Origin of the sequence: [Scytonema hofmanni] UTEX 2349, from assembly GCF_000582685.1 — a bacterium.
GTDB classification, from domain to species: Bacteria; Cyanobacteriota; Cyanobacteriia; order Cyanobacteriales; family Nostocaceae; genus Hassallia; species Hassallia hofmanni.
In genome coordinates, this window is sequence record NZ_KK073769.1 from 506,907 (window position 1) to 552,388 (window position 45,482).

Below are 45,482 nucleotides of genomic sequence, written 5' to 3' on the forward strand. Positions count from 1 at the left end.
GGGGATGGGGGGAGGGGGGGATGGGGGGAAAGAAGAATTATTCTTTTTGTCCCTTGTCTCCTTGTCTCCTTGTCCCCCTTGTCTCCTTGTCTCCTTGCCTGCTTGTCCCCTCTCTGCATACGGTTGATAATTTGAAGATATATTAACTTTTTTTAACTCTTGCAGCAACTGATTGAACACATTTTGTAACTGCTGCAAATCTTCACGTTTATTAGCGATTTCAACTGTTTTATCAGCTTTCCATTTAATGACTTTATCAGCTGTCTTTTCATATTCAGCCAATATTGATAAGCCTTGACTACTGAAGCGAGATAAATAATCTTCAGCTGCTGTTATACAAATTTGGGCAACTTGTTGATGATAAGACTCGGTTGCTGATTTTTCGTCTTTTTTTTGTATATTCTTATTTAAAATATAAGAAATACTGCCAACTACAGCCGCTCCAACGGGACCACCTAGCAACCAACCAATACCACCACCAACAGCTATAGAACCAGTTTCACTTAAATCATCGGCATTACTAGGTTTAGGAGGTAGAGTAATTTGTGGAACGCTTGGGAAGGGAATTAATAAATCTTCTGGTCTTTCTTCTTGGAAGAATTCATAAGCTTGATAAAGCCATTTTGCTACATTTAATTGCAATTGTGTCAAGTCTTTTTTTAAAGTGCTTATTTGCCAAGATTTAAAGTTATTTTCTGCTAATGCGACTGCGGTATCAGTTTGATATTTTGTTAGCAAATTTGGTAAATATAGCCAATCGCGTAACTCTGCAACGCTTGTATTAAAACCTTTTTGAATTAATCTTTCCGCTTTTTGTTTAATTTCAATTTTGGCTATTATTTTATCATCAACAGATTTAATTTCACTAGCTATGGGGTCAATTTTCTCTTTTAATGATAGTAGAATTTGAGAAGCGATCGCTTGCACTTTTGGTAAACGCACACTACCGCGATTTTCTTGCAATATCCCTACAATATTTTGCAAAGCTGATTCAAAAGCTGTTAAACCACTACTACTTGCTTGAGCAACATCACCTTTTAATCTTGCTCTTAAAGCCGGTAAAGCATCAACCCGATATAAATTACTAAAACCTGGAGGTAATTCCGCTCGAAAACTTTCCGCGACAAACAACAAGCGATTTTGCACTTGTTTTTGTTCATCGGGTTCGAGTAAGTTAAGAAAATTGGCTACAAAAATAACTCTGTTAATCCCACGATCCAATAGCCAATCTCGCAAATTTTCGCGTTCACCTAAAGTCATCAACTTGCGTGCATCCAGTAATTGTATTACTAAATCTGCACTTAATAGTTGCTCTTTCACTAAATTATCTTGTTCTTCTCTATCATTCGTTCCCGGTAAATCGAGAAATTCTACCCCTGTTTCTAAAAAGGGATGAGGACAGAAAACTTCTACAGATGCAACATCTTTTCGCATCTGTCTGTTATTATCAAGGATTGCGAATTCTTTTAAAATTTCCGTTCCACTGCGGTAGATTTCTGTACCATCTACTAAGATGATGCGAGTTTGCAAGTCAGTACCATACTTGACAGTAATCGCGGCACCTGTGGTAGGAATTAAATCAATCGGTAAAGTGAGATTTCCCAACATTGCATTCAGCAAAGTTGACTTACCATAATTAAAAGGAGCAAACACCGCAATCCGAAAGCTAGGATTTGCTAAGTGGTTGGAAATAACAATTATATCTTGATAAAGTTGTGATTTGCGGTCTAAATCGAGTAATGCACATGCAGACTTGAGAGAATCAGAAAGTTTTTTGTACACTTCATTTTGTTGCATAAGTACTTTTCTCATAACCACAGAAACCTCTCCCCCAACCCCTCCCCTTGTAGGCAGGGCTGTTTCATTCCACAAGGGCAAGAAGTTTGTCAATATCATTAGAGATAAATCTTTGAGCAGTTGTGATGGAAGCATGACCATTTCGGCGGAGTATATTGAGTGCGATCGTTCGCATCACCGACAGATTCGCAGGAGCATTACCCATACGTATGGTGGAATGGTCTTCATCAAAAATGACATCCTTTACCCAATGAAGACAATTCTCAATCCCCCAATGTCCGCGAATCCCTTTAGCAAAATCAGTTGCTGAACGAACTAGACTACTAATGTAGTAAGCAACTTGGTGATATGGTTTGCCTGCACGAGTACCCATTCTTTCAACCTTAATTAAGGACTCCAACCCAGCCCATTCTGGACTGATGTCAGTTAAATCATGAAAAACTTCTATAGTACGTGTTGTAACTCGGTTTCGAGTTTTTTCGGCTGTGATGTACCGACTTGTGGGCTTGGAATTCTCCGTATTGTGTCGAATTTGATGATACAAGTTTTTTTGATTTGCCTTGACTGCGATCGCATAGTCATTGCCACCATCAATAATTAACTTGCAAGTTTTTTTTGGCAATGTAGAGCATCTAAGCTGAAAACAACACCCTCGATATCCAATACCGCAATTAAATTTTGAACCGTGCTAATTTCACTACCTTTCTTGTTCTCCAATTTGGTCAGACCTAAAACAAGCCCTCTTTTTTCAGCAAATACGGACACGATACTGACAAAATTTTGATACTCACTTTCGTAGTTTTGCACAGTTCCTTTGATACTTTTACCATCAATTCCAAACCAGTCTGATGTATCCACATGAACATAGTTTTGTGCCCACTGATTAAACGTTGCAGCAAGATTGTCAAAATCTACTCCCATCAGTATTCGTCGAATAGTCGAGTACGATGGAACACCATGTTTTTCGATTCTAAATTTCTCAATTAATACAAGACGATGCCGTTTGACAAAGTCCCCCCATGCACGATACCCTACGTACCCGCTCATTGTCCCCATAATGACAAACAGTAATACCAACCACAGTTGATGTCTTTGTCCATCTTTGACTCGAAAATCTTTAACTTCCCGCAGTTGTTCAATCAGATTTGCACTCATTGTTTTCATCCCCAGGACGCTTGTCATTTTACACCTTTTAGGGAATGAAACAGCCCTGCCCTTGTAGGGGAGTAAGATTTCCCCCCTCTATGAGGGAAAGGGGGAAGGGGGTTAGGTTTGCTGTTAGCTGTAATAAGCTAATAAATTGCTATACGCTGCTTCAATTTTTTGCAATTGAAATATTACATCTTCCTGTAAATTCTTCAACCGTTTTAACTCACTTTCTCGATTTATTTCGCGTGTTTCCTTTTGCTGAAGCAAATTATCTAACTCAGATTTGCGAGAAGCGATATCATCGTTAATTCGCTTACTCACTTCTCTTTCATAAGAATCAAAACATTCTTTCACTGCATCGTGAACAGTTTTTGATTGCTCCTCCGCTACTTGTGGCAGATGTTTTACTAACTCTTTTTTTGCTGTTTTCACTAACTCTTTCCGTGCTTGATCTGCTTGCAAAAATCCCACACCCAAACCTAATAAAGCAAATCCGATTGGTCCGAGAAAAACGCCTGTGACTGCTGTAATTATCCCACCAACACCAATTACAGTAAAGTAGTTTAATAAGATGTTTTTCCAATCAAATCCGGCACCAGCCATTGCAAAGCCGGCAAGGTTTCCTCTAGATAAAGATAATAATCCCATTGCCCATTTTGCCCATTCAGGTGAGTTATCATCTTCGGTTGTAGTAGAATGGATTTTAACTTTTTCTCCAGTTAACTTTTCTGTGATTTGGTCTGTGACTTGACTGTAAGATGTGCCATATTGGGAAGCGCTGCGAGTAAGTTGTTTAAAAGCTGCATTTATTTCGTTTTCAGCGGTTAAAGTCCAAGCGGCAAATTTATCGGTGATATACTGTTCAAAGGCTTTTTGGAGTGCAGAATTAAATGCTTCTCGCTTACCACTACTAAGAAAATCTAACAGATTTAATTCGGGTTGATAGCGCAAGAAATCAGTTTCAAAGGTATTGCCTAAATTTAAAACGTAGCTGCGAAATGAATCAGCGATCGCTCTCGCTTGATTATCTCTAGTTTTGATAATTTCTGCTTGAAATTCATCACGAATACCTGTCAGCTTACTAAATTCCGGTTCAACTGAATCAATTCTTTTTTTCAATTCGTTGACATCTTGATCAAGTAATGGTAGTCTCCTTGCAATTGCTTCGCGGGTATGATTGCAAGCACCTCTAGCTAAAGTTCTAACTTGACGCAATTCAGCGATCGCACGTTCTCTAGTTAAGAAAGTATTCAACGCTCCCATAAACTCTGGAAAGCCAGTTTGTTCTAATCCACCTTGGGGATTTTTTAACCGTCGTCTTAATGCTTGAATTGACGAAACCTCAAATACACGCTCTTCGTAAACATTTTGTCCATCTACATAACAATATTCTGCCAGATTTGCGTTGAATACTTGCCGCAACCTGTTTTCAGAAGCTTTTAATTCTTCTTCATCATCCGGATCGATTAATGATTCTTTTACCTGATCCCAAGCATTGATTAAGAAGAAAACAGTCAATCCTCGACCTTTAATATAATTTTCTAGATAGCGACGCTCACCTAAAGTGCAAGGTTGCGACGCTCTCATCACGAATAGAATTGCATGACAATTATTAACGTAGCCTAAAGATAATTCATTTCGCGCTTCTGTATCATTCAAACCCGGACTATCAACAATTTCAATTCCTTTTTCTAATAGTGGTAAGGGATATTCTACAACTGCATAATCAACATCAGGAAATGCCTGTTTTTTCTCTTGTTCTAATTTCTTCGCTTCAGTCGGGTCAATGGTATATTTATATTTAAAACTAGAAAAGTCAAGCTTTTGAGGACTTTTTCCATCATTAAAATGAACAGTCACTTTCTTTTCTGAACCATACCGCAACACTGTTAAGACTGCGGTACAGGGATTGACATCACTTGGTAATAAGTTTTCCCCAATCAAAGCGTTGAGAAAGGTGCTTTTTCCGCGTTTCATATCCCCTAAAACTAAAAGCCGAAATACACCAGTTTTCAGATTTTTACTTGCGATTTTAATATCTTCAATATCTCGTTCTAAACTGAGTTTTCCTGATGAGGTATTTCCGTCTAATTCAGCTTTAGTAATTGTCTCTGCAATATTACTCAAACAAACTGAAATTTCTGAGCGCACTTGAGCAACGCGCTCTAAATCGTTGATGAATTTGTTTGTATCAACTTGATGATTCATGATGATTGCATCCTTAATTTAAGGCTTTTTCTTAGAGTCAAAAAATAGTTTGTAAGATATCCACGACAATGCAGTGACAATTATAATCCCTGCGGCAACTGAAGCTATTTTCACAGCAACCAACGCAGCAATACCGATAGCGACAAGCTTTGCAGCGAGAATAACTTTTTTGGTCAAAAGTTTTCGAGAATTTTCTGGCTGATGTTTAACAGTTTTATAAATAGGAGTATCGGAAGCATGAATATCAGCTTCCATTTCCCGGAGTCTTATTTCAACCTCGCGTTCTCGCAGTTCGCGTTCTCGACGTTCGAGTTCATTATGGCGATCGCTTTCTGATTTCATTGGTGTCCACCCCATCTAGGACAATAAAATTAACCCAGCATTCTTTAACTCAACAATACTGTATACTAATTTACATCTAAATAAAGAAAAACAGTAATATTACTAAATTGCTTATTAAGCTAAAAAAAGTAAAATTACCTAAATTTTGATGTAGAGACGTAGCACTGCTACGTCTCTACAAAGGTTCTGGGTAACACATAATTAATTTCTACCAGATGTCTATTAGATCCCACAAGAACAAATTGAGTTCCAGAAATTTATAGTAAAAATTTTGCGTAAACCTACCTGAGATTTACCAAAAAACTAAAAGAAAGTGAAAATAAAAATAAGCGTCGGGAGTAAATTATGCTTTCATCCCCTATTGTCGTGCTAATTCCGCCATCAATGCAAATGACAGACGAACAGTTTTTCGAGTTCTGTCAGGTGAATCGTGACTTACGCATTGAGCGGAATAAACTTGGAGAAGTCTCAATTATGCCCCCAACTGGTTCAGAAACAGGAAATCGTAACTTTAATATTGCTTTACAGGTAGGAATTTGGGCAGAACAGGATGGTACGGGTATTTGTTTTGACTCTAGTACGGGATTTAAGCTGTCAACCGGTGCCGAGCGATCGCCTGATGTTTCCTGGATTAAACTAGAACGGTGGAATACTCTTGACAGCGAACAGCAGCAAAAGTTTGCACCAATTTGTCCAGATTTTGTCATTGAACTCAGGTCAGCTTCTGATAACCTCCAACCCTTAAAGGATAAAATGGAGGAATATATGAGGGAACCAGGAATACAACTAGGCTGGTTGATTGACCGCAAGAATCGCAAAGTTTATATTTACCATCCAGGTCAACCAGAGGAATGTTTAGAAAATCCTGCTAGTATTAGTGGCGATCGCATTTTACCTGGATTTGTTTTGAATACAAGTAAAGTTTGGTAAAGCGACCGCCTGCACATCAATTGTAATTATCGCGTTTCTACTGTCACATCTGCACTTATTCCCGGAGGAATTCGAGATTCATAACCGCGAATACTCTTAGGATCAAGCATTATCTTCACCGGCACTCGTGGCACCGGATTATTATTAGAATTAACCGAGGGGCTATTTTGCGGGGTGGGGGCAAACCTGGCAAAAGAAGCAGGTGATATACTATCTACCTTGCCGATAAATTTGCGACTGGGGAAAGCAGCAATTTTGATTACGGCTTTTTGTCCCGGACGTATCTTTTCTAACTGAGTTTCCTGAAAGTTAGCAACAATCCAAGGATTCGGCTGTACAACTGACATCAGAGTTTGTCCTGGTTGTACCTGCTGACCTACTCGGACATCTTTGTTACCTACTTGACCGCCAACCATCGCAGTAATTTGCGTGTAAGATAACTTGAGTTCTGCTTGTTTTAATTCTGCCTGTTTTTGAGCGATCGCCGCTTGTGCGGTTTTGTATTGTTGCTGATTTAACTCCAGTTGCTGATTAATACTTTGCGATCTGCTAGCTGCGATTTTGGCTTGATCAGCCGTGTTTCCCACAGCAGGACGCGCCAAAGTCGTATCAATTGTGCCAACATTATTGATATTTTGTCGTGCTACTTCTGCTTGTTGCTTGGCTAGTTCTAAATCAGCTTTTGCTTGTGCTAAAGATGCTTGGTATTCACGAGGATCGAGTTTTATTAATACTTCCCCTGGTTTGACCGATTGGTTATCTTTGCTGGCAACTTCCATAACTACCCCACCGATGCGGGAATTAACAGGATAAATATCTGCGGAAACATAAGCATTATCAGTTACCTGGTGATACTTAGCAAACTCCCACCAGCGGTAAGTATAAATTCCCCCAGCGATCGCCCCAGCACTTAAGGTTGCTCCTACAATCAAAAAAGGTAGCAGCTTGCGGTTGCGAGGTCGCGATGCAGGTTTTTCATCTCTATGAGACTCTATCGGAGCGATCGCTGTCACCTCTTGCTCCGAAACTGAAGTTTTTTGTGAATTCATTTGGTTAATTTGCTCGGTCTCTTTTGATGACTCTAGACGTTCCATCAGTAACCTTAGTTTCGGAAACAATTAGGACTGGAGTTAGTAAACAAGATCAACAATAAACTAGTCAATACATCCAAAGCAAGATTTTTTCATGAATGTTATTGAAAATACAATTTACAGATAAGTATATACTGACCTATCTCAACTAGCATCATCAACTAAATCCTTGGCTTTGTTTAAAATTAAAGCAAAAAGGCATCGCAATCAAGTAGCATGTGATATCATACCGATTTAATAAACAGTAATAAAAACTTACCTCTCGTCGTAAAGACGTTCCGGACAGAACCTCTTTACATTCTAAGTAATTTATCGTACATGATGTGTTTCTCGAACTAGATTTGCAGACAGGTAAATGTTCTCTATGGTGTCCAAAGTTACCAGGTTGTGTTTCAGCCGGAGAAACCAAGTTTTGTGAATGAACAGTGATATCCCTGTAAAAATCCTGTTTTTAGCAGCCGATCCGAGTGATGAATCTCGACTAAGATTATCTCAAGAGTTGCGAGATATCAAAGCAAGGCTGCAAATAGCCAAAACAGATAAGTATCAACTTGAACAGCAAGAATCAGTTCGCGTTGGAGATATCACGCAGACGATATTTGATATTCAACCCCAGATTATACACTTTTCTGGACATGGTAAGAGTACTGGTGAACTATGTTTTGAAAATGAAGTAGGCAAAGTTCAGCCTGTAAAGCCTGATGCTTTAGCTACAATGTTCAGATTATTCAAACAGCAAGTTAATTGTGTGGTGCTGAATGCCTGTTATTCTGAAATACAGGCAAAAGCGATCGCTCAACATATCCCCTTTGTAATTGGGATGAATGACGCTATCGGTGATAAAGCAGCGATCGCGTTTGCAGTTGGCTTTTATAAAGCATTAGTCGCAAATCGTTCAATAGAAGACGCTTATCAGTTTGGTCGTGTAGAAATTCAACTATATAGTCTTCCAGAACATCTTAAACCAGTTTTGTATATAAAAGAACATTATAAGCCAGAAGTAGGAAGAAAAAAAGAAGAGCGATCGCCTTTCATCACCGGCATCCCAATCACCGATTCTCGCTACTTTTTCGGACGTAATTACGAACTTAAACGCCTTTTTAACCTAGTTAAACGCCATCCCCTACAAAATGCTGCCATTATCGGCAAAAAGCGCAGCGGTAAAACCTCACTGCTGCACTACCTGAAAAACATCACTACTACTTCAACAGAAGATTTACGCCACAATCAAAAGTCTGATTGGCTACCGCATCCAGAAAATTATAAGTGGTTATTTGTAGATTTTCAAGACCAACGCATGGCAAATAGAGAAGGACTACTAAGTTACATTTTAAAATCTTTGGGAATGAAAGTACCAAATCCTTGTAATCTTGATTACTTCATGGATTTGATGAGTGAAAATTTGCATAATCCCACAGTTATTTTACTAGATGAAATTGGCGTAGGATTGCAACGCTGTCCAGAACTAGATGATGGATTTTGGGAATGTTTGCGTTCTTTAGCTACAAACTCTACAGATGGTAATTTAGCGTTTGTTTTAGCAACCCATTCTTCACCGATTGAACTAGCACATAATACCGGACACAGTTCACCTTTCTTCAATATTTTCGGCTATACTGCCACATTGGGAGCGCTGACAGAAGCAGAAGCGCGGGAATTGATAGCAAGTTCTCCTATTCCTTTTCCTGATGAAGATGTCGAGTGGATTTTGATGCAAAGTGGATGTTTTCCCCTTTTACTGCAAATTCTTTGCATGGAAAGATTGTTTAGTCTAGAAGATGGGGATAATAGCGATGATTGGCAAGAAGAAGGGTTAAGACAGATAAAACCGTTTGCTCATTTGTTAGATACACAAAACGAGGGCTAAATAAATGCCTTTCAGTAGTTATAAGAGTATTAGCGTTGTTGCCAAAGAATTTCAGATTAAGTATGTTCGGGATAATTTCATTATAGAAACATATTTTCAAATTAGTGACATTTTTAAACAGGAATTAGATTTGATTTTTAATGAAGGTGTATTTGATAATTCCGAAATTGCGATTTGTGAAAATATTATTTATCCAGTATTGAAAGAAGTATGGAAAGCATATCGGAGTAAGTTTTTACTTTGGAGTCACCAAACGTTGATTTATGATGATAAGTTATGTGGTGTTCCTGATTATATATTGGCAAAGCGATCGCCTCTTGGTACAGTAGTGTTTGACAAGCCATATTTTGTCTTAGTTGAAGCCAAGAAAGAAAGCGACTTTACCGAAGGTTGGGGTCAGTGCTTGGCAGAAATGCTAGCAGTGCAGCGGATTAATAACGAACCAGAAAAAACCATATTTGGCATTGTTTCTAATGGGGCAGTATGGCAGTTTGGCAAGTTAAGTTTAGATATTTTTACACAAAATAAAACTTTCTATACAATTCAAGACTTAGAGCAGCTATTTGCGGCTGTTAACTATGTGTTTCAACAGTGTGAATTACAATTAGATAAGTAGAGGTATAGCGCTTCCTAGTCTGCTGAGGTACAAATTTATCTGCGTCCATCGGCGTTTATCTATCTTCATCTGCGGTTAATTCAATATTCTGTACCTCATGAATGTGGGAATCGCTATAAATATCCGGATTTACTGGTAAGCGCTCACACCCACCCGGAAATCAATTTCCGGGCTAATAGCTCAAGTCAGTTAAAACTGACTGAAACCATCGATAAATTAACTTTTTCAGTCCTCTTGAGAGGACTTTCGCTATTAGCCAGGGAATTTATTCCTTGGCGGGTGTGAACTCAGACAGAGGAACCCAAACAAACCAAAACTAACATGACCCCCACCGACTACAGCAAAATCTACACCGATGCACCCGAACAGCACCCCAACTTGATACTGGGTAGCCTGGAACTTATGTTCTGGCTTTTCTTCCGCCCCTCAGCGTGGCGTAATCACCGAAAACGCATTGATCCCGCCTTAGAACCTGAATCGTCTTTGATTTTTTTATGAGATCAGGAGGATGGCAAAACCTTGTTTTATGGTATTTCCTAATCCAGGGATATTTTATCTTACCTATGCTGGCTATCTTACTGTTGGGCTTGGTACTGTGGGCATTAGGTGAATCAACCCCCATAACGTTATACGTGGTGTTTGGCGTGGTGTTTGGTGTGGTGTTTGGCGTGGTGATAGGCGTAGCGTTTGGCGTGGCGGTAGGCGTTTTGTTTGGTGTGGCGGTAGGCGTGTTGTTTGGTGTGGCGGTAGACGTGGCGTTTGGCGTAGGAGTAGGCGTGGGAGTAACTATTAACTTATGGCGACCTATTTTATCCTTTCCATTTCTCACAGCCTGGAATTATCTGCTTTATAGATTAGATAAAGCACGTAATGCTAGAAGCCCTTGTTTATTGCGCTACCATTGCGCTTTCTGGGATGAGTGGCAGCGTTTACGTCTGCACAATTTGGACAAGCATCTCCTCTTTGTAATAGAACATAATCCAGTTGAAGGAAAAGCCGCCCTAGAATACTTAAATACTAGCGGTCAACGTTGGGCAGTTCAAGCTGTACAAATTGAACTTGATATACGCTCCTTAGAACGCTGTACAGATGTCAAAGCCATCCGTCAAGTTCACCATCAATTAGAAATTGGGGAAATAGAAACCCCAATTAGCCCTAGATTACGTCTTACAAGTCGGATTAGCGAAAATGTAGACGCTGCTTTAAATCAAGAAAGTGCTTATAATCAACGTTTAGCACTTAGAGATGTTGCAGACCGAATAGATTTACATTTACAGCAATTTAACCGAAGTAGCGATAAATACGCACCTCGCTTCTACCTCATTGCTAAAAGTTGGTGTGAGATAATTACCAAATATATAGAAGAACTCGCCAAAGAAACAGAACTCCGCCAAGAAATTGACTCACCTTACATCACCGGCGTACCCCTCACCCAACAGCAAGAAATCTTCACCGGACGCAATGACATCGGTACGCGCATCGAACAATTACTGCTAGACCGACGCCGCCCACCTCTGCTACTCTACGGACAGCGACGCATGGGCAAAACTTCCCTACTTAACAACTTGGGAAAGCTATTACCCAATAGCATTATCCCCTTGTTTGTAGACTTGCAAGGCGCACCCTCATCAGCAAGTAACTATGCAGGTTTTCTTTACAACCTAGCCAGAGGGATGATAACCTCAGCTAAACGCCAAAGTGCCTTAACTTTACCATCCTTGACGCGGGAAGAACTGGAAAAAGACGCCTTTACCAGCTTTGACGAATGGTTAGATAAAGTAGAACAAGCGTTACAAGATAACACCGCACTGCTTTCTCTAGACGAGTTCGAGGTACTCGACAGTGCCATAACAAAAGGACGCTTTGATGAGGAAGATGTTTTAGGAATGCTGCGTAACTTAATCCAACATCGTCCCAAGTTTAAGGTGTTAATTGCTGGCTCTCATACTATCCAAGAATATCAGCGTTGGGCTAGTTAGGGTTTGCTGAAAAAGTATGAAAAAGCAATTCTTTTGGGTTGACTAGTTATTCAAGTAAAATCAAAGATAAGCTTTTGTTGTTTATAAATAACAAAATCATAATTTTCAGTTATGCGAAACTGCATAAAAGGTGCAGTTTTCAAAAATAGACATAAAAAAGCATAAAAAACCCGCGACAGGTGAGTAGAAAGATTCATCACTAAAAAAGTAATAGCAATTGCAGTAAGAGAAGTGTGGGAAAGTTTCGCCATCACTCGATTGAGGCTAAACCTTCTTTTAGCTTGCCCAAATTTTCCTTCAATACAATTACGAATTCTCTCGGATTCTAAATCTTGCTTCTTTTTTTCTTTACTAACATTTACTGGTGGTCTTCCCAAAGCCGGTCCACTCATGATAATACCTCTTTCTTTGCACCAAGCTCGATTCTCTCTCGTTCGATAAATTTTATCAACATGAACGGATTCTGGATAATAGCCAGTATAATTTTTATATGCTTCTACTTGTGCTTTTAAGTCTCCAGATTCATTAAAATTATTCCAACTAATATGGTCTAAAAATACATATCCCTCAAAACAACTAGCAGACAATTTTGCCCCAAATTCTACAGGTTTACCTGCTTTACCCCGGACGATTGGACGGATATGCGGTTGGGTTAAACTAACAATGCGGTCGTCAATACTCTGTTTTATTTTCATACAACCATAGTTGTTGACGATAAACTTCTACAACTACAAGCAACATTTTATATTGTCTATTACTGAAATTTTCTAAAGTTGCTCCGTATATGATTAGCTGGTCAATATGGGATAAGTTTCTTTTGATATATTGAAGCTGCTTTTTAATCGCTTTTCTCCTATCTTTTTGGGATACACGACGCTTTTTAGCGACTTCTAGGTAGTCTTTTCTCCCTATTTCCCGATAAGTCCTTGGTTTTTCTCTAATGTACCTTTTATCTGTTCATAAAGAAGGTCTATTATTCTTTCTGTCTGTTTTCTTGCTTGATTTAATAGCTCTAAATCTGTTGGATAGCTGATGTCTGCTGGCGCACAAGTCGCATCTAATATTAATTTTCCCCGATTTTTTGGCGTGTTATCTTCTTTTTCTAATTCTTCTGTTTTTTTCAGTTGATTCAGTTGCTAAAGTCAAAGATGTTGTCTCTAGCATCCTCTTAACAGTTTCTTCATTCACTTTGTTTACTAAGTCTGCACTAATTCTTTCACGAAAATGGACTAACATAGATGCATCAAATGGAGCTTCATTAATATAAGATGATATCCCTATGAAGTACTGTAGATAAGGATTTTCTTTGATTTGTTCTACTGTCTCTCTATCACTTATTCCTAGTTTTTCTTTGATTATTAATGCCCCTAATGCCATCCGAAACGACTTTGCTGGCGCTCCCATCTCTACAGAGAATCCGGATGAATATTCCTCTTCAAATTCTGCCCAGGGTATTAAATTTCCCAGAATAATCCAACGATTATCTGATGACAACTTTCCTTCAAACGGAAGTCCAAAATTTTCTGGTGAGACTGGAGGTTGCCCCTGTTTTCGATACATATGTACTAATAACCCACTCCTGAGTGCTAGTCACGTAGATGCAAGGATTTTGGGTTATTTTAGCCTCTTATCTTGCACCTGAATATATTTCTTTGGTCTGATGATCTGAGAATGTAAGCTTTTCTTTCTTTTTCAGCAAACCCTAGTTATTTCATCAACGTGCAAGTTGTGCATATCTCGTACCTCAAAGAAGACGAAGCGCGTCAACTTATAGAGCATCCTGTCAAAGATTTTACCCTACGTTATGAACCTGATGCAGTTGAGCGAGTATTGCAACTTACCCGCTGTCACCCTTTCCTGGTACAATTGCTGTGTGCAGAAATTGTCGCCCTCAAAAATGAGCAAAGTCCTTCTGTGCGCCCGCTGGCAAATTTAGCGGATGTGGAAGCGGGGATACCAGCAGCTTTCAGTAGTGGCGGTTTTTTCTTTGCAGATATTCAAAATAATCAAGTAGATGCAGCCGGACTTGCTATTTTACGCTTTATCGCAGCACTTGGGGAAGGGGTAATAGTTACCCGCAAAGCTTTATTACAACGGTTTCCTGATGTTGTAGAAAGTAGTTTAAATTTGCTGTTGCAAAGAGAGTTAATTGAGGAAGTTGGTGAGGGATACGGCTTTCAGGTAGAGTTGATTCGGCAGTGGTTTGCCCAGAAGTAAGAATTGAAACGCAAAGTAATCGCAGAGGTTCGCAGAGAAAGATAAATACCTCGGCGTCCCTCTGCCTTTAAAAATTAATACGTTGGAACTGATGGATCTACTTCTTTACTCCAAGCAGTAATACCACCTTTGACGTTTGTACCTTCAATACCGGCTTCTTTGAGAATGCCCAAAGCTTTCGCCGATCGCCCGCCCATTTTACAATGAGCTATTAAGCGATGTCCATTGAGTAATTCTTTAACTTTTGTCACACCTTCACCGTTTTCAATATCCGGTAATGGTACTAAAACACTGCCTTCTATTTTGGCAATTTCATACTCATGGGGGTTGCGGACATCCAGCAGGACGAAATCATCGGCACCGCTATCTAACAACTGCTTTAATTCCTGCACCGTCATTTCTGGAATTTCCATCTGCTGTTTTGCTTCCTCTGCTTTTGCTTGGGGGATACCGCAGAATTGTTCGTAGTCTATCAACTTTTCAATTACTGGGCGTACTGGATTTGGACGCAGTTTTAACTCCCGGAATTTCATGTTAAGGGCATCATACAACATTAAGCGTCCGCTTAATGTTTCACCCTTCCCCAAAATAATTTTAACAGTTTCCGTTGCTTGAATTAAACCAATAATTCCTGGTAAAATTCCCAGTACACCACCTTCAGCACAAGAGGGAACCATTCCTGGTGGTGGTGGTTCTGGGTACAAGTCACGATAATTTGGTCCACCTTCGTAGTTGAATACCGTAGCTTGACCTTCAAAGCGGAAAATTGAACCGTAAACGTTAGGCTTGTTTGCTAATACGCAAGCGTCGTTTACTAAATATCGTGTCGGGAAGTTATCAGTACCATCCACGACGATATCGTAAGGCTTAATTATATCAAGAGCGTTTTCAGAACTCAAGCGCGTTTCATACAAATCAACCTGACAATGAGGGTTAATTTCGTGAATGCGGTTTTTTGCCGATTCTATCTTCGGTTTACCTACCCAAGATGTACCGTGAATTACTTGGCGTTGCAAGTTGGAGGTATCGACAATATCAAAGTCAACAATACCGATGCGTCCGATACCGGCTGCTGCGAGATACAATAGCAACGGCGAACCGAGTCCACCTGTACCGATACACAGTACACTAGCGGATTTTAAACGTTTTTGTCCCTCTAATCCGACTTCTGGCAAAATTAGGTGTCGGGAATAGCGTTCGTAATCGTCTTTCGTTAACTGGACTTCATCCAGATTGGGATTAAGCATAGCAGTTTGATGTGGAAGCGCGGAATATTAATCCTACCGAAAAATGTGACACCGTGGGTAGAGACGCAATTAATCGCGTCTGTACAAAACGCGATTAATCGCGTCTCGAAATTGTTAATTTTTTTATACAATTTCAATTGCTTCTTCTTGAAACTGGTGATTGTCGTCAAGATGCCAACTTTTGAGTTCTAAAGCTTTGCCGTTGGGGACAGAAACTATGATGTATGAATATTCTTGCCAAGCTTGGGTGCGATCGCTTTCTGAAGGTATCGCTGGATAATCGGGATGGGAGTGGTATATACCAATGATACTCAAAGAGCGATCGCGTGCTTGTTTTTGTACTTTTAACATGATTTCGGGTGCGATCGCATATCGCCGTTTTTTACTATCCTCTTCACTCCAAGCATTCTCTGTTGGTATTACTTCTACCAAACTTTTGCTCTCATTAGCCAGATAACCCAAAATTATACCGCAGCACTCTTCTGGATAAGTGCTTGCGGCATGGGTGCGGATTATTTGCAAGTGTTGTTGGCTGAGTTTGAGAAGCATGGGGATTATTAACCGCAGATGAACGCGGATGAACGCAGATGAAGAGGATGGTGGTTAAAGATTGCGGACGATGCGTTTAAATTCGACTTTGGGATTACCAAAGTTGATTAATAGGCAGACAGTTAAACCTGTGGCTTTTAGGTAATTCAGACATTGAGCGAAATGCATTTCGTCTAAAGCTCTAACAGCCTTAAGTTCCACTAAAACACGTTCTTCAACTAGTATATCGGCGAAGAATTGCCCAACTACAATACCTTTGTATTTTACTTCGATTCCATACTGTTGTTCTGCCAAAAATCCCGCCTCGCGCAATTCATAACCCAAAGCATTCTCATAAACTTTCTCTAAAAAACCACAACCCAAATTATTACCCACCGTAAACGCACAACCGATAATCCTTTCGGTAATCTCATTCAACTCCCATCTGCGTCCATCTGCGTTCATCTGCGGTTAATTATTCTTGATCAAAAGTTCAACTTATCATATTTACTTTTCCCGTAGCGAGGTCGTAATAACCACCAACAATTTTCAGTTTGCCTTCTTTGATTAAACTTGCTAAAATCGTTGAGCTTTCTGCTAATCTTCCCACTTGATATTGGACATTGGCGATAACAGCATTTTCTTCTATATTGCCAGTTTTTTTTCTTACTCTTTCTACCGCTGGCTTAATTTCTTCAACAAAAATGCCAATTCTACCTGGGAGAGGATCGCCTTTGATAGCAGCTGATACTGCACCGCATTTAGTGTGACCTAAAACCATGATAGTTTGGGCACCCAATACAGCTGTAGCAAATTCTAGACTACCTATAGCCTCTTGAGCAACTATATTACCAGCAAGTCGGACGACAAATAAATCTCCTAGTCCCTGATCAAAAACAATTTCCCCAGGCACTCTGGAATCAGCACAACCTAGTATAGCTGCAAACGGATACTGAGCCACGGCAGTTTCTTGCAAACGCAACTTTGATTGGTTGGGGTTGAGACGCTTTCCATCAATAAACCGTTTATTTCCTTCCACTAATCTTTTTATAGCTGCATCAGGACTAACTGGTTGAGGTTTTTGTACAGGAGTAGATTGTTGTTGAGCAACAGCTTTGTCTTCACTCCAAAGTACACCGCTAGCAGCAGTAGCAGCAATACCTGCACCTCCGACACCTACTAACTTTAATAAATTACGACGTCCAACAAATCCATTAATTCGGCTCATGAAATCACCTTAATTTGATACACAAAATTGATACCAAGTTGGTATAGAAATAAACTCCTATCCTCATCTGCAACGCGTACACCCCTATGTCTCTTAGGTATGCAAAGATGCTATGAGTCAGGAAAACTCAAAGTATTACTGCAACTGAGTAAGAAAAATACTTTTGTTATTTCCACTGACTATACCAAAATTAGGTATAACAATTGAAGTTTTTAGCTATAGAAGTATATCTAGGCTGACTGTGGTGTTTGTCTATGGTTCGCGTAGACGCAAAGCGGCTTGTCGTCAGACATCGCTAAAATTATTGCCAATAATATAAAATAAGATAATTGACTGTTAACAGCGAAAATTAACAGTCAACAATTCTATGAATAAATTAATCTGACAAAATCATGTAACAACAGTTACCTTGCCAGTCTCAATATCGTAACAAGCGCCAACTATTTTGAGTTTGCCAACGCTTACTAATTTAGCTAAAATCTTTGACTTTTTCGCCAATTCTTCAACCTGATATTGGATATTGGCAAGAATCGCATCTTCTTCGATGTCGCCGGTTGTTAATTTTACCCTTTCCACGGCTGGTTTAATATTCTCAACAACAAAGCCAATTTTCCCCGGAAATGGCTTGTTTTTGATTGCTTCCGCAACTGCACCGCATCTTCTATGACCTAAAATCAGGATTAGTTGAGAACCCAATACTGTTGTAGAATATTCTAGGCTTCCTGTAACTAAATCATTGACGACATTACCAGCGACTCGCACCACGAATAAATTTCCAAGTCCTTGATCGAAGATAATTTCTGGTGGTACTCTAGAATCTGCACAGCCCAATACAGATGCAAAGGGATGCTGTTTTAAGATGAGCGATCGCAAACGTTCCAAATTTTGGTCTGGATAATTACGTTTTTGCTGTACAAATCGTTTATTTCCATCTAACAATCGCCTTAAAGCTACATCAGGAGTTACTGGATTAGGATTGACTGGATGAGCATCAGCAACTACAGTTTGTCCATTAACAGCTTGCTGTGTATCCCAAAGTAGGCTAAAACTCGTAGCCATACCAAAGCCTACCATACTTGCCAGCTTCAAGACATGACGACGCCCGACAAATCCATTAATTCGACTCATTAATCTACCTGACAAAAGCTTGGTCATTGCCAGGAACATATCAAAGTTAAGAGGGATGTGAGAGTACCCTCTTACACGGTTTAAGAGTCATTTAATTTTTGGGCAATGGGCATTGGGAATTTGAAGAGGGGAAAAGGTTAAAGGGTAAAGGTATGGAAATAAAGAGTTATTTCAATCACTCATGATATTTTTTCCCCTTTCCCCTTTCCCCCTTTCCCATCTACTAATGCCTTTTCCCGGCACCAAGATACAATTCACCGACTTTAGGATCGTTCAACAAATCTTGACCGATGCCTGTAATCGCATCGCGTCCAGATTCTAGCACACAACCGCGATGAGCCATTTCCAGGGCTTTACGAGCGTTTTGCTCTACTAGTACGATCGCTGTACCACTTTGATTAATTTGTTTAATCTGGTCAAAAACTTGCGTTACCAAAATAGGAGATAATGCCGCTGAAGGTTCATCTAATAGCAGCAAACTCGGTTCTAACATCAAAGCTTTGCCCATTGCTAACATTTGACGTTCCCCTCCAGAAAGGGTGCCGGCACGTTGACGACGGCGATCGCTTAATCTGGGAAACATGTTAAATATTTTATCTTTCAATGGCTTTAAAGCAACGTTGCGGACAAAAGCCCCCATTTCTAGATTTTCTTCCACGCTGAGGGAGGGGAAAACGTTGGCAATTTGCGGTACATAGCACATTCCCCGCTGCACAATTTGATTAGACTTCAATCCGGCGATATTTTCACCTTTGAAGGTAATTGTACCTGTATGAGGTGTCAAAAGTCCAAAAATCGTTTTCGCCAAAGTGGATTTACCGGCACCGTTGGGACCAATCACTGTAACTAATTCTCCAGCTTCCACCTGAAAATTTACACCTTGCAGGATATCCACGTCTTTAATATATCCAGCGCGGACATCCTTAACTTCTAGCAAATAGTCATTAGTCATTGGGCATTGGGCATTGGGCATTGGTCATTGGGCATTGGGCATTGGGCATTGGGCATTGGTCATTGGGCATTGGGCATTGGGCATTGGGCATTAGTCAAGAGTCATTAGTCAAATAAAAATAACTATTGACTATTGACTATGGACTCTGGACTAATAACTATTATGGCGTTTTCTGTAAATCCGGTCTTTCTTCGGGAAGGATCGCTCCTTCTACCGGGCATACTTGAAGACATATACCACAATCAATGCAGATAGCAAAGTCAATCCAATACCAATCAGTTCCCTTGGTGTTTTTGCCTGGTCCTGGATGAATGCAAGCTACGGGACAAGCATGTACGCAATCTGCGACACCTTCACAGACATTAGTAATAATTGTATGCGGCATAATTCCCCTCTTTGGATCGCTTATAGCTGTATTTAATCAGCTATTTATAGCCTAGCAACAATATTTCATACCCGTGAGCGACAAGAGCGTATCACACATTTTATCTTTAGAAAACCTCTGCGTACCTTTGCGCTAACTTCTGCGTACCTTTGCGTTGAAAAAAACTGGTATGAGGTAAAGCGCAATGCTAAACCCCTGTAACTATAATTATAATTACTACTTAGATTAGCTGTATATTCAATCCAAATACTGTGAGATTTCTTTTTCCTAGTGATTACTTCAATCCTAATAAAGCTGATGCAGCATACTTGGAGCAAGTTGCTTCTATGCAAAATGCTGGGTTTGCAACTTCCGTTATTTCTTTGGAGTCGCTGGGATCTGATTTATCAAAAATTATCCCAGTCCCTACTCCTGATTCAAAAGTGGTCTATCGGGGTTGGATGCTCTCGCCGGGAGATTATGAATTATTAGTTAGTGTTGTAGAGAGTACAGGGGCAAGTGTTTTAACTTCTAAGGCTGAGTATCTAGCCACACACTATTTGATAAACTGGTATCCTCTAATTACTGATTTAACTCCAGAGACTAAATTTTATTCCGTCGATGATGATTTACAAAGTGAGTTGAATCGACTTGGCTGGAATGGATTTTTTATCAAAGATTATGTTAAGTGTCTCAAAACCTCAGTTGGTTCGATGATTGATAAACCTTCGGAAATCGAAACAGTGGTTGCCCAAATGCAAAAGTTTCGCGGTAGTATTGAGGGAGGTATTTGTGTTCGGCGGATTGAAGATTTTGTGTCTGAAACCGAGAGGCGTTACTTTGTTGTATATGGTAAACCTTTTGCCGCTTTACCAGATGAAGAAATTCCAGAGATTGTTTCTGAGTGTGCCAAGCGGATTAGAAGTCAGTTTTTCTCTGTGGATGTAATAGAGCGTAAAGATGGAACTAAGCGGATTGTAGAAATTGGTGATGGTCAAGTATCAGATATTGTTGGATGGACGGTTGAACGTTTTACTCAATTGTGGGTAGTGTAATATTAAACTTTATTCGGCTCAAACCCTGTTAATAAAACTCTCATTTTGGTACTCTTAACTAACTACGAGCGACAGCTTATCGGGCAACAGATATGCCTACACCAATCTGAGTAGAGATATGGTGTAGGAATGTCACTAAGTTAATTCAATTTTCGGTGATCCATCAGCTTGAATCCAGACAATTTGAGCAATTTGGCGATCGCGTACATATTCTCGAATTGCTTGTGGATCACGTTCCCCCAAGTCGATTTCTACCCGCACTAATTCTATAGCAGAGCGGAGTTTTTGCGCGTAAGCAAACGCCGCAGCGTAAGCATTTGCTGTCTCTGGTACTACTAAACAGTTGCTGGCTGGTGTCGTTTGCGGTAAATACTTATTCAACAACAAGATTTGGTATAAATCTTCAATATTCAGTGCAAAGCCAATACCAGGAATGTTTTCTTTTTGGGGATGATATAGTCCTAAAAGCTGGTCGTAGCGACCACCTCGTCCTAAAACCCGCGCTTGCGTCTCGGTATCAGTGACAACTTCAAACACAATGCCGGTGTAATAATCGATGGTTTGGATTAGGCTGAGGTCAAGAATTAACGGGAAATCCCCTTTGGATTCTAGTAATTCTACCAGAGATTTGAGATCGTTTACCGCCGCTTGCTGTTCGGCATCTAATCCTAAATTGCTGACTTTTTCCAAAACATCTGCTGGATTTCCGCGCAAATCTAAGATGATTCTGGCACGTTGTTTGAGTTCATCGCTCAAGGGTAAACTGTCGAGAGCAATACGATCTAAATTAGCGATCGCACTTCTGACTGTAGCTTGGAGATTTGGGGGAAAAGCCGATAAAAGCGATCGCGTGATTCCCGCTTCCCCTAAAATTAAATGCCAATGTGAAATTGAAAGTGCTTGCAGACAATCAGCCACCAACAGTAGCACTTCTGCATTTCCCAACAATCCCCCACCACCAAGTAACTCTACCCCAGCTTGATAAAATTCTTGCTGGCGATTGTGCCGACTTTCATTCGTGCGCCGGAACACATTGGCATTATAATACAGCCGTTGCGGATAACTAACACCAGCCATGCGTGTCACAGCGGTACGCGCAATTGAGGCTGTGAGTTCTGGACGCAAGCCCAATTCTTCATCTTCGGAATTTTGCAGTTGAATCACTCCTCGGCGATCGATTGCTTCTCCCGCCATTAGAGTATCCATGCGTTCTAAAGTTGAGGTGATAATCCTGTGATATCCCCAACGGTGAAACACTTGTTGTAACCGATCTTCAATCCAGCGTTTTTGAGCTACATCTAAAGGTAATAAATCCCTTGCACCCGCTGCTGGTTGATACACCATTATTTTTTCTTCCCACCAAACAAACCGCCAAATAAACCACCATTGCCAGATTTATCTGATTGCTTACCCCCATTAGCTGAGGATGAAGTCACTTTAGAACCACCTGGTTTTTGTCCCAAAGCCTGTTCTAGTACGCGTTTACCCTTCAATGCCGTTTCGTCATTGGGGTCTAGTTGCAGAGCGCGGTCAAAGTGAACCTTTGCCATTGTGCTTTGATTTTGCTTCAAATACACCACTCCAATCAAGCTATGACAGCGACTATTATTAGGCTCTAGTTTTATGGCATCTTGCAATTCTACCCTAGCTTGTGCCAATTGATTTTTTCCGAGCAATTCTTGGGCGCGACGCAAATATTGAATCGCAACAGAATCTTCTTTTGGTGGCGCTGCTGGGGCAGGAGGAGATGTATTTGTGGCTTTATTTGGGGTAGGTACACCTGTATTGATTTGGGTTACAGGCGCTTGCTGTGAGGCAGCCGCAAATGATTTACCCGCAGTCCGCATTAAGTAAACTAAATTCAACTCACTGACATGAGCAACGATTTGTAGTACTTTTTCTAAAGAGTCATATTCAGTTTCGGCAATTTTAGCGATCGCATTTTTGTATACCTGATCCACATTTGGTACACTAGCTAACTGCCTAGCCAAATCGGTGTTTAGTTCCACCGAAGACGATTCTTGTACCAAGCGTTTGCCCATTTGCGACAAAACTACTATATATTCTGCACGCGTGCGATCGGCTGACAGTTTTTCGTAAGCAGGATTAACCCACTTTGACAACAACTCAGTAGCTAGTTGTTTCTCGGTAGGGCTAGCGCTAGCATTACTATCAGGGTGCAGACGACGAGCGATTTTCAAATAACGTTTGCGGATATCTTTGACATCCGCATCCACGGAAACGCACAAAATTGCGTGATAATCTATGAAATCGTATTTAAACAGTCCACGATCTATTTTCCAAGACATATATAGAGAAGCTTTCCACCAAGCAGTCCATTAGTTTTTACTAGTGTACTTTGCTTCTGAGAAATGGCTATAAATTTAACATCATTGGGCATCGGGCATCGGGCATTGGGCATTGGGCATTGGGCATTGGGCATTGGGCATGGGGCATTGGGCATGGGGAATCGGTTATTGCTACTCTCCTCACTTGTCCCCCTTGTCTCGCTTGTCTCCCTTGTCTCCCCACTCCTCATCCCCACGCTGACAAAGGGGGAACTTGCTCTAATTCTTGACTTAGGCTGTCGTGAATGTGACCGTTAGTGGCAAGAATTCTACCAGACTCAATTTTTAAAGGAGTGCGATCGTAAGCTGTGACTTTACCGCCGGCTTCTTGTAGTAAAATAATACCAGCGGTAATATCCCAAGGTGAAAGACCTCTTTCCCAATAGCCATCCAAACGTCCGCAGGCGACATGAGCCAAATCTAAAGCTGCGGAACCACTGCGTCTAACTCCTTGGGTTAGGTGGGTGAGGTGACAAAATTCGGCATAATTATTGTCAGATGTTTCGCGGCGATCGTAAGCAAATCCCGTAACTAACAAACTTTTACTTAATTCAGCGGTTTCGGAAACTTGGATCGGACGACGGTTGCGCGTTGCTCCTAAACCCGTGGCTCCACGGAATAATTCATTGTGGGATGGGTCATAAATCACACCAATTTGCGGTACACCATTAATTAACAGCCCAATAGAAACGGCAAAAAACGGATATTGATGAGCGTAGTTAGTTGTACCATCCAGGGGGTCGATCGCCCAAAGAAATTCATTATCTTGATTTCCTAACTTACCTGATTCTTCCGCCAAAATAGAGTGTTCTGGAAAATGGCGACGCAAAATATCCAAAATCACCACTTCCGCTGCTTTATCAGCAGCGGTGACTAAATCACCTGGGCGTCCTTTTTCGATAATTGCGTCTTCTAACTTACCTAAGTAACCTTGCAAAACCGCACCGGCAGCTAATGCTGCTTCTGTAGCAATATCTAGGAAGATTTGTAAATTAGTCATAAGGTAGATGGTTAGTAGTTTACAGTTTCCCTTAACGATTTTGACGGCGAAACTCACCGGGAGTCAGACGCATGGGTTTTTCAGGGTTCCAAATGCCTTGTTCGGTGAGTCTAGCCCATTGTTGAGCGCGATCTAAAAGTTGGTCGTATTTATGATTAGGCGATCGCGCAACAAACAGCACATTCCCTTGTTTGACTAACTGTTCATTTAACAATACTTTATCTTTCCACACATAACCCAAAGTCCGCCCAATTTTGTCTTTGGCTTGGATGTCAAACTCCAGTTTGACATATTGTTCTGCACCACCAATCATCGTCTCTAAGGCATCTTTTGCCGTATCTCCCCACGGACGCTGCCGCAAATCTGGTGCCTCTATACCAACCAACCGCACCTGAGAAATCAAATTAGGTTGTTCTGCCAAGCCTAGCACCTCTAAGGTTTGCCCACTGACCACCCGCGCCACTTTCACCAACGGCTGATTGTCAATTAGCGGGGTTTTAGGTTGACAGCCGACTAAAAGTAACAGGCAAGCTAAAATTATGATTTTAATCATTGGTTAGTTGGTAGTGGATAGTGAATAGTTGGTAGTTGACACTGGATAGTAGTTCATAAAATAATTAACAACTATCAACCATCAACTCACAAATAACAACTATCAACTCACAACTATCAACTATCAACCATCAACTCATTAATCTTCTTCTATTGGTAAACCCGCTTTAACTTTACCTTTAGCAAAATAGCGTCCAAACTGAAGTTTATAAACTTCATCTTCGTCTTGTGTCTCCACGTACAAATCAGAACGTGCGTAACTGACACACAACAGCGCATAGCCTTGACGCTGCAATTCTGCTGAAAGTCCCATTGCCTCCGGTTGATAAATTTCTCCTGACAGCACTCGGACAGCACAAGTAGTACAAGCCCCATTTCGGCAAGAAAAGGGCAGTTCTACCCCTTGTTTTTCGCCGCTGTGCAATATGTAGCGGTCTTCTGGCACTTCCAGGGTGTATTCTTTACCAGAAGAGCGATCGCGAATTTTAATTGTGTATATATCAGACATCTTGATTTCGGTAATTGGGCATTGGGCAATGGGCATTGGGCATTTGTCCCCCTTATTCCCCTGCCCCCTCTTCAAATCCCATTTTAAAAATATATTTGCATTTTTTGGGATTCTATAGTAGGATTATTAATTGTGGCATCTGGAGAGATGGCCGAGTGGTTGAAGGCGCAGCACTGGAAATGCTGTTTAGGGCAACTTAACCAGGGTTCGAATCCCTGTCTCTCCGTTTTCAATTTTAATGGCAAAACAAAAAGCGATGGCACAGGATGTAACTAAGTTTATCCTGTGCGATCGCTTTAAATATGTATGAAAGCGCCAAATTATCACTATTATCGCGTTTCAAGTGAGCCGAACATTAAAAAGTTCGGCTTTATTCTATGTATTATTACTGATTTTTAAATCTATTAAATAGTTAAAATTATAACTAGCATGACTCATGTAAAAATGACAATAATTGATGTAATGCCTATAATATTGTAAAAAAGCATGTCCGACGTAATTCTACATTCCCAAGCTTCTTATCTGCATAACTTTCTAGAACCTTATGAATTTTTTATAAATAGTTTAATAACACGGCTGACAGACTTTGTAAATAATACTTCAACTAATGATGTACCAAATCGCATCTTAGAAATAATTCAATATTCCTCGTCAGCAGATTTGGTTTTAGTTTTACGCGATCGCGGTCAAAATAACTGGGTTGTTAAATCACAAAGCAATTTAACTGAAGATATAGAACCAGATACTGATATTGAAACTTTCAAATCAATAATTTTCCCGATTATTTCGGAAAAATCAGTATTTAATCTCGGTCATCATGGAAGTTATAAAATCTATGAAACTAAAAACGGTATTGTTAAAGCTCTTGTGATAATACCACTGCAATCACCACAAAAAGCTGAAGTTATGGTTATTTGCGGTTTAAAACATGATTCATATTTTTTAGAAGATGCATTCGGCAAAATTTTATCAAGTTTTTATCAAGCTTGCCAAAAAACACCAGTTCAGCCTGCATTAATTGAAGCTATAATTCTTGATAATTTAAAGAGAGATTTTGGTTTCGTTTCTGCATCTCTACATCGGAAAAGATTTCAATTATTCTGTGAACGTCTTCAAAGAATGATTGTATTTTTTGAACCATTACTGCATTTAGATCCAGAAGACTTATTTATTAGTGGTTGGGAAGCTTTAGCAAGAAATCCAGATACCTTAACCGCTCCTTCTGATTTATTTGAAGCAGCAGAATTATGGCGACATGATTTCATTGTTGAACTTGACCGATATTTTCTGATAGTTGGCACGACAACTTATTTGGAGGCTAGACAAAAAGCAAAACAAAATCGTTCCCATGAAATTGTCCCATTATCAGTTAATGTTTATCCAGAATCTTTGATGCAGACAGCTTACTTTGAAACAGTACGCCAAATTCTCAAAGATAAAGTTATTTCACCGAGAAATCTTATATTAGAAATTTCTGAAAAAGCCGAAGTACCACATTATAAAGATGGTATTCGTCTCAAGTATCCTTTAAAAACTTTCAAAACTAAACTGTTAGAATATGTACGCAAATTTCAGATTAGATTTGCCATTGATGATTTTGGAGTTGGCTATGCTTCAGTTTCTCGTTTAGCGGGATTAAATCCATGTCATGTGAAAATTGACCGAGAGATTTTGCATCATCAACCATGTGAAATTATTATTCGCTTTGTTCACGAACTTGTAGGAGCAAATAATTTGAATCCATCCAATGTAATTGTTGAAGGTGTGGATGAGACTATTCCGATTAGTTTGCACAGATTAAAAGAAATAGGTGTGAACTATATCCAAGGACACCTTGTTGGTAAACCACAACCGGAAATCTATCGTCTTAGTTTAGAGAAAACAGAGTTTTTGAGAAAGCTGCTTTTAGAGGCGAATTGAGTAATTTTGATTGGCAAAGTAAAAGGCGATCGCAATTCCCGTCGTCACTGTCTTGATTATCGAGTGATCGGGGTAATATTGATTGCGTATGCCTACTCCCTTCCCGCTATAAAATTACCTATCTTCTTTTCCTTCTTCCTTCTCTTGTCGGAGACGCCAAGGGCAAACGTGTACGAGCGTGTCTTCTCCTTCTCCTATCGGAGACGCGTTGGCGAAGCCTCTCGAAGAGAAGCGCGAACGCGGTTCGTTAAATAGGTATTCTTTGAGCAGGAAGGGAGTATCACTTGGTGCGATCGCATTTGTGGGGTTAGCAGTTTGGATATATCGCTGATTTTTTACTAGATAGCAAATAGTGCGATCGTCCTTCGTCAAAATTCAAGAACAATAAGCGCGATAATTGTTTTCAAGTACCTAAGACACTGCAAACTCCGTATATTTTCGCTGTTCGAGGGTTCTAAAACCCAAAACAATTTGCTCTTTGGGAATTCCCGCAGCAACCAAATCTACAGCAATACCCTCTTCCGTACCATCATGCTGAATCCAAAGTTTATTATCAATAATGTCTAGGTGTAACAAAGTTCCATAAATACGATAACCATCTTGCCAACCAGCTTCCACCAAAAGATACCTATCCCGTTCTTTATCAAACACCAATTTCACTTGCACATCTGGATCGTTACCTAAAAAGTCAGCATAATCTTGCAGCACTTTTTCGATAATTTCACGGTACTTAATCTTTAGGGAATCCATCGAACAATTTCCTCCTTAACAGTATCGAAGGTAAATAAACGAATGATGCCATCTTCAAGCAAAGTTTGACCAGCTTCTTCTTCAAAAACTCTCTTGCGGGTATCTTCGCTCAGGGCTAGATAAAGAATATGTTCGGGATAATAGCGTTTTAATAAATGAGCGTATAAAACAAACTGACCAAGCGCTTCTTCCAAATCTTTCATATCAGAAGGACGGGTAAAGCTTTTTACCTCAACTGCTATCCTTTCAATTCCCCGTTCAGCCGCTAGCAATCGCTTTGCACCCAAATCAACAAAAAGGTTTTTTCCACGAGCTAAACGAATCCGCAATGGGTCATGGGTGATTGTCCAACCATCTTTGATTAAAGATGTTTTGACAGTTTCATGATAAATGTCTTTAGCTGGCATAAGCTATTATGCTTTTCATTAATTTCCTCGACCTCCCGTTGACTTTTATTATCAAACTTGTACACCATTATCGTTGTGATTAACTCTATTATGGCGCGATTTCCGACTTGAGTTTCTTGTTTGCGATTCCTCGCCAACAAATACCTCGCTTCCTGAATTGCTTGCTCATCCTCAAGGGTAGTTAATACCATCAGTGCTACCCATCCAGTTAACTCACGAATATCACCCAACTCATCCAATACCCAGACCGTGGGAGCGTTATTTAGAACAAAGCAATTATAAAATTGCGACTCCAAGTTGAGAAAGCTGCTTTTAGAGTGCCTTACGACTAAAGTCGCGGCTATACAAACAAAGTCCGCCTACGCGGACTTAAAGAAGAAAAGGGGGGGAATGGTCTGGATTTGGTATTGAGGGCGATCGCTCATTGTCTAGTAATATTTGTATCTCCTACGATTTTTCACTTACCGCTACTAAAAAACTCGCCTTTGCCACCAAGGAGTATTTTGAATTTCTTGCTGAAGAGTTTGGACTACACTCCGAAGCGTTACCAACGGTAAAGGTTGATGCTTTTAATTTTTCAATCCATACCTCGTTGATTAAACAATCCCATCAATTTTCGCTTACGGGCGTGAGTCTGCATTAATTCTGCTTTATAATTTGACCAATCTGCCTTTCTTCCAGATTCTAAGTAAGCAGCGCGAGCTTGTTTCAACCATTCAACCGCATGGTAATAATGTTCTGCTTTACCTGCATTCATAATTGATTCAGCGCGACGACGAGTATTTGCAATTACCCAATCAGGATTGTGAGGGATAGCAGCTTTCATGACTCGGTGAATTATCTCATCATAGTAAGAACTGAGTTCGTTAACAATGGCGATCGCATCATCAATTAGTCCTTCATGTAAAAAGATATCCACCTTTGCTGTTTGTGTTCCCCAAGCTGCATGGTTGCGGAGTATCTGCAACAATTCTGACTTCTCATTTATCCAATTTTCTCCAGCTAATTCCTCTATCTTCTGGTAGTCAACAAAGTTGGGATTTGCTTGATAAGCTGCTTTTCTAGCAAATAATGCAATTTGGCGATCGCCTAATCCTTCCGCTAATTCACTTGTCCAGATTCCCAAGTTATACTGACAATTTCCTGGCAATTTTAAGCCATTCTCGGCAATATCCAAAGCTTGCGGTAATGTCCCCTGCTCTCGTAAAGTTTTAGCTAGGGCAAAAGCTTCTTCCATCGAATTCATCTCTGTTTGAGCTGCTGTAATTGCTTCTTCCACCCGTCCTAAACGAGCTAACATTGTTAAATATTGCTGAGTTTGCCCTTCTGCTTGCGCCAAATACAGATATTCTTGATAACGCTCTTGACGTTCGAGGATTTTTAGGCGAATTAGTGTCAAATCATCGCTATAATATGGTGGCTCTTCCTCCCAAGCTCCTTTTCTGGTAATGTTACCTTGTAAAACCTCTAACAGTGGTGGATAATCCCAACCTTGGCGCAAAGCTTCTAAAGCTAACCCAAAGTCAGTATTCCACTCATCTTGCCATGCTTCCAAATTGACTTGGATATCAACTTTATCCTCTGGGGTAAGTTCAGCACTAAGAATTGCTTCACACCAAGCATCATTTAATTCACCAACAATCTCATCATTATCAGCACCATATTCTTCCACATCATCCCAATTTTCCACACAAGTTGAGGTAACTGCTTCCAAAATAGCGATCGCATTATTTCCATCTCCGCGATCGCTAAAATCTCCAGCAGTTTGCACTATACTCAGCAATTCTTCGGTGATAGGATCTTCTTCATATCCGTCTTCCAAACAACGTACAGCATTCCGAAGAATTTGCCGCACTTCTTGTTTAAAGGGAGTTACATCAACGGTAGTGCGACGCACGGATTTTGTTGATTGTTTTTTGGGAGCAGGATTTCCAATCAAGCTAACATGACGATCAATTGCCTGAATCAGTTCTGGATACTTTGCTACTAGCTCTTGCAGCAGTCTTTGGGTTTGGATATGATCTAGGCGATCGAGTAGTTGTTCAAGAGTGGGACGCTTCTCGATAATTTCTGACTGATGCAGACAAACGAGCATTGTTGCGACGATGTGTTTACACCACCCATCAGAGTTGTAAGCACAAGTGCAGTATACTGAGGTGAATCCCCCGTCATCGAAACTAAAATTAACTTGATAAGGTTCAGGTTCACTACCTTCAACTTCTGCCTGAAGAATATTACCTCGTTGGGTAAGGGCAGCTACAGCACCATCTTTATAGTATGCCTTGCCTCGCTCAAAAGATTTAGCGTTGGCGTTATGACGGATGTTAAATTCGCTGAGGTTGGGAATAGACATCTAGCGATCGCCTAAATACAGTTTTGCGTAAAAGTGTAGCGTTTTTAAATGCAAGGGGATGCAATCGAATTGTATCGGGTGACAATCGAATTGGATCGCGATCCAATCGAATTGTATTGGGTGACAATCGAATTGTATTGGGTGACAATCGAATTGGATCGCGATCCAATCGAATTGTATCGGGTGACAATCGAATTGTATCGAGTGACAATCGCATTGTATCGGGTGACAATCGCATTGCAGGGTGTTGCCAAATTTAATTTGCCACGAAAAAGCTTACTCCATATTACTTTCTTAGAGATGAGGATGTTGCACCGATACATGAGCGCTTAGACGCGATTAATCGCGTCTCTACAAGTTACCCACCCGTCTCTACGGAAGATGATCTGAGTTCAGAAAAGGGTGTAAACTACACCAAGCTGCGCGACTTATTGAAAGCAGAAAAATGGAAAGAAGCTGACTATGAAACTTATTTGGTGATGATTCAGGCTCTAGGGAAAAAGAAAAATGACTATTTCACGTCAGACGAACTATTAAACTTTCCCTGTACAGACTTACGCACGATTGACCGATTGTGGGTAAAATATAGCAATGGGCGTTTTGGCTTCAGCGTTCAAAAGGAAATTTATCTGAGCGTCGGCGGGAAGACTGACGGTGAGTATTATAAAGAAGCCTGGGATAAGTTTGGCGATCGCGTCGGATGGAAAGTGGATAATAACTGGATTGATTACTCTGATGTAACTTTTAGCACCTTAGCCCCATCGGGACACCTCCCGTTGGGGGGTGGGTTGGTTTTTTTCGCGGGGCGTTCTCTCGCCTCGCATTGGGTGCATTGGGGTTTCTTCTCTCGCATGGAGACTTGTAAACTGTAACACCTAAGCGTTTCAGAATTTTATAAAGATTTATTACAGGCTCCTTTTCCACGAAGTAATCAGCATTCCACAAATTCCATACCTGGCACTGCCGGGTTAAAGCCATTAGCGCGGGTAAATTTTTCGGATTTAAGGAATTACCTCAAATGCTTTCTTTCCCTGTAAACGATAAATATAAAAATCGCTGTCCAGCGAAAAAATCCGACTGATATTTAACGTCTCGGCAGCAGAGACAAGAGAAGCATCTGCCAAATCCATCGGCACGTCCTGATACTGCCTCATGAGTTCCCGAATTCTTTGCTGCTCATCAATGACTGATGTATGCAAATAAAGTGCTTTCCGTTCAACAAACTGCCACAGGATGTCCTGGGCAAACCAACCCCGTAACTGATGCAGGAAATACATGGCTTCTGTAAAACAGCACCATGTTGTCACCAGGGGGCTGCTTATCTTTTGATAGGCTTCGACACAACGATGATGAGCTTCTCCCTGTCCGGCATCAATCAAAGCAATCAACGGTGCAGTATCAACCAGAATCACGGTCTGCGAATACCCTGCTTGGCAAGCTTACTGGCGATCGCTTCCCCAAAGACAGTTTTCTGGTAGGTCTGGGGAGGTTCAACCTGACTATTAATAGATCCGATTAGACCTGACAAGGAAGTTGCCAGCGGTTTTTGCTCGTTAACATGTGGCAGCAACTGTGATGCAATCCAGTCAGCAGGTGTCATTCCCTGTGTTTCGGCAACAGCCAGCAGGTGACAGTAAACATTCTCTGGCAGGGCAATGAAATGCTCACTCATACGATAAAGGCTTTCTTTGATTCTTCTGTTTTACCATATTTCCTCGCTGTTTCGCTCAGTATGACATTTTCGACTTTGCGTAAGTCCTAATTTCAAAAATAAAATATTAGTCCTATATTCATTTCAGCTCTACAAAAAGTTTTTTTCCTAAAGCTGTTGCATATTTTTCTAAAGTCAAAATTCCGACATCTTCGGCATTATTTTCAACACTGATGATTGTGGATTTATCCAAATTTAACCGACGTGCTAATTCTTCTTGTGTCATTCCTGCTGCAATTCTTGTTTCTGCTAACACTACTCCAATTTTAAAGCTGATATATCCAGATTCAAAATTTTCGGCAAACTCAGAGTCAGTATGCTTGCGTTTTGCAATGTAATTTTCTACATCACTCATCATTTTCCTCGCTAGCAATGGTAAGGGGTGATGCAATACGGTTCGGATAAGAGTTTTTGATGAAAATTATAGATCACAAAGACGCGATAAATCGCCGTCTTTACAATAATAAGTCCTTTGTAGAGACGGCGATTTATCGCGTCTCTTGCCTTAACCGAACCGTATTGAGGGGTGATGCTTTGAAACAGATGAGTTTCAGCAGCTAACACATAAGTTTAAATATTTGGTGGATGTTCCCCTAACTTCACCCACATTTTACGCACGCGAGTTAATTGCAGACGGTTCATTTTCAAAGCAGAAATTGTTGCTCGACCAACAGGTGTGAGTCCTATAATTTCTGTAGCATCTTCACTCCAAGCAAAATTATCTGTCCACAATTGCTGATGTGGATGAAACAGTTTAACTTCCTCTTGAGTAATTGGATCAAGTGCTGTTTGACGAGATGCTTTATAACGATTACAAGATGGACAAGCCAAGCAAAGATTTTCAAAACTTGTTACCCCTTTAGCCGACAGGGGAATGATATGCTCAAACTCAAAAGTTGTGACAGTTAAAGATTCAGCAGTACGGCAATAAGCACAACAATCTGCGAAATGATTGCGAATTTGTCTTTGTAATTCTACAGGAATATAAGCACTCACGCCACTTTCGATGTCCCTTGAAGGTGGTTTAAGGTGTATCTGGCTCTGGTTTTAAGAATGTTTAGTTGGTCAATTTGTGCCAATAGCCGATCTAAAGTATTAGTATCATCAGCAGATAGCTGATTTTCCGCATTCTTAGCTAGCAAATCGTTTAATTGTGCTTGAGCTTTTGAAGATAATATACTTTCTGCCAAGACTTGTAGTTCGTCTAAGCTTAAATTAGCTAATATCTCAGCATCGACAGGAGATGGGTTTATCAGTTGATGATAGGTTTCTAAGTCTAATAGTACACCAACTCGCTCACCATGTTCATTCGTGACGTACTGCACTGATTCCAACATAATTGATTTTGGTAATCTGCTTGGGCTAATCATAGCCTATCAGTCCGTTTGATGTATTCGCACAGAGTATCCTAAAAATAAAACCACATTATGACTGTACATGACAAAACCATTGACAAAATCCGCCAACTACCAGAATCTCTGGTTGAAGAAGTCAGTGATTTTATAGACTTTCTGGTTTGGAAACATAGCAGTAAAGACTCTTCTTTATGGCTTGATACAGAGTCTATAGAACTGGTTGAGTCTGACTTTTGTGATTACCTATCCAACTTGGAAGACTATGAGAATCGCTTGGCTCGTGGAGAAATCAAGTGGTAGAAATTACGCGGGGGGATGTTGTTCTATGCGATTTAAGTCCAGTTGTAGGCACAGAGCAAGCAGGCATCAGACCTGTTGTAGTTCTACAAATTGACCGAGCTAATGCCGTTAGTCCGCATACCATTATTGCACCTTTTACTTCTAAAATTCGACGTGCCCTTTTACCATCTCATGTATTTGTTCCTGCGGGGATTGGCGGGTTAAACCAAGACTCTGTAATACTTTGTGAACAAATTCGAGTTATTGATAAATCAAGAATCATCAGAGTTAAGTAGTAGTGCAAAAATATTTATATATTCCAAAAGCGTCAAACCCTCATGATTGCTTCGTTCCTCGCAATGACAATATATATTTAATTTTGCCTAACTACTTATTGGTCATTTGGATGATGATTATATAAAACAATTAGAAGTATCTTTATCTACTATCCTTGGCTTGCAAGATTTGGACAACACTTAGAGCAATTAGAACTGCTCATACTGCTAAAATATCGTATAAAATACAACTAGCAACGTAATACTGTTATACTACGTAAGTATCAATTGCTTCGCCACGATCGCCTAAATCATAATTTAATTTGATTTAGCAACACGGAAAAATCCTGGGGGTTGCAATGATTGCTTGTGAAGATGAGAATAAAGAGACCAAGCACACGACGGGGAAACGAACGTGAATCAGGGATTTGATTACGATTTAGTAATTATAGGCGCGGGTGTAGGCGGACATGGCGCTGCCCTACACGCCGTTAGCTGTGGTCTAAAAACAGCGATTATTGAAGCCTATGATATGGGTGGAACCTGTGTCAACCGGGGCTGCATTCCGTCTAAAGCGCTGTTAGCGGCTTCTGGACGTGTGCGAGAGTTAAGAGATGCCCACCACCTGAAATCGCTGGGGATTCAAGTCGGCAATGTGGAATTTGATCGCCAAGCGATCGCTAATCATGCTGACAATCTCGTATCCAAAATCCAAGGCGATTTAACCAACAGCCTTCAACGCCTGAAAGTTGATATCATTCGGGGTTGGGGAAAACTAGCCGGAACCCAAAAAGTCACTGTGACTACAGATAGCGGTGACAAAACCATCACTGCTAAAGACATCATACTTTCACCAGGCTCGATTCCCTTTGTACCTCCAGGCATAGAAGTAGACGGCAAAACTGTCTTTACCAGCGACCAAGGCGTAAAGTTAGAATCTCTACCCGATTGGATAGCAATTATTGGCAGTGGCTATATCGGTTTGGAATTTTCTGATATATACTCAGCTTTGGGCAGTGAAATCACCATGATTGAAGCCCTGAACCAGTTAATGCCAGGATTTGACCGCGACATCGCCAAACTTGCAGAACGAGTGCTAATTACTTCCCGCGACATCGAAACCAAAGTGGGAATATACGCCAAAAAAATCATTCCCGGTTCACCTGTAGTAATTGAGTTAGCAGATTTCAAAACCAAAGAAGATGTAGATGTCATTGAAGTGGATGCTTGTTTAGTTGCCACGGGACGCATCCCCGCTACGCAAAATCTTGGTTTAGAGTCTGTTGGTGTGGAACTAGATCGGCGCAACTTTATCCCCGTCAACGACAGCATGGCTGTACTGTCAGCAGGTGAGATAGTGCCGCATTTGTGGGCAATTGGTGATGCCAACGGCAAAATGATGTTAGCACACGCAGCTTCGGCTCAAGGTATCGTGGCGGTAGATAATATCTGTGGCAAACATCGAGAAATTGACTATCGCAGTATACCGGCGGCAGCATTCACCCACCCAGAAATCAGCTATGTGGGAATGACGGAAACAGCAGCCCAGGATTTAGGTAAAGAATCCGGTTTTGAAGTGGGAACAGCGCGGACTTACTTTAAAGGAAATTCCAAAGCGCTGGCAGAAGGTGAAGCTGATGGTATAGCAAAAGTGGTGTATCGTCAAGACACAGGTGAAGTTTTGGGCGTTCACATTTTCGGAATGCACGCTAGTGATTTAATCCACGAAGCATCAGCTGCGATCGCCAATCGCCAATCTGTCCAAACCCTCGCTCATTTAGTTCACGCACATCCCACACTTTCCGAAGTGCTGGATGAAGCTTATAAACGAGCAGTTAGCTAGGATTGAGCATGGGGCATGGGGAGTCAAGAGTCACAAGGAGCAAGAGTCAATAGTCAAGAGCTTACTCCATTGCCCACTGCCTACTGCCCCATGCCCATTGCCCCATGCCCCATGCCCATTAAACAATTGCCCATTGCCCTAAAATTATGCAAATCCGTCGTCTTAATCCGAATCGAGCTATTGATGTATCTGTATTGCGCTTTCAATCTGCCATTTTTGATGCTGCACCAAACAACATTTTGGAGGAAATTGTCTGGCAGAAAGAGACAGAAGTTGAGCAAATGCGCGAAAAGCTGTCTTTAAGCGAATTGCAGCGCCAAGCCCTTGCTGCACCCCCAACCCGCGATTTTATCGCCGCTTTGCGACAAGGTAAAACAAAGCCTGCGTTGATTGCGGAAGTTAAAAAAGCTTCTCCTAGTAAAGGAGTTTTCAGAGAAGATTTTGACCCAGTAGCGATCGCCCTTCAATATCAGCGAGGCGGTGCGAGTTGTCTTTCTGTCCTTACCGATGTAAAGTTCTTTCAAGGTAGCTTTGATAACTTAGCTGCCATTCGCGCCACCGTAGATTTGCCCCTACTGTGTAAGGATTTTGTCATCTATCCCTACCAAATGTTTTTAGCGCGTGTTAAAGGTGCTGATGCCGTCTTGTTAATTGCCGCTATACTTAGCGATCAAGATTTGCAATACTTTGTCAAAATTGCTAAATCCCTGAAAATTGCAGCTTTAATTGAAGTCCACACTTTAGCCGAACTTGACCGTGTGTTAGCTTTAGATGATGTATCTTTAGTAGGAATTAATAATCGCAACTTAGAAAATTTCTCTGTTGACTTGCAAACTACTTGTCAACTGCTAACAGCAAGAGGTAGCCAATTGCAAGAACGAAATATTTTAGTTGTCAGCGAGTCAGGATTACATAACACTTCGGATTTAAATTTAGTGGCAACAGCAGGCGCATCTGCTGTACTTATAGGAGAATCTTTGATAAAACAAGCAGATATAGAATTAGCGATCGCTCAATTATTACATAAGCTTTTGTGAAATAAAAATTACATGAGGTTACGCACATAAAAGGCGATTCGTCAATGAGTAATAGAGGATACCTTTAGAACGCAAAATCTAGGTTTTAACTAAATAGTTCTTCGCTATGTAAAAATTCATTTATCAAAGAAAAATCTCAGACTAATAGTAAATCCCAAATATTACATATCAGATTAACTTTATGGAGCAAATTCCTTTGCCTTCACCTATCCACTACGAACTAATACTGCAACTTTTAGAAAGACAAACTATGTTAGCAGTCGGTCAAAACCCAGAACTACGGCATCAGGTGAATCAGCTAATTATTACACTCCGTAAAGCTGCGGCACAACAAAAACACCTAGAAGAAATTTGCCAGTTTTCCTCTAAGGAAGTTGACCACCGATGGTCAATTAATCATCAGAATTCTCAGAAAGTTGTCGTTCCTGATTGATTACTCCCTTTTTGCTTGAAGAAGAAAATTGAGAAGCGATCGCCTAATTGTCACCCAATTTGAGGAGTGCGCTCGCCTGCTTTAAATCTATCATCACTCCCGTGCGATCGCATGAAACGAGAGTATGAATATTTGGAGTGCGTAGGCGTAGCCCGTCGTAGACATCGCCTGTTTTAAATCTATCATCACAAGTGCGATCGCGCTTCTGTGAGAATTATTGCAGAAATAGGTAAAATTCATTCCATCACCCTTGTTACTAGAAATATTAAGGATTTTGATTCTTTGTGGTATATCTACATTAAATCCATTTATTTAAATAAATATCCTTGGCATACGACAGCATCTGCCGATTTTTGACATCTGAGTATCCATTACCTTTTGTACAGTGGTTGCTTAACTCTCAAGAAACAAATATTCAGGTTTTACCCACAGAATTAAGTGTAGAACCAATCCGTTCTGATGCTTTATTCCAACTACCAGAACTAGGCAGCATCCTTCATTTGGAGTTTCAAACTGTTCCTAAATCAAAACCATCTCTCCCTGCGAGAATGTTAGATTACTGGTTGAGAATATATCGAAAATACGAATGTCCCATTCAACAAGTAGTCATTTTCCTAAAACAAACAGATTCCCCTGCTGTTTACATCAATCAGCTTGCAGTTGGGAATACAAGACATGAATATAGAATTATACGTTTGTGGGAGCAAGACCCGCAACCGCTTCTGGCTAACCCTGCACTGCTGCCGTTAGCAGTTTTGGCTTCTACAGATCCACCTTATTCAGGTTTGCTAGAACAAGTTGCTGTAGAAATAGATAAAATCGAAGAACCAGAACAACAGCAAAACATCACAGCTTGCGTGGAAGTACTAGCTTCCTTAAAGTTTGATAAACAATTAATTCGCCAGTATTTCAGGGAGGAACTAATGGAAGAGTCACCAATTTATCAAGAAATACTAGAAAAAGGTGCTAAGAAAGGAAAGCTACAAACCTTAACTCGCCAACTTTCACGGCGATTTGGCACAATTTCTTTGCAATTACAGCAACAGCTTCAAGCACTGTCGATTAACCAGCTAGATGATTTAAGCGATGCGCTGTTTGACTTTTCAGAAATATCCGACTTGGCAGTTTGGTTGCAAAACCAGCATTAACTCGAATTATTAGCAAAGCCTGAAGAATAAAACTGAGAAGCGATCGCCTAATTGTCAGCCAATTTGAGGAATGCGATCGCTTATTTTAATTCTATCATCATAAGTGCGTAGACACTTATAGGAATCATATTTGATTTTTGAAAAAAACTAAGAGATAATACGGAGATGAGTGATAAGTATAATGAGGAACGATGATGAATCAGCACTTACAGCAGGCGATCGCAGAACTAGAGGAATTTATAGTTCAAAATATAAATGCCCGTGAAGTGAGAAAAGGGTTAGCAGTAAAGCTGGTTTATCAAGGTTACTTATATGAGGAAATCCAGAGAATTCTTGGCGTTTCACTTGGTTCGATAACAGGTTGGAAACAAGTATATGAGGATAATGGAATTGATGGTCTAAGACTAAATTATAAAGGAAGAAAAAGCTATTTGAGTACTGAGCAGCGAGAGGAAGTATTGAGTTGGCTTCAAACAAAGGATTATTGGGAAATAGGAGAATTAGAGTATAAACTAGCTTTTGAATATGATGTAGTTTACGAAACGAAAAAAAGTTACTACGATTTGTTTAAAGCAGCAGGAATCAGTTGGAAGAAAACCACAAAATTAAACCCAAAAGCTGACCCAGATGCTGTTTATGCAAAAAAAAAAGAGATTGAAACATTGTTGGAAAACAATCGTAGTGAAATTGAAACAGGTAAATTAAGAGCGTTACTGATTGATGAATGTCATTTAATGTGGGGAGACTTAAGTGGTTATATATGGGGTAAAACAGACCAAGAAATTATGGTTCCAGTGGTCAATGAGCGAGAGAAACAAACATATTATGGAGCAATTGACTATCTTCAAGGAGAATTAATACTTAAAACCTATGATGCTGGAAATTCCAAAAATACGATTGATTATCTACGTTATTTGCTAGATGAGTCTCCTAATCAGCAATTATTAATTTTTTGGGATGGAGCTAGTTACCATCGTTCTCAAGAAATTAAAAATTTCTTGAATGAAGTGAACAAAGGACTTTCAACTGACCAGTGGAAAATACACTGCGTTCGTTTTGCTCCCAATTGTCCGGTACAAAACCCCATTGAGGATGTTTGGTTGCAAGCCAAAACCTGGGTTCGACGTTTTTGTGCTTTGCTCCCTTCATTCTCTCATTTAAAATGGATGTTTGAATGGTTTATCCGTCACACTACCTTTGATTTTCCCACTCTTCAGATGTACGGAGCTTTTTCAAAAATCAAATATTAGTCCTATATTTCAATTACGTCAAATGAAGGAATAATTATCAGTACACAGGTTGTTAATGAGGTTTGTGCTAATTTGCTGAAAAAAGCAGCTTTTAACGAAGAGCAAATCAAAGCTGTGATTCAGTCGCTTTACCGTCGCTGTACTGTGGTAGAGTTTAACTTGAATATTTTTGAATCTGCATCGGATATCCGCAGTCGATATAATTTTTCTTTTTGGGATGGATTAATTTTTGCTTGTGCGCTGTCCGCAAGAGCAAGTATTCTTTATTCTGAAGATATGCAAGATGGGTTAATAGTAGCTGGTCAATTAGAAATTGTGAATCCGTTTAAATGAAACTATGGAGGTTACTTGAGTTGCGATCGCATGAAACGAGAGTATGAATATTTGGAGTGCGATCGCCTGTTTTAAATCTATTATCAAAAGTGCGATCGCCTGTTTTAAATCTATCATCAGATGTGCGATCGCATGAAACGAGAGTATGAATATTTGGAGTGCGATCGCCTGTTTTAATCCTATCATCATCAAGTGCGATCGCTTGTAGTAAAGTATTAGATACGATCGCTTGTTTTAAATCTATCATCACTAAGTGCGATCGCATGAATGGAGAGTATGATTATAGCAATTTTGGCAGCAATAACCTGTAATTACGCTATGAAGCGATCGCGCTTCTATTGATGAGTCTGATTGTCACGCAATATTATGATGTAATAGTGATAACTCTTACAATTAGCAATCATCCTGTGGCAAAAGCAGCAGATACTGGTAGTAAGCGACTAATTAGCCTAGCTCCCGATGCTTGGGTGCAATGGGTAACACAGCGTCCTGATGTCGTAGCTAAAGAAATTTTGGCTTCTGAGTTTCAGTGGATTAGTCGAGAAACAGATGTTTTGGTGAAAGCATACAGCAGCACCTATGGGGATTTTTTGATTCTCAACGAGTTGCAGTTACGTTACACAACACACATGCCTCTACGAATGAGAGCTTATGCAGCTTTAGCACAAGAGCGATATCGACTGCCAACGTATCCAGTACTGGTCAACATCTTGCCACCCCCATCTACCATAACAGTTGTCAGTAGTTACGAAGAAGAATTTTTGGGATTACGAGCTATTCAAGATTATCGGGTGATTAACTTGTGGGAAGTAGATGCAGAAATTGTGTTTAGCCAACCACTACCCTCGTTATTACCGTTTGTGCCGATCTTGCGAGGAGGTTCAGAAACATCAGTTGTACAACGAGCGTTACAGCAACTGCGAGCTGATGAGCAATTCAATCAGTTAGAACCATTGCTAGCATTTTTTGCTAGTTTTGTATTAGATACGCCTTTAGTGCAACAAATTATGAGGTGGGACATGGCAGTATTGCGAGAATCGCCTTGGTATCAGGAAATTGAGCAAAGAGGTATTCAGCAGGGTGCGCGACGGCAGTTAATGCGGGTATTGCAACTGCGTTTTGGCGAAATTCCTCAACCATTACAAGCAAGACTTGAGGGTGGGAGTTTAGAACAATTAGAAAGTTTAATGGATGCGGCGATCGCTGTTGGTTCTTTAGATGAGTTTATTCAGATTCTGTCTATCTAAAACCGATTTTGTAATTCGTAATTGTTCAAAAAAGTGCGATCGCATACTTTAACCCTATCACCACCAAGTGCGATCGCCTGCTTTAAACCTGTCATCATAAGTGCGATCGCTCGTAGTAAAGTTTTAGATGCGATCGCATACTTTAAATCTATCACCACCAAGTGCGATCGCATGAAACGAGAGTATGAATATAAAGAGTGCGAACGCCTGCTTTAAACTTATCACCATAAGTGCGATCGCCTGTTTTAAACCTATCACCACAAGTGCGATCGCCTGTTTTAAATCTATCATCACCAAGTGCGATCGCATGAAACGAGAGTATGATTATTCGCACTTACGCGATCACCTGCTTTAAACCTATCACCACAGAAGCGCGATCGCATGAAGCCAGAGTATGAATATTTGGAGTGCGTAGGCGTATCCCGTCGTAGACATCGCCTGTTTTAAATCTATCACAACCAAGTGCGATCGCATGAACCGAGAGTATGAATATTTGGAGTGCGATCGCAAACGGCTTCACTTGTTGTTGGGTTAGTCTGAGGTAACTGGTAAAGTAGAGAAATTTTGTTTGGCGTACCTATGTACATCTTCCCTTACTTTTTCAGAAATATTGATTGGCTGTTTTTTTATCCTGGATTTCTGAATTAGTTTAATTGCGTTAACAAGAATATCATGAGTAATATACTCTCGTCCTTGTAGTGCAGCATAGGAAGCGGCTTCAAGTATTGAATTCTTGATCTCTCTTCCAGACAACTCATATTCTGAAAGCGACTCAATTAATACATCTCTTCCTCTTTCAAGAGGTAACTTACGTGGAAGATGCTTAATCCAAAGTTGTTTTCTCTCTTCTACACCAGGTAACTCAAACTTAATTGATAACACTCTCGATTCAAATGCAGAATCATAATTTTCCACTAAATTGGTAGCAAAAACAACAACTCCTGAGAACTTCTCTAAAGAAATCAAAAGTTGACTTCGCATGGAGTTTATCGCTTGCTCTGAACCTTGAGTAACATCAGTTAATCGTTTAGATAAAAGAGAATCAGCCTCATCTATAAAAAGAACTGCATTATCACGCTCGGCGGCATAAAACAAAGCATCAACATTTTTAGGACCATCACCATGAAACTTACTTTCGATTTGGGCATAGCTAGCTAGAATAATTGGTTTATTCATGTGGCTTGCTATTGCATGGGCAGCAGTAGTTTTTCCTGTCCCGGATTCTCCATATAAATTTAAACATGTCCTTGGGAAAGGTTCAATTGACTTAAGGTCCCATTCATCAAAGATTTTTGCACTAAGTTTAATGCGTGCTATTGCCGATAATAAGTTCTGCCTAACTTCTTCAGATATTATGAGGAAATTAAAATTATAAAAGGGAGCTTGAGCATTATACTGCAACGCTCTTTGCTCAAGTGTTAACTCATCACTATCTCTATTTGCTCTACTTGCTGCTTTACTAGATTCATTAATAGTCTCGATATTTTTATCAGTAGAAATCAAGATTTTAGCTTCAGTGATGCTGAATTCTTCAAATACATTTTTTGCCGCAGACTTGAGTTTGTATTGGAAGTTTGAACTATCAATCTTGTCCTTAAACTTGGGTAAACCGAATAGGTATATATCACTCATCATGTTTCATTCAGCTTCAGAATTATCAATAACTTTTTGACCAAAAAAGTTTGGCGAAAAGTTATTTATATAAATTGACAGATCCATCTTGATGATTACGAAGCAAACTATCATCTATATTTGCAGCCTTGATGACTCGGAACTCTAATACCTCATCGTTTATCTTGTTGTAAAAACCTTGAGTTATGTAGTATTTTTCTTCGGCTTCATTCCTAATAACATCGCTAAACTTACCTGAAACGATTGAACCAGCTGTAGAAAATGCAACAATATTTTCATTAGATTTTTTCACTGCTCTTCTAGTGTAAAACCAGTTCAGAAGCTCTTCAGTACTCAGAAATTCTACTTCTTCAGTAAAAGCCTGTGATAAATCTCCCCAAACTAAGCTGGTTGTATTATCTCTTTGCGATTCATTCTTATGAGTCTTTCTATTACCCTTTAGTAAGGGCAGGACAATAAATAAAAGGGCGGCAACTCCACCAATGAAAACGCCTGTAAAAACCCAGAACTCACTAAAAATTCCAATGATTGGTTTAAATCCTGAATTTTGACCTGAACTGTTCACTTCAATGTTCCTCCTAATAGAATCACCTGAATCAACTGAGCAAAAAAATATCTTCTTAAACATTTGTGTACACCACAGTTTCGCCACCTCTGTGTGCCTCTTCTAGTTCACTATCTACATATTTAGCCGTAACAGCTCTTAGATCGACAATTTCGTCCTTTTCCCGGTCATATGTAAACTGAACCATCTGATATTCTTCTTCTTTTTCGTTGAAAAGATTGCAGTCTATCTCCTTGACCTTCCCATCTTTGATCCTGGCTCCCACACTTCCGTGAATTAAATTTTTCTGCTCCCCACTTATTCTTTCTTTCTTTTTATCTCTAAACCATTTTATTAAGTCAATTACCTTAACTATTATGTAAACAACTATGGCAATTGCCCCAACAATACCCATCGTAAGAAGAGCACCGAGGGCGATAGAAGCTAAAATAGTCAATGGTTCTGGCATAATTCAAACCTCAAGAACGTGTTTTATACTTCTACTTAAGAATTACAAAGTTTGTATCGGAAAGTATCTTCTTAAGATCCTCATCAAGGCTATTAGCAAGTATTATGCGTCCGTAAGCCTCGCCCTTTTCGTCTGTAGCTATCTCATCATGACTATTGATAAAAAAGAGTCCAATCATGTAGCCTTGAGGATGTTTTTCCTTATATATTGCAGCTTTCTTAATGCCAAAGACCTTAGGAGTTTGTGTTTTAAAATAATTTTTTACGTTTTGAAAGGTAAGAACCTCCTTTCTGGACGTTGCATGAGAGTTAAGGTATTTGATGCTAGTAAATATTTGATCGACTGTTTTAATAAGTGGGATATTAGGAGATTGTGGTTCCAAAGTTACATCAAAGCCTTGAGAATTGTTTTCATCTATGGTCATATGTAGAGACTCCTCTTCAGCCAAATTAGATAAACTAAACAGCTGTACAAACCAAATTTAAGTGAATATCCTGATCATAAAAAATTAGCTCAACTTTGTCACTAGCTAAATGTTGGTTTTAAACCTATCAAAATGTGAGGTCGATAAGCTGCAAACTACAGCCTGACAATCCCGCGATTCAGTGCAGTGACTAGCGCTTGAGTCCGATCGCTTGCATTCAATTTGCTGAAAATATTATTGGCATGAAACCTGACTGTACTCTCAACAATATTTAGAGCAGCGCTAATCTGCTGGTTATTCTTGCCCTTTGCGATCAAACGCAGCACTTCCAACTCGCGATCGCTCAATTCCGGGCTACCCATTCGCTCGGCTAGTTTGGCTGCTATACTGGGCGGAATGTACTTTTGACCTTTATAAACGGTGCGAATCGCATCCAAAAGTTCCTTCGGTTCAGCCTGCTTGAGAATATAGCCCTTTGCACCAGCTCGCAGTCCACGATAGATATCTTCATCACCATCAAAGCCAGTTAACACAACGATTCGGGCATGTTTAAATTTAGCACAAATAGCTGCGATGGTCGAAGACCCGCCTTCGGCGATCGCATCAGCACCTCCCATCTTCGGCATTTGCAAATCCATCACTGCCATATCCGGCTGATGTTTGCGGAAAAGTTCTAAGGCTTTTCGCCCATCGCTAGCATAGCCCACCACGGTGATATCTGGTTCACATTCGAGAAACATTTTTAAAGCTTGTCCTAGAATCGGATGATCGTCAGCAATCAGAATGCGAATGACATTAGACTGGCTCATGATCCTTTATTCTCGGTTGATATTAAGTACAGTTTTGCCTAAAATCGTAGCCGTTTTTAAATGTAAGTCGTTTGGTTCAGAAAACAAGTCGTTTGGTTCAGAACACAAGTCGTTTGGTTCAGAAAACAAGTCGTTTGGTTCAGAACACAAGTCGTTT

The 45,482-nt window shown here is 40.2% G+C and carries 56 protein-coding genes, 1 tRNA gene and 3 pseudogenes; 21 read left to right on the plus strand and 39 right to left on the minus strand.

The window, feature by feature from the left end; all coding sequences use genetic code 11:
• From TOL9009_RS41215 to TOL9009_RS0132290, 4 genes and pseudogenes are all read right to left on the minus strand, one after another.
• On the minus strand, positions 1-1,797 hold a 1,797-nt coding region (locus TOL9009_RS41215; RefSeq protein WP_260676000.1), incomplete at its 3' end, for a dynamin family protein.
• Between the two features lie 64 nt (positions 1,798-1,861).
• Positions 1,862-2,922, minus strand: a pseudogene (locus tag TOL9009_RS50635) (ISAs1 family transposase); the annotation flags it as partial.
• A gap of 153 nt (positions 2,923-3,075) precedes the next feature.
• Positions 3,076-5,154 (minus strand): dynamin family protein, encoded by a 2,079-nt coding sequence (locus TOL9009_RS0132285; protein ID WP_029637517.1) that lies wholly within the window; start codon positions 5,152-5,154, stop codon positions 3,076-3,078.
• A gap of 18 nt (positions 5,155-5,172) precedes the next feature.
• On the minus strand, positions 5,173-5,496 hold the full coding sequence (locus TOL9009_RS0132290) for a DUF3040 domain-containing protein (RefSeq protein WP_029637518.1): 324 nt from the start codon (positions 5,494-5,496) through the stop codon (positions 5,173-5,175).
• Between the two features lie 345 nt (positions 5,497-5,841).
• Between TOL9009_RS0132290 and TOL9009_RS0132295 the strand changes: the two genes are divergently transcribed.
• Entirely contained in the window at positions 5,842-6,426 is a 585-nt protein-coding gene (locus TOL9009_RS0132295; RefSeq protein WP_029637519.1) for a Uma2 family endonuclease, read from the plus strand.
• Positions 6,427-6,452: 26 nt separating this feature from the next.
• Here the strand turns inward: TOL9009_RS0132295 and TOL9009_RS0132300 are convergent, their stop codons facing one another.
• The gene (locus TOL9009_RS0132300) at positions 6,453-7,475 is read right to left on the minus strand and encodes an HlyD family secretion protein (RefSeq protein WP_313770085.1); all 1,023 of its coding nucleotides are present in this window, start codon (positions 7,473-7,475) and stop codon (positions 6,453-6,455) included.
• A gap of 460 nt (positions 7,476-7,935) precedes the next feature.
• Here TOL9009_RS0132300 and TOL9009_RS44830 point away from each other — a divergent pair, with 460 nt between their 5' ends.
• From TOL9009_RS44830 to TOL9009_RS41225, 3 genes are all read left to right on the plus strand, one after another.
• Positions 7,936-9,384 (plus strand): CHAT domain-containing protein, encoded by a 1,449-nt coding sequence (locus TOL9009_RS44830; RefSeq protein ID WP_084763425.1) that lies wholly within the window; start codon positions 7,936-7,938, stop codon positions 9,382-9,384.
• Positions 9,385-9,388: 4 nt separating this feature from the next.
• Entirely contained in the window at positions 9,389-10,000 is a 612-nt protein-coding gene (locus TOL9009_RS0132310) for a hypothetical protein (RefSeq protein ID WP_029637521.1), read from the plus strand.
• Positions 10,001-10,563: 563 nt separating this feature from the next.
• Entirely contained in the window at positions 10,564-11,979 is a 1,416-nt protein-coding gene (locus tag TOL9009_RS41225; RefSeq protein WP_051503175.1) for an AAA family ATPase, read from the plus strand.
• A 50-nt stretch (positions 11,980-12,029) separates the two neighbouring features.
• Here TOL9009_RS41225 and TOL9009_RS42395 read toward each other — a convergent pair.
• A pseudogene (locus TOL9009_RS42395) lies at positions 12,030-13,539 on the minus strand (IS5 family transposase).
• A gap of 159 nt (positions 13,540-13,698) precedes the next feature.
• Here TOL9009_RS42395 and TOL9009_RS0132325 point away from each other — a divergent pair.
• A complete protein-coding gene (locus tag TOL9009_RS0132325) occupies positions 13,699-14,196 on the plus strand; it encodes a hypothetical protein (RefSeq protein ID WP_029637522.1) in 498 nt (165 codons plus the stop codon).
• Positions 14,197-14,270: 74 nt separating this feature from the next.
• Here the strand turns inward: TOL9009_RS0132325 and moeB are convergent, their stop codons facing one another.
• The 7 genes from moeB to TOL9009_RS44055 form a co-directional block, all read right to left on the minus strand.
• A complete protein-coding gene (gene moeB, locus TOL9009_RS0132330) occupies positions 14,271-15,443 on the minus strand; it encodes a molybdopterin-synthase adenylyltransferase MoeB (RefSeq protein WP_029637523.1) in 1,173 nt (390 codons plus the stop codon).
• A gap of 123 nt (positions 15,444-15,566) precedes the next feature.
• Positions 15,567-15,992 (minus strand): Mov34/MPN/PAD-1 family protein, encoded by a 426-nt coding sequence (locus tag TOL9009_RS0132335; protein WP_029637524.1) that lies wholly within the window; start codon positions 15,990-15,992, stop codon positions 15,567-15,569.
• A 54-nt stretch (positions 15,993-16,046) separates the two neighbouring features.
• Positions 16,047-16,436 carry a GxxExxY protein gene (locus TOL9009_RS0132340; RefSeq protein WP_029637525.1) on the minus strand — a complete coding sequence of 130 codons (390 nt, stop codon included), beginning with the start codon at positions 16,434-16,436 and terminating at the stop codon, positions 16,047-16,049.
• Positions 16,437-16,464: 28 nt separating this feature from the next.
• Positions 16,465-17,199, minus strand: a complete 735-nt coding sequence (locus TOL9009_RS0132345; protein ID WP_029637526.1) for a carbonic anhydrase — start codon at positions 17,197-17,199, stop codon at positions 16,465-16,467.
• Positions 17,200-17,589: 390 nt separating this feature from the next.
• A complete protein-coding gene (locus TOL9009_RS0132350) occupies positions 17,590-18,327 on the minus strand; it encodes a carbonic anhydrase (RefSeq protein WP_029637527.1) in 738 nt (245 codons plus the stop codon).
• 223 nt (positions 18,328-18,550) lie between these two features.
• Positions 18,551-19,279 carry an ABC transporter ATP-binding protein gene (locus TOL9009_RS0132355; protein WP_029637528.1) on the minus strand — a complete coding sequence of 243 codons (729 nt, stop codon included), beginning with the start codon at positions 19,277-19,279 and terminating at the stop codon, positions 18,551-18,553.
• Positions 19,280-19,439: 160 nt separating this feature from the next.
• Complete coding sequence (locus TOL9009_RS44055; protein ID WP_072022205.1) at positions 19,440-19,664, minus strand: indolepyruvate ferredoxin oxidoreductase subunit alpha; 225 nt, start codon at positions 19,662-19,664, stop codon at positions 19,440-19,442.
• Positions 19,665-19,915: 251 nt separating this feature from the next.
• Here TOL9009_RS44055 and TOL9009_RS49830 point away from each other — a divergent pair, with 251 nt between their 5' ends.
• A complete protein-coding gene (locus TOL9009_RS49830) occupies positions 19,916-20,698 on the plus strand; it encodes an ATP-grasp domain-containing protein (protein ID WP_029637529.1) in 783 nt (260 codons plus the stop codon).
• A gap of 135 nt (positions 20,699-20,833) precedes the next feature.
• Here the strand turns inward: TOL9009_RS49830 and TOL9009_RS0132365 are convergent, their stop codons facing one another.
• The 6 genes from TOL9009_RS0132365 to TOL9009_RS0132390 form a co-directional block, all read right to left on the minus strand.
• Positions 20,834-22,042: an ATP phosphoribosyltransferase regulatory subunit gene (locus tag TOL9009_RS0132365; RefSeq protein ID WP_029637530.1), complete on the minus strand. Its 1,209-nt coding sequence runs from the start codon at positions 22,040-22,042 to the stop codon at positions 20,834-20,836.
• Positions 22,042-23,007, minus strand: a complete 966-nt coding sequence (locus TOL9009_RS0132370) for a J domain-containing protein (RefSeq protein WP_029637531.1) — start codon at positions 23,005-23,007, stop codon at positions 22,042-22,044. The genes TOL9009_RS0132365 and TOL9009_RS0132370 overlap by 1 nt, the downstream gene beginning before the upstream one ends.
• A complete protein-coding gene (locus TOL9009_RS48595) occupies positions 22,992-23,141 on the minus strand; it encodes a hypothetical protein (protein WP_221928675.1) in 150 nt (49 codons plus the stop codon). Before TOL9009_RS48595 ends, TOL9009_RS0132370 begins: the two co-directional genes overlap by 16 nt.
• Positions 23,142-23,233: 92 nt before the next feature.
• Positions 23,234-24,046, minus strand: coding sequence for an inositol monophosphatase family protein (locus TOL9009_RS0132380; protein ID WP_029637532.1), 813 nt, complete (start codon positions 24,044-24,046; stop codon positions 23,234-23,236).
• A 31-nt stretch (positions 24,047-24,077) separates the two neighbouring features.
• Entirely contained in the window at positions 24,078-24,599 is a 522-nt protein-coding gene (locus tag TOL9009_RS0132385; RefSeq protein ID WP_029637533.1) for a thermonuclease family protein, read from the minus strand.
• Positions 24,600-24,737: 138 nt separating this feature from the next.
• Positions 24,738-25,106 carry a 2Fe-2S iron-sulfur cluster-binding protein gene (locus tag TOL9009_RS0132390; protein WP_029637534.1) on the minus strand — a complete coding sequence of 123 codons (369 nt, stop codon included), beginning with the start codon at positions 25,104-25,106 and terminating at the stop codon, positions 24,738-24,740.
• Positions 25,107-25,247: 141 nt separating this feature from the next.
• Between TOL9009_RS0132390 and TOL9009_RS0132395 the strand changes: the two genes are divergently transcribed.
• Together TOL9009_RS0132395 and TOL9009_RS41245 are read left to right on the plus strand one after the other, a co-directional pair.
• Positions 25,248-25,332, plus strand: a tRNA-Ser gene (locus tag TOL9009_RS0132395).
• A gap of 260 nt (positions 25,333-25,592) precedes the next feature.
• Positions 25,593-27,026, plus strand: coding sequence for an EAL domain-containing protein (locus TOL9009_RS41245; protein ID WP_084763428.1), 1,434 nt, complete (start codon positions 25,593-25,595; stop codon positions 27,024-27,026).
• 114 nt (positions 27,027-27,140) lie between these two features.
• Here TOL9009_RS41245 and TOL9009_RS46495 read toward each other — a convergent pair whose 3' ends face one another.
• From TOL9009_RS46495 to TOL9009_RS0132420, 5 genes and pseudogenes are all read right to left on the minus strand, one after another.
• On the minus strand, positions 27,141-27,398 hold the full coding sequence (locus tag TOL9009_RS46495) for a hypothetical protein (protein ID WP_144238432.1): 258 nt from the start codon (positions 27,396-27,398) through the stop codon (positions 27,141-27,143).
• A gap of 39 nt (positions 27,399-27,437) precedes the next feature.
• Positions 27,438-27,776, minus strand: coding sequence for a XisI protein (locus tag TOL9009_RS0132405; RefSeq protein ID WP_029637535.1), 339 nt, complete (start codon positions 27,774-27,776; stop codon positions 27,438-27,440).
• Positions 27,764-28,183 (minus strand): XisH family protein, encoded by a 420-nt coding sequence (locus tag TOL9009_RS0132410; protein WP_029637536.1) that lies wholly within the window; start codon positions 28,181-28,183, stop codon positions 27,764-27,766. The genes TOL9009_RS0132405 and TOL9009_RS0132410 overlap by 13 nt, the downstream gene beginning before the upstream one ends.
• A 20-nt stretch (positions 28,184-28,203) precedes the next feature.
• A pseudogene (locus TOL9009_RS46500) lies at positions 28,204-28,479 on the minus strand (DUF2887 domain-containing protein); the annotation flags it as partial.
• A gap of 281 nt (positions 28,480-28,760) precedes the next feature.
• A complete protein-coding gene (locus tag TOL9009_RS0132420) occupies positions 28,761-30,536 on the minus strand; it encodes an SWIM zinc finger family protein (protein WP_029637538.1) in 1,776 nt (591 codons plus the stop codon).
• Positions 30,537-30,652: 116 nt separating this feature from the next.
• On the opposite strand from TOL9009_RS0132420, the gene TOL9009_RS50640 reads away from it, so the two are divergent.
• Entirely contained in the window at positions 30,653-30,796 is a 144-nt protein-coding gene (locus tag TOL9009_RS50640) for a hypothetical protein (protein WP_398345198.1), read from the plus strand.
• Positions 30,797-30,967: 171 nt separating this feature from the next.
• Complete coding sequence (locus tag TOL9009_RS41250) at positions 30,968-31,408, plus strand: GUN4 domain-containing protein (RefSeq protein WP_051503176.1); 441 nt, start codon at positions 30,968-30,970, stop codon at positions 31,406-31,408.
• Positions 31,409-31,537: 129 nt separating this feature from the next.
• Here the strand turns inward: TOL9009_RS41250 and TOL9009_RS0132435 are convergent, their stop codons facing one another.
• The 3 genes from TOL9009_RS0132435 to TOL9009_RS0132445 all read right to left on the minus strand — a co-directional run bounded on the left by TOL9009_RS0132435 (position 31,538) and on the right by TOL9009_RS0132445 (position 32,605).
• The gene (locus tag TOL9009_RS0132435; RefSeq protein WP_029637540.1) at positions 31,538-31,948 is read right to left on the minus strand and encodes a type II toxin-antitoxin system VapC family toxin; all 411 of its coding nucleotides are present in this window, start codon (positions 31,946-31,948) and stop codon (positions 31,538-31,540) included.
• Complete coding sequence (locus TOL9009_RS0132440) at positions 31,945-32,208, minus strand: hypothetical protein (RefSeq protein WP_029637541.1); 264 nt, start codon at positions 32,206-32,208, stop codon at positions 31,945-31,947. Before TOL9009_RS0132440 ends, TOL9009_RS0132435 begins: the two co-directional genes overlap by 4 nt.
• Positions 32,209-32,326: 118 nt before the next feature.
• Entirely contained in the window at positions 32,327-32,605 is a 279-nt protein-coding gene (locus TOL9009_RS0132445) for a helix-turn-helix domain-containing protein (protein WP_242055683.1), read from the minus strand.
• 56 nt (positions 32,606-32,661) lie between these two features.
• On the opposite strand from TOL9009_RS0132445, the gene TOL9009_RS48070 reads away from it, so the two are divergent.
• The gene (locus TOL9009_RS48070) at positions 32,662-32,808 is read left to right on the plus strand and encodes a hypothetical protein (protein WP_186227743.1); all 147 of its coding nucleotides are present in this window, start codon (positions 32,662-32,664) and stop codon (positions 32,806-32,808) included.
• A 9-nt stretch (positions 32,809-32,817) separates the two neighbouring features.
• Here the strand turns inward: TOL9009_RS48070 and TOL9009_RS0132450 are convergent, their stop codons facing one another.
• Both TOL9009_RS0132450 and TOL9009_RS0132455 read right to left on the minus strand, forming a co-directional pair.
• Positions 32,818-33,243, minus strand: a complete 426-nt coding sequence (locus TOL9009_RS0132450) for an HNH endonuclease (RefSeq protein ID WP_029637543.1) — start codon at positions 33,241-33,243, stop codon at positions 32,818-32,820.
• Positions 33,240-33,584 carry a hypothetical protein gene (locus TOL9009_RS0132455; protein ID WP_029637544.1) on the minus strand — a complete coding sequence of 115 codons (345 nt, stop codon included), beginning with the start codon at positions 33,582-33,584 and terminating at the stop codon, positions 33,240-33,242. Before TOL9009_RS0132455 ends, TOL9009_RS0132450 begins: the two co-directional genes overlap by 4 nt.
• Positions 33,585-33,674: 90 nt before the next feature.
• Here TOL9009_RS0132455 and TOL9009_RS0132460 point away from each other — a divergent pair, with 90 nt between their 5' ends.
• The 6 genes from TOL9009_RS0132460 to TOL9009_RS0132480 all read left to right on the plus strand — a co-directional run bounded on the left by TOL9009_RS0132460 (position 33,675) and on the right by TOL9009_RS0132480 (position 37,469).
• Positions 33,675-33,902: a DUF2281 domain-containing protein gene (locus tag TOL9009_RS0132460; protein WP_029637545.1), complete on the plus strand. Its 228-nt coding sequence runs from the start codon at positions 33,675-33,677 to the stop codon at positions 33,900-33,902.
• The gene (locus TOL9009_RS41255) at positions 33,896-34,177 is read left to right on the plus strand and encodes a type II toxin-antitoxin system PemK/MazF family toxin (RefSeq protein ID WP_038298465.1); all 282 of its coding nucleotides are present in this window, start codon (positions 33,896-33,898) and stop codon (positions 34,175-34,177) included. The genes TOL9009_RS0132460 and TOL9009_RS41255 overlap by 7 nt, the downstream gene beginning before the upstream one ends.
• A 394-nt stretch (positions 34,178-34,571) precedes the next feature.
• The gene (lpdA, locus tag TOL9009_RS0132470; RefSeq protein ID WP_029637546.1) at positions 34,572-35,999 is read left to right on the plus strand and encodes a dihydrolipoyl dehydrogenase; all 1,428 of its coding nucleotides are present in this window, start codon (positions 34,572-34,574) and stop codon (positions 35,997-35,999) included.
• Positions 35,971-36,141, plus strand: a complete 171-nt coding sequence (locus tag TOL9009_RS48075; RefSeq protein WP_186227744.1) for a histidine kinase — start codon at positions 35,971-35,973, stop codon at positions 36,139-36,141. Before lpdA ends, TOL9009_RS48075 begins: the two co-directional genes overlap by 29 nt.
• 4 nt (positions 36,142-36,145) lie before the next feature.
• Positions 36,146-37,036, plus strand: a complete 891-nt coding sequence (gene trpC / locus TOL9009_RS0132475) for an indole-3-glycerol phosphate synthase TrpC (RefSeq protein ID WP_029637547.1) — start codon at positions 36,146-36,148, stop codon at positions 37,034-37,036.
• A 181-nt stretch (positions 37,037-37,217) separates the two neighbouring features.
• On the plus strand, positions 37,218-37,469 hold the full coding sequence (locus TOL9009_RS0132480; protein ID WP_029637548.1) for a DUF5340 domain-containing protein: 252 nt from the start codon (positions 37,218-37,220) through the stop codon (positions 37,467-37,469).
• A gap of 93 nt (positions 37,470-37,562) precedes the next feature.
• Here TOL9009_RS0132480 and TOL9009_RS48080 read toward each other — a convergent pair whose 3' ends face one another.
• The gene (locus TOL9009_RS48080) at positions 37,563-37,709 is read right to left on the minus strand and encodes a hypothetical protein (protein WP_186227745.1); all 147 of its coding nucleotides are present in this window, start codon (positions 37,707-37,709) and stop codon (positions 37,563-37,565) included.
• An 86-nt stretch (positions 37,710-37,795) separates the two neighbouring features.
• Here TOL9009_RS48080 and TOL9009_RS0132485 point away from each other — a divergent pair, with 86 nt between their 5' ends.
• The 3 genes from TOL9009_RS0132485 to TOL9009_RS41260 all read left to right on the plus strand — a co-directional run bounded on the left by TOL9009_RS0132485 (position 37,796) and on the right by TOL9009_RS41260 (position 40,200).
• Positions 37,796-38,617, plus strand: coding sequence for a DUF4351 domain-containing protein (locus TOL9009_RS0132485; protein WP_029637549.1), 822 nt, complete (start codon positions 37,796-37,798; stop codon positions 38,615-38,617).
• Positions 38,618-38,808: 191 nt separating this feature from the next.
• The gene (locus TOL9009_RS0132490; protein ID WP_038298175.1) at positions 38,809-39,867 is read left to right on the plus strand and encodes an IS630 family transposase; all 1,059 of its coding nucleotides are present in this window, start codon (positions 38,809-38,811) and stop codon (positions 39,865-39,867) included.
• A 72-nt stretch (positions 39,868-39,939) separates the two neighbouring features.
• On the plus strand, positions 39,940-40,200 hold the full coding sequence (locus TOL9009_RS41260; RefSeq protein ID WP_242055651.1) for a PIN domain-containing protein: 261 nt from the start codon (positions 39,940-39,942) through the stop codon (positions 40,198-40,200).
• Here TOL9009_RS41260 and TOL9009_RS0132500 read toward each other — a convergent pair.
• Entirely contained in the window at positions 40,193-40,465 is a 273-nt protein-coding gene (locus TOL9009_RS0132500; RefSeq protein WP_029637551.1) for a hypothetical protein, read from the minus strand. The two genes, TOL9009_RS41260 and TOL9009_RS0132500, sit on opposite strands and share 8 nt — an antisense overlap.
• Positions 40,466-40,607: 142 nt before the next feature.
• On the opposite strand from TOL9009_RS0132500, the gene TOL9009_RS0132505 reads away from it, so the two are divergent.
• Positions 40,608-41,447 (plus strand): DUF4351 domain-containing protein, encoded by an 840-nt coding sequence (locus TOL9009_RS0132505; protein WP_029637552.1) that lies wholly within the window; start codon positions 40,608-40,610, stop codon positions 41,445-41,447.
• Here the strand turns inward: TOL9009_RS0132505 and TOL9009_RS48085 are convergent.
• The 8 genes from TOL9009_RS48085 to TOL9009_RS0132535 all read right to left on the minus strand — a co-directional run bounded on the left by TOL9009_RS48085 (position 41,444) and on the right by TOL9009_RS0132535 (position 45,325).
• The gene (locus tag TOL9009_RS48085; RefSeq protein ID WP_186227746.1) at positions 41,444-41,620 is read right to left on the minus strand and encodes a hypothetical protein; all 177 of its coding nucleotides are present in this window, start codon (positions 41,618-41,620) and stop codon (positions 41,444-41,446) included. The two genes, TOL9009_RS0132505 and TOL9009_RS48085, sit on opposite strands and share 4 nt — an antisense overlap.
• Positions 41,599-41,781 (minus strand): hypothetical protein, encoded by a 183-nt coding sequence (locus TOL9009_RS41265; RefSeq protein WP_144238433.1) that lies wholly within the window; start codon positions 41,779-41,781, stop codon positions 41,599-41,601. Before TOL9009_RS41265 ends, TOL9009_RS48085 begins: the two co-directional genes overlap by 22 nt.
• Complete coding sequence (locus TOL9009_RS46505; RefSeq protein WP_144238434.1) at positions 41,782-41,967, minus strand: hypothetical protein; 186 nt, start codon at positions 41,965-41,967, stop codon at positions 41,782-41,784.
• 11 nt (positions 41,968-41,978) lie between these two features.
• Positions 41,979-43,082: an ATP-binding protein gene (locus tag TOL9009_RS41270; protein WP_051503177.1), complete on the minus strand. Its 1,104-nt coding sequence runs from the start codon at positions 43,080-43,082 to the stop codon at positions 41,979-41,981.
• Positions 43,083-43,140: 58 nt separating this feature from the next.
• Positions 43,141-43,644, minus strand: coding sequence for a hypothetical protein (locus TOL9009_RS0132520; RefSeq protein ID WP_144238435.1), 504 nt, complete (start codon positions 43,642-43,644; stop codon positions 43,141-43,143).
• 55 nt (positions 43,645-43,699) lie between these two features.
• Positions 43,700-44,092 (minus strand): hypothetical protein, encoded by a 393-nt coding sequence (locus TOL9009_RS0132525; protein ID WP_029637554.1) that lies wholly within the window; start codon positions 44,090-44,092, stop codon positions 43,700-43,702.
• Positions 44,093-44,123: 31 nt separating this feature from the next.
• On the minus strand, positions 44,124-44,516 hold the full coding sequence (locus TOL9009_RS0132530; RefSeq protein WP_029637555.1) for a hypothetical protein: 393 nt from the start codon (positions 44,514-44,516) through the stop codon (positions 44,124-44,126).
• A gap of 155 nt (positions 44,517-44,671) precedes the next feature.
• Entirely contained in the window at positions 44,672-45,325 is a 654-nt protein-coding gene (locus TOL9009_RS0132535) for a response regulator (protein WP_029637556.1), read from the minus strand.
• Between the last annotated feature and the right edge of the window lie 157 nt (positions 45,326-45,482).

Excerpts from the sequence above, each read along its gene's own strand:
- TOL9009_RS41225 (WP_051503175.1), top strand. The coding sequence starts at position 10,564 with ATGCTGGCTATCTTACTGTTGGGCTTGGTACTGTGGGCATTAGGTGAA.
- TOL9009_RS0132345 (WP_029637526.1), bottom strand. The coding sequence starts at position 17,199 with ATGAGCCGAATTAATGGATTTGTTGGACGTCGTAATTTATTAAAGTTA.
- TOL9009_RS0132370 (WP_029637531.1), bottom strand. The coding sequence starts at position 23,007 with ATGTCTTGGAAAATAGATCGTGGACTGTTTAAATACGATTTCATAGAT.
- TOL9009_RS0132285 (WP_029637517.1), bottom strand. The coding sequence starts at position 5,154 with ATGAATCATCAAGTTGATACAAACAAATTCATCAACGATTTAGAGCGC.
- TOL9009_RS0132350 (WP_029637527.1), bottom strand. The coding sequence starts at position 18,327 with ATGAGTCGAATTAATGGATTTGTCGGGCGTCGTCATGTCTTGAAGCTG.
- TOL9009_RS0132340 (WP_029637525.1), bottom strand. The coding sequence starts at position 16,436 with ATGAACGCAGATGGACGCAGATGGGAGTTGAATGAGATTACCGAAAGG.
- TOL9009_RS0132310 (WP_029637521.1), top strand. The coding sequence starts at position 9,389 with ATGCCTTTCAGTAGTTATAAGAGTATTAGCGTTGTTGCCAAAGAATTT.
- TOL9009_RS0132420 (WP_029637538.1), bottom strand. The coding sequence starts at position 30,536 with ATGTCTATTCCCAACCTCAGCGAATTTAACATCCGTCATAACGCCAAC.
- TOL9009_RS0132455 (WP_029637544.1), bottom strand. The coding sequence starts at position 33,584 with ATGTTGGAATCAGTGCAGTACGTCACGAATGAACATGGTGAGCGAGTT.
- TOL9009_RS0132380 (WP_029637532.1), bottom strand. The coding sequence starts at position 24,046 with ATGACTAATTTACAAATCTTCCTAGATATTGCTACAGAAGCAGCATTA.
- TOL9009_RS0132490 (WP_038298175.1), top strand. The coding sequence starts at position 38,809 with ATGATGAATCAGCACTTACAGCAGGCGATCGCAGAACTAGAGGAATTT.
- TOL9009_RS0132385 (WP_029637533.1), bottom strand. The coding sequence starts at position 24,599 with ATGATTAAAATCATAATTTTAGCTTGCCTGTTACTTTTAGTCGGCTGT.
- TOL9009_RS0132440 (WP_029637541.1), bottom strand. The coding sequence starts at position 32,208 with ATGAGTGAGCATTTCATTGCCCTGCCAGAGAATGTTTACTGTCACCTG.
- TOL9009_RS0132410 (WP_029637536.1), bottom strand. The coding sequence starts at position 28,183 with ATGCCAGCTAAAGACATTTATCATGAAACTGTCAAAACATCTTTAATC.
- moeB (WP_029637523.1), bottom strand. The coding sequence starts at position 15,443 with ATGCTTAATCCCAATCTGGATGAAGTCCAGTTAACGAAAGACGATTAC.
- TOL9009_RS48075 (WP_186227744.1), top strand. The coding sequence starts at position 35,971 with ATGAAGCTTATAAACGAGCAGTTAGCTAGGATTGAGCATGGGGCATGG.
- TOL9009_RS48070 (WP_186227743.1), top strand. The coding sequence starts at position 32,662 with ATGAAAATTATAGATCACAAAGACGCGATAAATCGCCGTCTTTACAAT.
- TOL9009_RS0132335 (WP_029637524.1), bottom strand. The coding sequence starts at position 15,992 with ATGCTTCTCAAACTCAGCCAACAACACTTGCAAATAATCCGCACCCAT.
- TOL9009_RS44055 (WP_072022205.1), bottom strand. The coding sequence starts at position 19,664 with ATGCCGCATACAATTATTACTAATGTCTGTGAAGGTGTCGCAGATTGC.
- TOL9009_RS48595 (WP_221928675.1), bottom strand. The coding sequence starts at position 23,141 with ATGCCCAATGCCCAATGCCCAATGCCCAATGCCCGATGCCCGATGCCC.
- TOL9009_RS0132300 (WP_313770085.1), bottom strand. The coding sequence starts at position 7,475 with ATGAATTCACAAAAAACTTCAGTTTCGGAGCAAGAGGTGACAGCGATC.
- TOL9009_RS0132525 (WP_029637554.1), bottom strand. The coding sequence starts at position 44,092 with ATGCCAGAACCATTGACTATTTTAGCTTCTATCGCCCTCGGTGCTCTT.
- TOL9009_RS0132405 (WP_029637535.1), bottom strand. The coding sequence starts at position 27,776 with ATGGATTCCCTAAAGATTAAGTACCGTGAAATTATCGAAAAAGTGCTG.
- TOL9009_RS44830 (WP_084763425.1), top strand. The coding sequence starts at position 7,936 with ATGAACAGTGATATCCCTGTAAAAATCCTGTTTTTAGCAGCCGATCCG.
- TOL9009_RS41245 (WP_084763428.1), top strand. The coding sequence starts at position 25,593 with ATGTCCGACGTAATTCTACATTCCCAAGCTTCTTATCTGCATAACTTT.
- TOL9009_RS0132355 (WP_029637528.1), bottom strand. The coding sequence starts at position 19,279 with ATGACTAATGACTATTTGCTAGAAGTTAAGGATGTCCGCGCTGGATAT.
- TOL9009_RS0132480 (WP_029637548.1), top strand. The coding sequence starts at position 37,218 with ATGGAGCAAATTCCTTTGCCTTCACCTATCCACTACGAACTAATACTG.
- TOL9009_RS0132460 (WP_029637545.1), top strand. The coding sequence starts at position 33,675 with ATGACTGTACATGACAAAACCATTGACAAAATCCGCCAACTACCAGAA.
- trpC (WP_029637547.1), top strand. The coding sequence starts at position 36,146 with ATGCAAATCCGTCGTCTTAATCCGAATCGAGCTATTGATGTATCTGTA.
- TOL9009_RS41270 (WP_051503177.1), bottom strand. The coding sequence starts at position 43,082 with ATGATGAGTGATATATACCTATTCGGTTTACCCAAGTTTAAGGACAAG.
- TOL9009_RS0132500 (WP_029637551.1), bottom strand. The coding sequence starts at position 40,465 with ATGCGATCGCACTTAGTGATGATAGATTTAAAACAAGCGATCGTATCT.
- TOL9009_RS0132295 (WP_029637519.1), top strand. The coding sequence starts at position 5,842 with ATGCTTTCATCCCCTATTGTCGTGCTAATTCCGCCATCAATGCAAATG.
- TOL9009_RS0132365 (WP_029637530.1), bottom strand. The coding sequence starts at position 22,042 with ATGGTGTATCAACCAGCAGCGGGTGCAAGGGATTTATTACCTTTAGAT.
- TOL9009_RS0132530 (WP_029637555.1), bottom strand. The coding sequence starts at position 44,516 with ATGACCATAGATGAAAACAATTCTCAAGGCTTTGATGTAACTTTGGAA.
- TOL9009_RS48080 (WP_186227745.1), bottom strand. The coding sequence starts at position 37,709 with ATGAATTTTACCTATTTCTGCAATAATTCTCACAGAAGCGCGATCGCA.
- TOL9009_RS0132535 (WP_029637556.1), bottom strand. The coding sequence starts at position 45,325 with ATGAGCCAGTCTAATGTCATTCGCATTCTGATTGCTGACGATCATCCG.
- TOL9009_RS0132290 (WP_029637518.1), bottom strand. The coding sequence starts at position 5,496 with ATGAAATCAGAAAGCGATCGCCATAATGAACTCGAACGTCGAGAACGC.
- TOL9009_RS0132445 (WP_242055683.1), bottom strand. The coding sequence starts at position 32,605 with ATGATGAGTGATGTAGAAAATTACATTGCAAAACGCAAGCATACTGAC.
- TOL9009_RS48085 (WP_186227746.1), bottom strand. The coding sequence starts at position 41,620 with ATGCGATCGCACTTGGTGGTGATAGATTTAAAGTATGCGATCGCATCT.
- TOL9009_RS0132390 (WP_029637534.1), bottom strand. The coding sequence starts at position 25,106 with ATGTCTGATATATACACAATTAAAATTCGCGATCGCTCTTCTGGTAAA.